The organism is Streptomyces ureilyticus (assembly GCF_011045025.1).
Classification (GTDB): Bacteria; Actinomycetota; Actinomycetes; order Streptomycetales; family Streptomycetaceae; genus Streptomyces; species Streptomyces ureilyticus.
Window position 1 is genome coordinate 1 of record NZ_JAAKZX010000050.1, and the last position, 51,361, is coordinate 51,361.

47 protein-coding genes are annotated in these 51,361 nt (G+C 69.3%); 3 read left to right on the forward strand and 44 right to left on the reverse strand.

Annotated features, from left to right (window positions below):
* Positions 1 to 684 precede the first annotated feature (684 nt).
* The 14 genes from G6048_RS17825 to pyrR all read right to left on the reverse strand — a co-directional run bounded on the left by G6048_RS17825 (position 685) and on the right by pyrR (position 17,240).
* Entirely contained in the window at positions 685 to 2,829 is a 2,145-nt protein-coding gene (locus tag G6048_RS17825; protein WP_165340540.1) for a primosomal protein N', read from the reverse strand.
* 125 nt (positions 2,830 to 2,954) lie between these two features.
* Entirely contained in the window at positions 2,955 to 4,163 is a 1,209-nt protein-coding gene (gene metK, locus G6048_RS17830; RefSeq protein ID WP_165340541.1) for a methionine adenosyltransferase, read from the reverse strand.
* A 255-nt stretch (positions 4,164 to 4,418) separates the two neighbouring features.
* A complete protein-coding gene (gene coaBC, locus G6048_RS17835) occupies positions 4,419 to 5,621 on the reverse strand; it encodes a bifunctional phosphopantothenoylcysteine decarboxylase/phosphopantothenate--cysteine ligase CoaBC (protein WP_165340542.1) in 1,203 nt (400 codons plus the stop codon).
* 120 nt (positions 5,622 to 5,741) lie between these two features.
* A complete protein-coding gene (rpoZ, locus tag G6048_RS17840) occupies positions 5,742 to 6,014 on the reverse strand; it encodes a DNA-directed RNA polymerase subunit omega (RefSeq protein ID WP_003982715.1) in 273 nt (90 codons plus the stop codon).
* 38 nt (positions 6,015 to 6,052) lie between these two features.
* Complete coding sequence (gene gmk, locus G6048_RS17845) at positions 6,053 to 6,646, reverse strand: guanylate kinase (RefSeq protein ID WP_165340543.1); 594 nt, start codon at positions 6,644 to 6,646, stop codon at positions 6,053 to 6,055.
* A gap of 38 nt (positions 6,647 to 6,684) precedes the next feature.
* Positions 6,685 to 7,008: an integration host factor gene (locus G6048_RS17850; protein ID WP_005319887.1), complete on the reverse strand. Its 324-nt coding sequence runs from the start codon at positions 7,006 to 7,008 to the stop codon at positions 6,685 to 6,687.
* Between the two features lie 267 nt (positions 7,009 to 7,275).
* Entirely contained in the window at positions 7,276 to 8,145 is an 870-nt protein-coding gene (gene pyrF / locus G6048_RS17855) for an orotidine-5'-phosphate decarboxylase (RefSeq protein ID WP_328826251.1), read from the reverse strand.
* Positions 8,142 to 9,248, reverse strand: coding sequence for a quinone-dependent dihydroorotate dehydrogenase (locus G6048_RS17860; RefSeq protein ID WP_165340544.1), 1,107 nt, complete (start codon positions 9,246 to 9,248; stop codon positions 8,142 to 8,144). Before G6048_RS17860 ends, pyrF begins: the two co-directional genes overlap by 4 nt.
* A gap of 4 nt (positions 9,249 to 9,252) precedes the next feature.
* A complete protein-coding gene (gene carB / locus G6048_RS17865; protein ID WP_165340545.1) occupies positions 9,253 to 12,561 on the reverse strand; it encodes a carbamoyl-phosphate synthase large subunit in 3,309 nt (1,102 codons plus the stop codon).
* Positions 12,554 to 13,705, reverse strand: a complete 1,152-nt coding sequence (gene carA / locus G6048_RS17870; RefSeq protein ID WP_165340546.1) for a glutamine-hydrolyzing carbamoyl-phosphate synthase small subunit — start codon at positions 13,703 to 13,705, stop codon at positions 12,554 to 12,556. The genes carB and carA overlap by 8 nt, the downstream gene beginning before the upstream one ends.
* A complete protein-coding gene (locus G6048_RS17875) occupies positions 13,702 to 14,280 on the reverse strand; it encodes a PH-like domain-containing protein (RefSeq protein ID WP_165340547.1) in 579 nt (192 codons plus the stop codon). Before G6048_RS17875 ends, carA begins: the two co-directional genes overlap by 4 nt.
* On the reverse strand, positions 14,277 to 15,563 hold the full coding sequence (locus tag G6048_RS17880; protein WP_165340548.1) for a dihydroorotase: 1,287 nt from the start codon (positions 15,561 to 15,563) through the stop codon (positions 14,277 to 14,279). Before G6048_RS17880 ends, G6048_RS17875 begins: the two co-directional genes overlap by 4 nt.
* Before the next feature lie 5 nt (positions 15,564 to 15,568).
* Positions 15,569 to 16,546 (reverse strand): aspartate carbamoyltransferase catalytic subunit, encoded by a 978-nt coding sequence (locus tag G6048_RS17885; RefSeq protein WP_165340549.1) that lies wholly within the window; start codon positions 16,544 to 16,546, stop codon positions 15,569 to 15,571.
* 121 nt (positions 16,547 to 16,667) lie between these two features.
* A complete protein-coding gene (pyrR, locus tag G6048_RS17890; RefSeq protein WP_165340550.1) occupies positions 16,668 to 17,240 on the reverse strand; it encodes a bifunctional pyr operon transcriptional regulator/uracil phosphoribosyltransferase PyrR in 573 nt (190 codons plus the stop codon).
* A gap of 263 nt (positions 17,241 to 17,503) precedes the next feature.
* On the opposite strand from pyrR, the gene bldD reads away from it, so the two are divergent.
* Positions 17,504 to 18,004, forward strand: a complete 501-nt coding sequence (bldD, locus tag G6048_RS17895; protein WP_165340551.1) for a transcriptional regulator BldD — start codon at positions 17,504 to 17,506, stop codon at positions 18,002 to 18,004.
* 153 nt (positions 18,005 to 18,157) lie between these two features.
* On the opposite strand, the gene nusB is transcribed toward bldD, so the two are convergent.
* The 19 genes from nusB to G6048_RS17990 all read right to left on the reverse strand — a co-directional run bounded on the left by nusB (position 18,158) and on the right by G6048_RS17990 (position 36,818).
* Positions 18,158 to 18,589 carry a transcription antitermination factor NusB gene (gene nusB, locus G6048_RS17900; protein ID WP_165340552.1) on the reverse strand — a complete coding sequence of 144 codons (432 nt, stop codon included), beginning with the start codon at positions 18,587 to 18,589 and terminating at the stop codon, positions 18,158 to 18,160.
* A 2-nt stretch (positions 18,590 to 18,591) separates the two neighbouring features.
* Entirely contained in the window at positions 18,592 to 19,158 is a 567-nt protein-coding gene (gene efp / locus G6048_RS17905) for an elongation factor P (protein WP_165340553.1), read from the reverse strand.
* Positions 19,159 to 19,217: 59 nt separating this feature from the next.
* A complete protein-coding gene (locus G6048_RS17910; RefSeq protein ID WP_165340554.1) occupies positions 19,218 to 20,336 on the reverse strand; it encodes an aminopeptidase P family protein in 1,119 nt (372 codons plus the stop codon).
* Between the two features lie 187 nt (positions 20,337 to 20,523).
* Complete coding sequence (locus tag G6048_RS17915; protein WP_165340555.1) at positions 20,524 to 21,423, reverse strand: Pro-rich N-terminal domain-containing protein; 900 nt, start codon at positions 21,421 to 21,423, stop codon at positions 20,524 to 20,526.
* Between the two features lie 165 nt (positions 21,424 to 21,588).
* A complete protein-coding gene (aroB, locus tag G6048_RS17920) occupies positions 21,589 to 22,689 on the reverse strand; it encodes a 3-dehydroquinate synthase (RefSeq protein WP_165340556.1) in 1,101 nt (366 codons plus the stop codon).
* Positions 22,686 to 23,204 carry a shikimate kinase gene (locus tag G6048_RS17925; RefSeq protein ID WP_165340557.1) on the reverse strand — a complete coding sequence of 173 codons (519 nt, stop codon included), beginning with the start codon at positions 23,202 to 23,204 and terminating at the stop codon, positions 22,686 to 22,688. The genes aroB and G6048_RS17925 overlap by 4 nt, the downstream gene beginning before the upstream one ends.
* A complete protein-coding gene (gene aroC, locus G6048_RS17930) occupies positions 23,201 to 24,385 on the reverse strand; it encodes a chorismate synthase (protein WP_165340558.1) in 1,185 nt (394 codons plus the stop codon). Before aroC ends, G6048_RS17925 begins: the two co-directional genes overlap by 4 nt.
* Positions 24,386 to 24,568: 183 nt before the next feature.
* On the reverse strand, positions 24,569 to 24,829 hold the full coding sequence (locus G6048_RS17935; RefSeq protein WP_165340559.1) for a hypothetical protein: 261 nt from the start codon (positions 24,827 to 24,829) through the stop codon (positions 24,569 to 24,571).
* 45 nt (positions 24,830 to 24,874) lie between these two features.
* Positions 24,875 to 25,714, reverse strand: a complete 840-nt coding sequence (locus G6048_RS17940; protein ID WP_165340560.1) for a shikimate dehydrogenase — start codon at positions 25,712 to 25,714, stop codon at positions 24,875 to 24,877.
* Positions 25,695 to 27,419, reverse strand: a complete 1,725-nt coding sequence (gene mltG / locus G6048_RS17945) for an endolytic transglycosylase MltG (protein ID WP_165340561.1) — start codon at positions 27,417 to 27,419, stop codon at positions 25,695 to 25,697. The genes G6048_RS17940 and mltG overlap by 20 nt, the downstream gene beginning before the upstream one ends.
* A gap of 125 nt (positions 27,420 to 27,544) precedes the next feature.
* Positions 27,545 to 28,009, reverse strand: a complete 465-nt coding sequence (gene ruvX, locus G6048_RS17950; RefSeq protein ID WP_165340562.1) for a Holliday junction resolvase RuvX — start codon at positions 28,007 to 28,009, stop codon at positions 27,545 to 27,547.
* Between the two features lie 17 nt (positions 28,010 to 28,026).
* Complete coding sequence (gene alaS / locus G6048_RS17955; protein ID WP_165340563.1) at positions 28,027 to 30,699, reverse strand: alanine--tRNA ligase; 2,673 nt, start codon at positions 30,697 to 30,699, stop codon at positions 28,027 to 28,029.
* The gene (locus G6048_RS17960; RefSeq protein ID WP_165340564.1) at positions 30,699 to 31,049 is read right to left on the reverse strand and encodes a DUF6167 family protein; all 351 of its coding nucleotides are present in this window, start codon (positions 31,047 to 31,049) and stop codon (positions 30,699 to 30,701) included. The genes alaS and G6048_RS17960 overlap by 1 nt, the downstream gene beginning before the upstream one ends.
* A gap of 7 nt (positions 31,050 to 31,056) precedes the next feature.
* The gene (locus G6048_RS17965) at positions 31,057 to 31,512 is read right to left on the reverse strand and encodes a DUF948 domain-containing protein (protein ID WP_165340565.1); all 456 of its coding nucleotides are present in this window, start codon (positions 31,510 to 31,512) and stop codon (positions 31,057 to 31,059) included.
* Positions 31,513 to 31,709: 197 nt separating this feature from the next.
* Positions 31,710 to 32,324 (reverse strand): 30S ribosomal protein S4, encoded by a 615-nt coding sequence (gene rpsD / locus G6048_RS17970; protein ID WP_033324931.1) that lies wholly within the window; start codon positions 32,322 to 32,324, stop codon positions 31,710 to 31,712.
* A gap of 301 nt (positions 32,325 to 32,625) precedes the next feature.
* Positions 32,626 to 33,981, reverse strand: coding sequence for a replication-associated recombination protein A (locus G6048_RS17975; RefSeq protein ID WP_165340566.1), 1,356 nt, complete (start codon positions 33,979 to 33,981; stop codon positions 32,626 to 32,628).
* Between the two features lie 71 nt (positions 33,982 to 34,052).
* A complete protein-coding gene (locus G6048_RS17980; protein WP_165340567.1) occupies positions 34,053 to 34,694 on the reverse strand; it encodes a vitamin K epoxide reductase family protein in 642 nt (213 codons plus the stop codon).
* A 126-nt stretch (positions 34,695 to 34,820) separates the two neighbouring features.
* Positions 34,821 to 36,083, reverse strand: a complete 1,263-nt coding sequence (gene hisS / locus G6048_RS17985) for a histidine--tRNA ligase (RefSeq protein WP_165340568.1) — start codon at positions 36,081 to 36,083, stop codon at positions 34,821 to 34,823.
* A gap of 12 nt (positions 36,084 to 36,095) precedes the next feature.
* Positions 36,096 to 36,818 (reverse strand): MBL fold metallo-hydrolase, encoded by a 723-nt coding sequence (locus tag G6048_RS17990; RefSeq protein ID WP_165340569.1) that lies wholly within the window; start codon positions 36,816 to 36,818, stop codon positions 36,096 to 36,098.
* Between the two features lie 163 nt (positions 36,819 to 36,981).
* On the opposite strand from G6048_RS17990, the gene G6048_RS17995 reads away from it, so the two are divergent.
* Both G6048_RS17995 and G6048_RS18000 read left to right on the forward strand, forming a co-directional pair.
* A complete protein-coding gene (locus G6048_RS17995) occupies positions 36,982 to 37,827 on the forward strand; it encodes a peptidylprolyl isomerase (protein ID WP_165340570.1) in 846 nt (281 codons plus the stop codon).
* A 134-nt stretch (positions 37,828 to 37,961) separates the two neighbouring features.
* Positions 37,962 to 39,191, forward strand: a complete 1,230-nt coding sequence (locus G6048_RS18000; RefSeq protein WP_165340571.1) for a DUF349 domain-containing protein — start codon at positions 37,962 to 37,964, stop codon at positions 39,189 to 39,191.
* A 92-nt stretch (positions 39,192 to 39,283) separates the two neighbouring features.
* Here G6048_RS18000 and G6048_RS18005 read toward each other — a convergent pair whose 3' ends face one another.
* The 11 genes from G6048_RS18005 to pdxS form a co-directional block, all read right to left on the reverse strand.
* Complete coding sequence (locus G6048_RS18005; RefSeq protein ID WP_408056144.1) at positions 39,284 to 41,863, reverse strand: RelA/SpoT family protein; 2,580 nt, start codon at positions 41,861 to 41,863, stop codon at positions 39,284 to 39,286.
* A gap of 239 nt (positions 41,864 to 42,102) precedes the next feature.
* Positions 42,103 to 42,651: an adenine phosphoribosyltransferase gene (locus tag G6048_RS18015; protein ID WP_165340572.1), complete on the reverse strand. Its 549-nt coding sequence runs from the start codon at positions 42,649 to 42,651 to the stop codon at positions 42,103 to 42,105.
* On the reverse strand, positions 42,648 to 43,775 hold the full coding sequence (gene secF / locus G6048_RS18020) for a protein translocase subunit SecF (protein WP_165340573.1): 1,128 nt from the start codon (positions 43,773 to 43,775) through the stop codon (positions 42,648 to 42,650). Before secF ends, G6048_RS18015 begins: the two co-directional genes overlap by 4 nt.
* A gap of 1 nt (position 43,776) precedes the next feature.
* Positions 43,777 to 45,525: a protein translocase subunit SecD gene (secD, locus tag G6048_RS18025; protein WP_165340574.1), complete on the reverse strand. Its 1,749-nt coding sequence runs from the start codon at positions 45,523 to 45,525 to the stop codon at positions 43,777 to 43,779.
* Positions 45,526 to 45,666: 141 nt separating this feature from the next.
* Positions 45,667 to 46,152, reverse strand: a complete 486-nt coding sequence (yajC, locus tag G6048_RS18030; RefSeq protein WP_165340575.1) for a preprotein translocase subunit YajC — start codon at positions 46,150 to 46,152, stop codon at positions 45,667 to 45,669.
* A 166-nt stretch (positions 46,153 to 46,318) separates the two neighbouring features.
* Positions 46,319 to 47,389, reverse strand: coding sequence for a Holliday junction branch migration DNA helicase RuvB (gene ruvB, locus G6048_RS18035; RefSeq protein ID WP_165340576.1), 1,071 nt, complete (start codon positions 47,387 to 47,389; stop codon positions 46,319 to 46,321).
* A 63-nt stretch (positions 47,390 to 47,452) separates the two neighbouring features.
* Positions 47,453 to 48,064, reverse strand: coding sequence for a Holliday junction branch migration protein RuvA (ruvA, locus tag G6048_RS18040; RefSeq protein ID WP_165340577.1), 612 nt, complete (start codon positions 48,062 to 48,064; stop codon positions 47,453 to 47,455).
* On the reverse strand, positions 48,061 to 48,639 hold the full coding sequence (gene ruvC, locus G6048_RS18045; RefSeq protein ID WP_165340578.1) for a crossover junction endodeoxyribonuclease RuvC: 579 nt from the start codon (positions 48,637 to 48,639) through the stop codon (positions 48,061 to 48,063). The genes ruvA and ruvC overlap by 4 nt, the downstream gene beginning before the upstream one ends.
* Positions 48,640 to 48,772: 133 nt before the next feature.
* Entirely contained in the window at positions 48,773 to 49,525 is a 753-nt protein-coding gene (locus tag G6048_RS18050) for a YebC/PmpR family DNA-binding transcriptional regulator (protein ID WP_033324912.1), read from the reverse strand.
* Positions 49,526 to 49,573: 48 nt separating this feature from the next.
* Complete coding sequence (gene pdxT, locus G6048_RS18055; RefSeq protein ID WP_165340579.1) at positions 49,574 to 50,182, reverse strand: pyridoxal 5'-phosphate synthase glutaminase subunit PdxT; 609 nt, start codon at positions 50,180 to 50,182, stop codon at positions 49,574 to 49,576.
* 6 nt (positions 50,183 to 50,188) lie between these two features.
* The gene (gene pdxS, locus G6048_RS18060; protein WP_165340580.1) at positions 50,189 to 51,103 is read right to left on the reverse strand and encodes a pyridoxal 5'-phosphate synthase lyase subunit PdxS; all 915 of its coding nucleotides are present in this window, start codon (positions 51,101 to 51,103) and stop codon (positions 50,189 to 50,191) included.
* Positions 51,104 to 51,361: the final 258 nt, after the last annotated feature.

A 51,361-nucleotide genomic window follows, 5' to 3' on the forward strand; every position in this document is an offset into this window, starting at 1 on the left:
GGCAAGGCACTTCCCCTCGCGTGTCGGGACCAGTCGTGGCACCGGAAGGTCGGGAACGGTGGACGCCAGATGCTGGAGGAGTGAGTTCTGCCAGAGGACGTCGGCTGAGTCCGGCTGCGCGCGGGTGGAGGCGAGGCCAAACGCCTTCCCAGGCCCCCGCAATGGCTGACCCCCTCCGACTGATAGCCGGTTGACACCCCTCCGTCTGCCTCCCGACGACCATCGGGAGGCAGACGCGTTTATCGGCAGACGGAGGCGCGTCGACGGGCGGAAGCCCACCGGCGGGCGGAGGCACGTCAACGGGCGGAGCCCGCCGACGTGCAGAGGCACGTCGGCGAGCAAAGATCCCCCGACAGGCGGGAATCCACCGGCGGGCGAAGCCCCCGACAGGCGGAGGCCCGTCGGCGAGCGAAGACCCTCGACAGACGGGGACCCACCGGCGGCCGAAGCCCCGACGGAGGGGGCCGCGAACTTTTTTCGCTGGCGCTGCCTCTTGTGGCTGGCGCCGGCGCCAACGTTGCGGACTCCTCCGGCCACCGGGATCCGCACCGGCCTGGCGCCGTGCTCGAGCTCGCCCCGGCCCCTGCACCCGCGCGCCGCAACCGGACTCAGGACGTCGGCCGCCCTCGGCCCGCGGAGGCGCATCACCTCGCCTCCCTCACCGGCCCCCTCACCATCTCCCCCTCATCCAATGTCCGGCGGATCAATCCGCACCCGCACAACCTCACTCCCCCCTTGAGCCATCCGTGCCGCCTGCGCGGCCTTCAGCGCGGCAGCCAGCGGTGCCCCACTCCCCGGCGGCACCCGGATCAACGCCCGCTCCCAGCGCTCCCCGACCGGCGGCGCCCCCGTACGCCGAGGCCTCCCCGCTTCCGCGACGGGCAACGGCACCGGCCCCAACACCTCTGCGTCGCCGGGCAGTTCGACCGCGGAAAGAAACCCGGCGAGTGCCTCCGGCGTTCCGGACACCGCAGCCATGCGCGACACGGGCGGGAACCCCAGCTCGGCCCGCTCGCCCAGCTCACGCACCGCATGGCCGACGGGATCCCAGCGCACCAGCGCCTGCACAGGCCGCAGCGTCGGCTCGGCGACCACCGCCACCTTCCCGCCATCCCCCTGCGCTCGCACCAGCGAAGCCGCCCCGATCCACCGCCGCAGGGCATCCTCGCCGGCCCGCAGATCAGGCCGCCCCAGCATCGCCCAGCCGTCGAGCAGCAACGCCGCCGCATACCCGCCCTCGGCGACGGGTTCCGCCCCCGGCGTGCTCACCACCAGCGCGGGCGCCCCCGGCACCGTGTCCAGTACCTGCTCACGCCCCGAAGTCCGCACGGGCACGGCGGGAAACGCGCGCCCCAGCTCCTCGGCGGTACGCCGCGCCCCCACGACCTGTGCCCGCAGCCGGAACCCACCACATTCAGGACAGTGCCAGGCCTCCTCGCCACGCCCGCACCAGCCACAGCGCAGGACCCCGCCATCCTGCCCCTCCAGGGGCCCCGCGCAGTGCCGGCACCGCGCGGGCGCCCTGCACCGCACACACGCCATCCGGGGTACGTAGCCACGCCGTGGCACCTGCACCAGTACGGGACCGTGCCGCAGCCCTTCCCGTACGACCTGCCAGGCGAGCGTGGGCAGCCGCGCCGCCCTGGCCGCCTCGTCCCGCGCGAGGTCCCCGTCGCTCACGGTCCGTACGAGGGGAGCCGTCGCCCGCACCTGCTCGCGGTCGGCGACGAGCGGCGCCGCCCAGCCGCTCTCGACCAGCTGCGCGGCCTCGACGGTGCAGCTCCAACTCCCCAGCAAAAACGCGCACTTGTCATGGGCGGCCCGCAGCAGCAGCACTTCCCGCGCATGCGGCTGCGGCGCGTGCAGCTCGCTGTGGCTGTCGTCCCCGTCGTCCCAGATGGCGACGAGCCCCAGATCCCGTACGGGCGCGAACATGGCGGCCCGGGTCCCCACCACGGCCCGTACGGACCCCCGCCGCACCGCGAGCCACTGCCGGTACCGCTTCTCGGGCCCGGCCTCGGCCGTCAGCACCGCATGCCGCCCCTCCCCCAGCAGCGAGGTCAACGCGGCGTCGACCCGGTGGGCGGCCCGCCCGTCCGGAACGACGACCAGCGCGCCACGCCCCGAGGCGAGCGTCGCCCCGACGGCCCGCGCGAGCTCGTCGGCCCACTCGGGCCCCGGCAGCGCGTTCCACACGGCTCGCGGTGTCCCGCCCGCCGCGAGCGAGCGTACGAAGGCGTCCCCTCGCCCGTACCGCCCCCATGACCCGACGTCAGGTGTCTGGGGCACCGGCAGTGGCGCCGGGGACTCCTGACTCTCCGCGCGCGCGTTCCGGGGCGGCACGGCCAGTTGCAGCACATCGGCCAGACTTCCCGCGTACCGGTCGGCCACGGCCCGTGCGAGCCCCAGCAGTTCCTCACTGAGCACGGGCTCGGGCGAGACGACCTGGGCGAGCGCGGCAAGGGGTCCGGAGTAGTCGGACTCGGCAAGCCGCTCCACCAGAAACCCGTCGATCAGCCCCCCGCCCTCACGCCGCCCTTCCCGCACACGGTGCCGCCCGGCCCCGAACCGCACCCGAACCCGCACCCCGGGCTGCGCATCGGCGTCCAGCTCCTCCGGAACGGCATAGTCGAAGTACCGGTCAAGATGCAGCACCCCCTTGTCGACCAAGACCCGAGCAACCGGACGCTCCTTGGCCAACGCGGCCCCCCGCCACGTACGCGGCTTCGCCCGCGGCCCCTTCGCCTCCCGCACACTCTCCCGAATGAGCGCAAGCTGCTCAGGGGGCACACCCCTCGCCCCCTCGCCCTGCCCATTCGCGCTGCTCACACCAGCATTGGTACCAGACAGCACTGACAGCGCCCACCGCGAGCCGACCTGACGCAGCGAGGCCCGGCGCCCCTTGGGGACGCCGGGCCTCGGAAAGAGCCGGACGTTACAGCGGGAACCAGGAACTACAGCCCGGCAGCCCTGCGCAGTGCGTCCACCCGGTCCGTCTTCTCCCACGTGAAGTCGTCCAGCGGACGCCCGAAGTGGCCGTACGCCGCGGTCTGGGCGTAGATCGGGCGCAGCAGGTCGAGGTCGCGGATGATCGCGGCGGGGCGGAGGTCGAAGACCTCACTGATGGCCTTCTCGATCTTGCCGGTGTCGATCTTGGCGGTGCCGAAGGTCTCGACGAAGAGACCGACGGGCTCGGCCTTGCCGATGGCGTAGGCGACCTGGACCTCGCAGCGGGTGGCGAGGCCCGCGGCGACGACGTTCTTGGCGACCCAGCGCATCGCGTACGCCGCCGAGCGGTCCACCTTGGACGGGTCCTTGCCGGAGAAGGCGCCGCCCCCGTGGCGGGCCATGCCGCCGTACGTGTCGATGATGATCTTGCGGCCGGTCAGTCCGGCGTCACCCATCGGGCCGCCGATCTCGAAGCGGCCGGTGGGGTTCACCAGCAGGCGGTAGCCCTCGGTGTCCAGCTTGATGCCGTCATCCAGGAGGGCCTTGAGCTCCGGCTCGACCACGAACTCGCGGATGTCGGGCGCCAGGAGCGAGTCCAGGTCGATGTCCTGGGCGTGCTGCGAGGAGACGACCACCGTGTCGAGGCGGACGGCCTTGTCGCCGTCGTACTCGATGGTGACCTGGGTCTTGCCGTCGGGGCGCAGGTACGGGATCGTCCCGTTCTTGCGGACCTCGGAGAGCCGCTTCGACAGTCGGTGCGCCAGGTGGATCGGCAGCGGCATCAACTCGGGCGTCTCGTCGGTCGCGTAACCGAACATCAGACCCTGGTCGCCGGCACCCTGCTTGTCCAGCTCATCCTCGTCGCCCTCGACACGCTTCTCGTACGCGGTGTCGACGCCCTGCGCGATGTCCGGGGACTGGGCACCGATCGACACCGAAACGCCGCAGGAGGCGCCGTCGAAACCCTTCTTCGAGGAGTCGTAACCGATCTCGAGGATCTTGTCGCGCACCAGCTGCGCGATCGGCGCGTACGCCTTGGTCGTGACCTCGCCCGCCACATGTACGAGGCCGGTCGTGATCAGCGTCTCGACGGCGACCCGGGACTTCGGGTCCTCGCGCAGAAGCGCGTCGAGAATGGTGTCGCTGATCTGGTCAGCGATCTTGTCGGGGTGACCCTCGGTCACAGACTCCGAGGTGAACAGACGACGGGACACAACGCTCCCTGGGGTTGCAGCGGCTGCTGGCTGATCATTTGTGGACGGATCGGGGGCTGCGCCCGCTGTCGTCCGGGGGTCAGTTTATCGGTCATGCTCGACCGCGGGTCCACCCCGTCTCGCGACTCGGAAGACCTGTGACCTGCGGCACGGGTATTCTGCCCAACGAGCCTCGGTCTCCGCCAGGTTCCCAGGCGCGATTTCGCCGGTTTTGGAATCCGGTGAAGACCGCCCCGACCGGAACGAATCAGGCATTCACTCCAGGCGCCGCGCCACGAGATCCCACACCGTCTCGGCCAGAGCTTCCTTGGGCCCGTACGGCACGGGGGTCTCACTGCCGTCGGCGCCGAGCACGACGGCTTCGTTCTCCTCGGAGCCGAAGGTCTTGCGCTCCCCCACCTCGTTCACGACGAGGAGATCGCAGCCCTTGCGCTCCAGCTTCGTCCGCCCGTTGGCGAGAACGTCGTCCGTCTCGGCGGCGAAGCCGACGATCACCTGGCCGGAGCGGGCGCGCTCGGCGGATATCTCGGCGAGGATGTCGGGATTACGGACCAGGGTGATCGGTTCGGGGTCCTGGTTGTCCTTCTTCTTGATCTTTCCGGCCGCGTACGTCGCCGGCCGGAAGTCCGCGACCGCGGCCGCCATCACCACCGCGTCGGCGTCCGCGGCGGCCTTCAGCACCGCCTCGCGCAGTTGGACGGCTGTCTCGACGGGCACCACGTCCACGCCCGCCGGGTCCGGCATCCCGGTGTTCGCGGCGATCAGGGTGACCCGGGCGCCCCGGGCGGCCGCCGTGCGCGCGAGGGCGTACCCCTGCTTGCCGGAGGAGCGGTTGCCGAGGAAGCGGACCGGGTCGAGCGGTTCGCGCGTGCCGCCGGCGCTGACCACGACATGGCGGCCCGCCAGATCCGGAACCACGGGCCCACGCGCCAGCACCCGGCGGCAGATCTCGAAGATCTCCCCGGGCTCCGGCAGCCGGCCCTTGCCGGTGTCGACGCCCGTCAGACGGCCGACGGCGGGTTCGACGACGACGGCACCGCGGCGGCGCAGCGTCGCGACGTTCTCCTGCGTGGCCGGGTGTTCCCACATCTCGGTATGCATGGCGGGGGCGAAGACCACCGGGCAGCGGGCGGTGAGCAGGGTGTTGGTCAGCAGGTCGTCGGCCAGGCCGTGCGCCGCCTTCGCCAGCAGGTCCGCGGTGGCGGGCGCCACGACCACCAGGTCCGCCTCCTGGCCGATGCGGACGTGCGGTACCTCGTGCACATCGGACCAGACCTCGGTCGAGACGGGGTGCCCGGAGAGCGCGGACCAGGTGGCGGCGCCGACGAAGTGCAGCGCCGACTCGGTCGGTACGACCCGTACGTCATGCCCCGACTCGGTCAGCCGGCGCAACAGCTCGCACGCCTTGTACGCGGCGATGCCACCGCTGACTCCCAGCACGACCTTCGGCTTGTCCACGGTCTCTCCCCGGGCTCGGCTCACCTGCGCTGCAACGTGTACGTACTCATGACACACCACAGGCCCGACAGCCGGGCTGTCGGGCCTGTGGAAAAGCCTGCTGCAATCTGCGGATATTACTTACTGCGCCGGGCCCTCCACGGCCTCGGACGTCAGCAGACCCGCGTTGATCTCGCGCAGGGCGATCGAGAGCGGCTTCTCGTGGACGTGCGTGTCCACGAGCGGACCGACGTACTCGAGGAGGCCCTCACCGAGCTGCGAGTAGTACGCGTTGATCTGACGGGCCCGCTTGGCCGCGTAGATCACGAGGCTGTACTTCGAGTCGGTGGCCTCGAGGAGCTCGTCGATCGGGGGGTTGATGATGCCCTCGGGCGCGGTGATGGAAGAGGACACGCTCTACCTTCCGAAAGATGGGATGAGATCGAAAACGATCACACTACGTCCATCAAGGCTAGCAGCTCACGCGCTACGTCCTCGACGGAGGTGTTGACCAGGGTCACGTCGAACTCCGACTCGGCCGCCAGCTCGATCTTCGCGGCGGCCAGTCGGCGCTCGATCACCTCGGGCGGCTCGGTGCCCCGCCCGGTGAGTCTGCGCACCAGCTCCTCCCAGGAGGGCGGAGCCAGGAACACCAGCTGGGCCTCGGGCATCGACTCGCGGACCAGACGCGCGCCCTGGAGATCGATCTCGAGGAGGACGGGCTCGCCGGCCTCCAGGCGCTCCATCACGGCGCCCCGCGGGGTGCCGTAGCGGTTGCCTGCGAACTCCGCCCACTCGAGAAGCTCGCCGTTGGCGATCAGCTTGTCCATTTCATCGTCGCTGACGAAGAAGTACTGGACGCCATGCCTCTCGCCGGGGCGCGGCTTGCGGGTCGTCGCCGACACAGAGAGCCAGACCTCGGGGTGTTCCTTGCGCATATGAGCGACGACCGTGCTCTTGCCGACCCCGGAGGGGCCGGAGAGCACGGTCAGCCGCGGACGTGATTCCGGGGGTACGGGGGTCGTCCCCCGGGATGTTGCAGCCATGCAGCGATTATCCAGGTTCTCAGGAGTGCCCGAGAACGTCAGGCGGCACCGCCGCCGAACTCGCGCTCAAGAGACGCGATCTGGTTGGAGCCGAGGCCACGCACGCGGCGGCTCTCGGAGATCCCGAGTCGCTCCATGATCTGCTTGGCGCGGACCTTGCCCACGCCCGGCAGGGACTCCAGGAGGGCGGAGACCTTCATCTTGCCGATGACGTCGTTCTCCTGGCCCTGCTTGATGACCTCGTGAAGGGAGGCGCCGGAGTGCTTGAGTCGATTCTTGACCTCGGCCCGCTCCCGGCGAGCCGCGGCGGCCTTTTCGAGCGCGGCTGCGCGCTGTTCAGGGGTAAGGGGCGGAAGAGCCACGCCTACGTCACCTCGGATGTCGAACTGTCGGATACGGACCGGTGAGGAACCTAATCGCCCCACACCTGGGGAGCAACGAGCAACGCTTCTTGCCCGTCTCCACTCGTCGGAGACTAGCGGCCAAGTCCGCCGGAGTCAGCGAGAACAGCGGAAAAGTCCTGGTCAGCCTCCATTGAAACCGACATTTGGTACATAATGCTCCGGATTTGAGGGTGTATTCAGACGTGGGACGTCCACGAGGACCTCACAGAAGAGTCGCTGAAGACGCTAGACCGACGCCACGGCAGCCCTGATCTCCTCCGCGAACCGGTCCGCGGACGCGCGTAGCGCACCGATGTCGGGTCCGTGACGTAGAACACCCCTGCTGACGTTCGGGACCACATGGCGCACCGCCGCTCCGAAGACGCCCGGAAGATCGGCCGGGGTCGCGCCCTGGGCGCCGATGCCGGGCGCGAGGAGCGGTCCGTTGATCTCGAGGTCGTACGAGGAGAGGTCGCCCAGCGTGGCGCCCACGACCGCGCCGAAGGAGCCCATGGGGGCTTCCCCCGCGTTCTCCGCGGCGAGGTGCGCGAGCATGATCGCGCCGACGCTCCGGCCGACCGAACCGGCCGCGTCCGCCACGTCGCCGGGCCGTACCGCGTGCTGCACCTCGCCGCCCTCCGGGTTGGAGGTGAGCGCGAGCACGAACAGCCCCGCGCCGCTCTCGCGGGCGAGCTCGACGGCCGGCTTCAGCGATCCGTAGCCCAGGTACGGCGAGACGGTGAGCGCGTCCGAGAACAGCGGCGAACCCTTCTCCAGGAAGGCGGAGGCGTACGCGGCCATGGTCGAGCCGATGTCGCCGCGCTTGGCGTCCATGACGACGAGCGCCCCGGCGGCCCGTGCCACATCGACCGACTTCTCCAGTACGGCGATACCGCGCGACCCGAAGCGCTCGAAGAACGCACTCTGCGGCTTCAGTACGGCGACCCGGTCGGCCAGCGCCTCGACGACGGTGCGGCTGAAGCGCTCCAGGCCCGCGATGTCGTCGTTCAGGCCCCAGTCGGTGAGCAGCGAGGCGTGCGGGTCGATGCCGACACAGAGCGGGCCGCGCTCGTCCATGGCCCGGCGAAGGCGCGTACCGAAGGGTTCCAGGCTCACACGGGCTCCTTGACGTCGGCGCCGACGGCGTCGGCGAGGGTGGCGTACGGGCTGGTACGAAGGCGTGCCGCGAGTCCCTTGTGGATCGCGCGGCCCCAGAAGGGGCCCTCGTAGATGAAGGCGCTGTAGCCCTGGACCAGGGTGGCGCCGGCCAGGATGCGCTGCCAGACGTCCTCGGCGTTCTCGATGCCGCCGACGCCCACGAGCGTGATGTCGTCGCCTACGCGCGCGTAGAGGCGACGCAGCACCTCCAGGGAGCGCGCTTTCAGCGGCGCACCGGAGAGGCCGCCGGTTTCCTTCACGAGGGAGGGTCCGGATGTCAAACCGAGTCCCTCGCGCGCGATGGTGGTGTTCGTGGCGATGATCCCGTCCAGGCCGAGCTCCACGGCGAGGTCGGCGACGGCGTCGATGTCCTCGTCGGCGAGATCGGGCGCGATCTTCACCAGGAGCGGGACGCGGCGCTCGGTCACGGCCTGGTCGGCGGCCTCGCGGACGGCGCTCAGCAGGGGGCGCAGATGATCCACCGCCTGCAGATTCCTGAGGCCCGGTGTGTTCGGCGAGGAGACGTTGACCACCAGGTAGTCGGCGTGGCGGGCAAGCCGCTGCGTCGATTTCACGTAGTCGCCGACCGCCTCGGCCTCGGGTACGACCTTGGTCTTGCCGATGTTGACGCCCACGACGGTCTTGAAGACCGCCTCACGGCCTGCCAGGCGCTCCGCCACGGCTGCCGAGCCCTCGTTGTTGAACCCCATGCGGTTGATCAGCGCCCGGTCCGGCACAAGCCGGAACAGCCGCTTACGGGGGTTGCCGGGCTGCGGCTCCCCCGTGACCGTGCCGATCTCGACGTGGTCGAAGCCGAGCATCGACATCCCGTCGACCGCGATCGCGTTCTTGTCGAAGCCGGCCGCGAGCCCGAACGGCCCGTGCATCCGCAGCCCGAGGGCCTCGGTGCGCAGTTCCTTGTGGCGCGGAGCGAGAGCCGCCGCGAGGAACGTACGCAGCACGGGGATGCGGGCGGCGAGGCGGATCCAGGCGACGGCCAGGTGGTGGGCCCGCTCCGGGTCCATTCGTTTGAAGAACAAACTGAAGAACAGTGAGTACATGGCGTCAGTCCCGCGCCGCCGTCAGGTGCTCCGCGTGTTCCTGGAGCGAACGGACGCCCACGTCCCCGTGGTTGAGCGCGTCGATGCCCTGGACGGCGGCGGCGAGCGCCTGCACCGTCGTCAGGCAGGGCACGGAGCGGGCCACGGCGGCCGTACGGATGTCATAGCCGTCGAGGCGGCCACCGGTGCCGTACGGCGTGTTGACGATCAGGTCGACCTCGCCCTCGTGGATGAGCTGGACGATCGTCCGCTCACCGTTCGGGCCGGTGCCCTCGCTCTGCTTTCGGACGACGGTGGCGTGGATGCCGTTGCGCTTGAGCACCTCGGCCGTGCCGGACGTGGCGAGCAACTCGAAGCCGTGGGCGACCAGTTCACGCGCTGGGAAGATCATCGAGCGCTTGTCGCGGTTCGCTACGGAGATGAAGGCGCGGCCTTTGGTCGGCAGCGGACCGTACGCACCCGCCTGCGACTTGGCGTACGCCGTGCCGAACACCGAGTCGATGCCCATGACTTCACCGGTGGAGCGCATCTCCGGGCCGAGGATGGTGTCGACGCCGCGCCCGTGGATGTCCCGGAAGCGCGACCACGGCATGACGGCCTCCTTGACGGAGATCGGCGCGTCCAGCGGCAGTGTGCCGCCGTCGCCGCTCGCCGGGAGCAGTCCTTCGGCGCGCAGTTCGGCGATGGTCGCGCCCAGCGAGATCCGGGCGGCGGCCTTCGCGAGCGGCACAGCGGTCGCCTTGGAGGTGAAGGGGACGGTGCGCGAGGCACGCGGGTTGGCTTCGAGGACGTACAGGATGTCCCCCGCCATCGCGAACTGGATGTTGATCAGTCCGCGGACGCCAACCCCCTTTGCGATGGCCTCGGTCGAGGCCCGCAGCCGCTTGATGTCGAAGCCGCCCAGCGTGATCGGCGGCAGCGCGCACGCCGAGTCGCCGGAGTGGATCCCGGCCTCCTCGATGTGCTCCATGACGCCGCCGAGGTACAGCTCGTGGCCGTCGTAGAGCGCGTCCACGTCGATCTCGATCGCGTCATCGAGGAAACGGTCGACGAGGACCGGGCGCGACGGGGAGATCTCGGTCGACTCGGCGATGTACACCTCCAGTCGCGTCTCGTCGTACACGATCTCCATGCCGCGCCCGCCGAGCACGTACGAGGGCCGCACGAGGACGGGGTAGCCGATCTCGTCCGCGATGGCCTTGGCACCCGCGAAGGTCGTCGCGGTGCCGTGCTTCGGCGCCGGGAGTCCGGCCTCGGCGAGTACCTGGCCGAAGGCGCCACGGTCCTCGGCGGCGTGGATCGCCTCGGGCGGCGTGCCCACCACCGGGACGCCGTTGTCCTTCAGTGCCTGCGCCAGACCCAGCGGGGTCTGGCCGCCGAGCTGCACGACGACGCCCGCGATCGGCCCGGCCAGCGTCTCCGCGTGGACGATTTCCAGCACGTCTTCCAAGGTGAGCGGCTCGAAGTACAACCGGTCGGAGGTGTCGTAGTCCGTGGAGACGGTCTCCGGGTTGCAGTTGACCATCACGGTCTCGTACCCGGCGTCGCTCAGCGCGAAGGACGCGTGAACGCAGGAGTAGTCGAACTCGATGCCCTGGCCGATGCGGTTCGGGCCGGAGCCCAGGATGATCACCGCGGGCTTCTCGCGGGAGGCGACCTCGCTCTCCTCGTCGTACGAGGAGTAGAAGTACGGCGTCTTCGCCGCGAACTCGGCGGCGCAGGTGTCGACGGTCTTGTAGACCGGGCGCACGCCCAGCGCGTGCCGGACCTCGCGGACGACGTCCTCGCGCAGGCCTCGGATCTCGGCGATCTGGGCGTCGGAGAAGCCGTGGCGCTTGGCTTCCGCCAGCAGCGACGGGTCAAGCCTGTCGGCTGCGGCCAGTTCGTCCGCGATCTCCTTGATGAGGAACATCTGGTCCACGAACCACGGGTCGATCTTCGTCGACTCGAAGACCTCCTCCTGGGTCGCGCCCGCGCGGATGGCCTGCATGACGGAGTTGATCCGCCCGTCGGTCGGCCGGATCGCCTCCTCCAGGAGGGCCTTTTTGTCCCCGGGCTCCCCGACGAACGTGAACTGCGAGCCCTTCTTCTCCAGCGACCGCAGCGCCTTCTGCAGCGCCTCGGTGAAGTTGCGGCCGATCGCCATGGCCTCGCCGACCGACTTCATGGTCGTCGTCAGCGTCGAGTCGGCCTGCGGGAACTTCTCGAAGGCGAAACGCGGCGCCTTCACGACGACGTAGTCGAGCGTCGGCTCGAAGGACGCCGGCGTCTTCTCGGTGATGTCGTTCGGGATCTCGTCCAGGGTGTAGCCGACGGCGAGCTTCGCGGCGATCTTGGCGATCGGGAAGCCGGTCGCCTTGGAGGCGAGGGCCGAGGACCGGGACACGCGGGGGTTCATCTCGATGACGATGACCCGGCCGTCCTCGGGGTTCACCGCGAACTGGATGTTGCAGCCGCCGGTGTCGACGCCGACCTCGCGGATGACGGCGATGCCGATGTCGCGCAGGATCTGGTACTCGCGGTCGGTGAGCGTCATCGCCGGGGCGACGGTGATCGAGTCGCCGGTGTGCACGCCCATGGGGTCGAAGTTCTCGATGGAGCAGACGACCACGACGTTGTCGTGCTTGTCGCGCATCAGCTCCAGCTCGTACTCCTTCCAGCCGAGGATCGACTCCTCCAGGAGCACCTCGGTGGTCGGGGAGAGCGTGAGCCCCTGGCCGGCGATGCGGCGCAGCTCGTCCTCGTCGTGCGCGAAGCCGGAACCGGCGCCACCCATGGTGAAGGAGGGCCGGACGACGACCGGGTAACCGCCGAGCGTCTCGACGCCCTTGAGGACGTCGTCCATGGAGTGGCAGATCACCGAACGGGCGGACTCGCCGTGCCCGATCTTCCCCTTCACCGCGTCCACGACCTCCTTGAAGAGATCGCGGTCCTCGCCCTTGTTGATCGCCTCGACGTTGGCGCCGATCAGCTCGACGCCGTACTCGTCGAGCGTCCCGGCCTCATGCAGCGAGATGGCCGTGTTGAGGGCCGTCTGACCACCCAGCGTGGGCAGCAGCGCGTCCGGCCGCTCCTTGGCGATGATCTTCTCGACGAACTCCGGGGTGATCGGCTCGACATACGTCGCGTCGGCGATCTCCGGGTCCGTCATGATCGTCGCGGGGTTGGAGTTGACGAGGATGACCCGCAGGCCCTCTGCTTTGAGGACGCGGCAGGCCTGGGTGCCGGAGTAGTCGAACTCGGCGGCCTGGCCGATGACGATCGGGCCGGAGCCGATGACCAGGACGGACTGGATATCGGTGCGCTTAGGCACGCTGGGCTCCCTTTTCTGCCATGAGCTCTACGAAGCGGTCGAACAGGTAGGCCGCGTCGTGCGGGCCCGCCGCCGCCTCGGGGTGGTACTGGACGCTGAACGCCGGCTGGTCGAGCAGCTGGAGCCCCTCGACGACCTGGTCGTTCAGGCAGACGTGCGAGACCTCGGCACGCCCGTAGGGGGTGTCGCTGACGCGGTCGAGCGGCGCGTCGACGGCGAAACCGTGGTTATGCGCGGTGACCTCGACCTTGCCGGTCGTACGGTCCTGGACCGGCTGGTTGATGCCCCGGTGGCCGTACTTCAGCTTGTACGTGCCGAAGCCGAGCGCGCGCCCCAGGATCTGGTTGCCGAAACAGATGCCGAAGAGCGGGATCTTGCGCTCGAGCACGGCGCGCATCAGGGCGACCGGGTGCTCGGCCCTCTCCGGGTCGCCGGGACCGTTGGAGAAGAACACGCCGTCGGGGCCGACCGCGTGGATGTCCTCGGCGGTCGCGGTGGCGGGCAGCACATGCACCTCGATCCCCCGCTCGGCCATACGGTGCGGGGTCATGCCCTTGATGCCGAGGTCCACGGCGGCGACGGTGAACTTCTTCTCGCCGAGGGCGGGGACGACGTACGCCTCCTCCGTGGCGACCTCCTCGTACAGGCTGGCGCCCTTCATCTCGGGGGCCTGACGCACCTCGGCGAGCATGGTGCCTTCGTCGGGCAGCGCGTTCCCGGAGAAGATCCCGACGCGCATGGCGCCGCGCTCGCGCAGATGGCGGGTGAGCGCCCGGGTGTCGATGCCGGAGATCCCGACGACGTCCTGCCGGGCGAGCTCCTCGTCGAGCGAGCCGCGGGAGCGCCAGTTGGAGGGCACGCGCGCGGGGTCGCGTACGACATAGCCGGCGACCCAGATCCGCTTCGACTCGGGGTCCTCGTCGTTGACACCGGTGTTGCCGACGTGCGGGGCGGTCATCACGACGACCTGGCGGTGGTACGAGGGGTCGGTGAGGGTCTCCTGGTAGCCGGTCATCCCGGTGGAGAAGACGGCCTCTCCGAAGGTCACCCCCACGGCCCCGTAGGCGCGGCCACGGAAGATCCGGCCGTCCTCCAGGACGAGTACGGCGGGAGTTCTGGAGGCTCCCCTGGTGGAGGTGGTCATCGTGCGCCTTCCGTCTTGTTGCTGTCCTTGTCGATCATCTGGTTCAGGGTCTCGACCCACTCGTTGTGCTCGGCCGCGTGGTCGGAACGGAACCCGGAGTCGAGCAGCCTGTCGCCGTGCTCCCAGGTGACGACCAGCAGGCCGCCCTCGGTGAGGACCTTGCCCGCGATGCCCTTGTCGAGCCGGGCCTCACGCAAGGCCTCCAGCGGCACGAAGAAGTCGGCCGCTCCGGGGCGTACGACATCCAGGCCCGCGTCCGTCAGCGTGAGTTCGACCCGGCTGCGGGTGCCCAGGCCGCGCGCCACGATCCGGTCGAGCCACTGGCCTGCGGTTGTCGAGCCGTGGTAGCGCCCGCTCAACGTCAGCTTCACCGGGCCGGGCTCGTCCGGCGCCTGGAGCAGTTCGGGCAGGTCGCCCTGGAGCGTGCCGCGCCACTTCCAGCCCTCGCGCATCAGCCAGTAGACGAGGGCGACGAAGAGCGCGAGGCCCACGAGCCAGCCGATGCGGGCGGCCCAGTCGGTCACTTCCGCCGACTTCTGTTCCGCGGCGTAGGTCAGGTGCGTCAGTGGTGTCACGCGAGCTTCCCGTCGACGAGCGTGGCGCGGCCCCGCAGCCATGTGTGCGTGACACGGCCCGGCAGCTCACGACCCTCGTACGGAGTGTTGCGGCTGCGCGACGCGAAGCCCGTGGGGTCCACGTTCCCACGGTATGCCGGATCGACCAGCGTGAGGTTGGCGGGCTCACCTGCCGAGACGGGGCGGCCGTGGCCTGTCGCCCGGCCGATCCGGGCGGGCTTGAAGGACATCCGGTCCGCGACGCCGGCCCAGTCGAGCAGCCCGCTGTCGACCATCGTCTGCTGGACCACGGACAGCGCGGTCTCCAGGCCGACCATGCCCATGGCCGCCGCGGCCCACTCGCAGTCCTTGTCCTCGTGCGGGTGCGGGGCGTGGTCGGTGGCGACGATGTCGATCGTGCCGTCGGCGAGCGCCTCGCGCAGTGCCATGACGTCGCGCTCGGTGCGCAGCGGCGGGTTGACCTTGTAGACCGGGTTGTACGAGCGGACCAGCTCATCGGTGAGGAGCAGGTGGTGCGGGGTGACTTCGGCGGTGACGTCGATGCCGCGGGACTTGGCCCAGCGCACGATCTCCACCGAGCCGGCGGTCGACAGATGGCAGATGTGCACCCGGGAGTGCACGTGCTCGGCGAGCAGCACATCGCGCGCGATGATCGACTCCTCGGCGACTGCGGGCCAGCCGCCGAGCCCCAACTCGGCCGAGACGACGCCCTCGTTCATCTGGGCGCCCTCGGTCAGCCGCGGCTCCTGCGCGTGCTGGGCCACGACACCGCCGAAGGCCTTCACGTACTCCAGCGCCCGCCGCATGATCACGGCGTCGTCCACGCACTTGCCGTCGTCGGAGAAGACGGTGACGCCGGCCGCCGACTCGTGCATGGCGCCCAGTTCGGCGAGCTTCTTGCCCTCCAGGCCGACGGTGACGGCTCCGATGGGCTGCACATCGCAGTAGCCGTGCTGCTGTCCGAGCCGGTAGACCTGCTCGACCACACCGGCGGTGTCGGCGACCGGGAAGGTGTTGGCCATGGCGAACACGGCCGTGTAACCGCCGCTCGCGGCAGCCCGAGTACCGGTCAGGACGGTCTCGGAGTCCTCACGCCCGGGCTCGCGCAGGTGGGTGTGCAGGTCGACGAGGCCCGGCAGAAGCACCTTGCCTTCGGCCTCGACGACCTCGGCTCCCTCGGCGGGAAGTCCGGCACCGACCTCCACGATGGTGTCGCCGTCGATCAGGACGTCCTGCGGCTCGCCGCCGAGCACCTTCGCACCACGGATCAGGATCTTGCTCATGTGTCTTACTTCTCCTCGGTACGGCTGTGGGTGACGGCGGGCTCATTGCCGCCCAGGAGCAGGTACAGGACCGCCATGCGGATCGAGACACCATTCGCCACCTGCTCGATGGCGGTGCAGCGGTCGGAGTCGGCGACCTCGGCGGTGATCTCCATGCCGCGGACCATCGGCCCGGGGTGCATCACGATGGCGTGCTCGGGCATCCGCGCCATGCGGTCGCCGTCGAGGCCGTAACGCCGTGAGTACTCGCGCTCGGTCGGGAAGAAGGCCGCGTTCATCCGCTCGCGCTGGACGCGCAGCATCATCACCGCGTCGGACTTGGGCAGCGTGCTGTCCAGGTCGTACGACACCTCGCAGGGCCAGGTCTCCACGCCGACCGGCAGCAGGGTGGGCGGGGCGACGAGGGTGACCTGGGCGCCGAGGGTGTGCAACAGGTCGACGTTCGAGCGGGCGACCCGGCCGTGCAGGATGTCGCCGACGATCGTGATGCGCTTGCCGTCGAGGTCCTGCCCGAGCCCGGCGTCCCGCCCGACGAGGCGGCGCCGCATCGTGAAGGCGTCGAGCAGGGCCTGGGTGGGGTGCTGGTGGGTGCCGTCGCCGGCGTTGATGACGGCGGCGTCGATCCAGCCGGAGGTCGCGAGGCGGTACGGGGCTCCGGAGGCGCCGTGCCGGATGACGACGGCGTCGACGCCCATCGCCTCCAGAGTCTGGGCGGTGTCCTTCAGGGACTCGCCCTTGGAGACACTGGACCCCTTGGCGGTGAAGTTGATCACATCCGCGGAGAGGCGCTTCTCGGCGGCCTCGAAGGAGATCCGGGTACGGGTCGAGTCCTCGAAGAAGAGGTTGACGACGGTGCGGCCGCGCAGGGTCGGCAGTTTCTTGATCGGCCGGTCGGCGACCCGGGCCATCTCCTCGGCGGTGTCGAGGATCAGGACGGCGTCGTCGCGGGTGAGGTCGGCGGCCGAGATGAGATGACGCTGCATCTGTCAGGCTCCGTAAGGCAGTTCAGTTCGGGAGGCGAGGGCCCGGCGGGAGGTCGCAGCCGGGCAGGCAGACACGCAGAGGCGCACTCGGGGGCTTACGGCAGGGACGTACGCCGGAGTGCTACTGCTGCGCGCCCGGTGCGGGCTGCTTGGCGCCGAGCAGCACGGTGTCGCGACCGTCCTCCTCGGCGAGCTGGACCTTGACCGTCTCCCGCAACGACGTGGGGAGGTTCTTGCCGACGTAGTCGGCGCGGATCGGGAGTTCTCGATGGCCCCGGTCGACGAGGACCGCGAGTTGCACGGCACGCGGACGGCCGATGTCGTTCAGCGCGTCGAGCGCGGCGCGGATGGTGCGGCCGGAGAAGAGTACGTCGTCGACGAGGACGACCAGCCGGCCGTCGATGCCGTCGGCCGGGATGTCGGTGCGGGCCAGCGCACGTGGCGGCTTCATGCGCAGGTCGTCGCGGTACATGGTGATGTCGAGCGAGCCCACCGGGACCTTGCGTTCGGTGATCTCCTCGAGCTTGGCGGCGAGCCGCTGGGCGAGGAAGACGCCTCTGGTCGGAATGCCGAGAAGCACCACGTCGTCGGCGCCCTTGGCACGCTCGACGATCTCGTGGGCGATGCGGGTCAACACCCGCGCGATGTCGGGGCCTTCGAGCACGGCCCGGGATTCGGACTGCTGTGTGTCCATACGAGACGGACCCCCTTCTCCGCCTCACGGGACGGACCTTAAAGGACGTCGGAATTGCGCCAACAACGGTACCAGCCCGGCAACGGCCCTGATCACCCCCCTGGAGTCACTCCCCCACCACCTGACGTCACTTCTCCCGGCTCGCACGGATGGGGCGGGCGGGACCATTCGGCTTGACGGGGGAGAGTAACGCTGCGTAACCTCACAGTGAGTCACCAGCCGCGAAGCAAAACCGCACGTCGACACAGTGTCCGGGGAGCTATATGTCCAGCGAATACGCCAAACAGCTCGGGGCCAAGCTCCGCGCGATCCGTACCCAGCAGGGCCTTTCCCTCCACGGCGTCGAGGAGAAGTCCCAGGGACGCTGGAAGGCGGTCGTGGTCGGTTCGTACGAGCGCGGCGACCGCGCCGTGACCGTGCAGCGCCTCGCCGAGCTGGCGGACTTCTACGGCGTTCCGGTGCAGGAGCTGCTGCCGGGCACCACGCCGGGCGGCGCCGCCGAGCCGCCGCCGAAGCTGGTCCTGGACCTGGAGCGGCTGGCCCACGTCCCGGCCGAGAAGGCGGGCCCCCTTCAGCGTTACGCGGCGACGATCCAGTCCCAGCGCGGCGACTACAACGGCAAGGTGCTCTCGATCCGCCAGGACGACCTGCGCACCCTGGCCGTGATCTACGACCAGTCCCCCTCGGTTCTCACCGAGCAGCTGATCAACTGGGGCGTCCTCGACGCGGACGCGCGCCGCGCGGTCTCCCACGAAGAGGCCTGACTGGCCTCGGCCCCTGAAGAAACGTGCCGCCGGGGTGGCCGGAACCTGAGCGTTCCGGCCACCCCGGCGGTTTTGTTCCGGCTTCCGGCCCGCGCAGAACAGGCCGGAGGGCCCGCAGCCGGTGCTGCGGGCCCTCCGTGACGACCTGTGGCACTACTCGTCCCGACGCAAGGACGGCTTCAGGTCCTTGAAGCGGCCGAGGAGGCCGTTCACGAAGGCCGGGGACTCGTCCGTGGAGAACTCCTTGGCGAGCTGGACCATCTCGTCGAGGACGACGGCGTCCGGCGTCTCGTCGACCCAGATCAGCTCGTACGCGCCGATGCGCAGGATGTTGCGGTCGACGACCGGCATTCTGTCCAGCGTCCAGTCGACCGCGTACTGCGCGATGAGCTCGTCGATGCGCTGGGCACGCTTGGCGTAGCCCTCCACCAGCTGCATCGTGTACTCGCTCACCGGCGGCTGCCGGGTGTCGGTCCGGGAGTGCCGGATCCAGTCCGCGAGGACCGTCAGGACGTCCACGCCGCGCTGATCGCCCTCGAAGAGGATCTGGAAGGCGCGCTTGCGGGCCGTATTGCGGGCAGCCACGGTTAGCTGTTCACCCGGCCGAGGTAGTCGCTCGAGCGGGTGTCGACCTTGATCTTCTCGCCGGTGGTGATGAAGAGCGGCACGTTGATCTGGTGGCCGGTCTCCAGGATGGCGGGCTTGGTGCCACCGGTGGACCGGTCGCCCTGGACGCCCGGCTCGGTCTCCTGGATGGTCAGCTCGACGGCGGCGGGCAGCTCGACGAAGAGCACCTCGCCCTCGTGCTGGGCGACGGTCGCGGTGAAGCCCTCGACCAGGAAGTTGGCGGCGTCGCCGACGGCCTTCCTGTCGACGTGGAGCTGGTCGTACGTCTCCATGTCCATGAAGACGAAGTACTCGCCGTCCATGTACGAGAACTGCATGTCGCGCTTGTCGACGGTGGCCGTTTCGACCTTGACGCCGGCGTTGAACGTCTTGTCGACGACCTTGCCGGAGAGCACGTTCTTGAGCTTGGTGCGCACGAAGGCCGGGCCCTTGCCGGGCTTGACGTGCTGGAACTCGACGACGGACCAGAGCTGGCCGCCTTCGAGCTTGAGCACCAGGCCGTTCTTGAGGTCGTTCGTGGAAGCCACGGTTGCGGAATCTCCTGGACTGACGTGGACGACCCCGGGGCAGGCGCACAGCTCGGAGGCTAGAGCGCGAGCAGCTCCTTGGTCGTGATGGTGAGTAGCTCGGGTCCGCCGTCCGCCTCGGGGCGTACGACGAGCGTGTCATCGATCCGGACACCGCCCCGGCCCGGGAGGTGGACCCCCGGTTCGACGGTGACCGGCACGCAAGCGTCCAGTTTACCCATGGCCGCGGGGGCCAGCTGAGGGTCCTCATCGATTTCGAGCCCGACGCCATGCCCGGTCAGCGGAGGAAGGCCGTGCCCGTATCCCGCGGAGTCCAGCACCTGCCGGGCGACACGGTCCACATCGCGGTACTCGGCGCCGGGCACGAGCGCCTCGCGGCCGGCCCGCTGGGCGGCGAAGACAAGGTCGTACAGCTCGATCTGCCAGTCGGCGGGCGAGGTCCCGATCACGAACGTACGGCCGATCTCGCTGCGATAGCCGCGGTAGGTCGCTCCCAGGCATACGGAGAGGAAGTCGCCCTCGTCGACCCGCCGGTCGGTGGGGCGGTGGCCGCGACGCCCCGAGTTCGGGCCGGTGCCGACGGAGGTCGCGAAGGCCGGGCCGTCGGCGCCGTGGTCGACGAGGCGGCGCTCCAGCTCCAGGGCGAGGTGGCGCTCGGTGCGGCCGACGAGGATCGATTCGAGGAGTTCGCTCAGCGCCTGGTCGGCGATCTCGGCGCCGATGCGGAGGCAGGAGATCTCCTCCTCGTCCTTGATGACGCGCAACTGCTCGACGGCACTGCCCAACTCTGCGAGGCGCAGGCGCGGCACAACCGAGCGGATGGACCTGTGCCGGGCGACGGTGAGGTGGTGCTCCTCCACGGCGAGGGAGTCGGCGCCCTGACCGGCGGCGAGGTCGGCGGCGGCCACGGCGGGGTCGCCACCGGTGCCGGGGAGGTACTGGACGCGCAGCGCCTCGTCGGGCCGCTCGTCGTCCGGATCCACGCCGAGGGGGGCCGGGCCCGGACCCGGGCACACCAGCAGGTCCGTTCCCCTGCCCAGCAGCAGTACGGCGCCGCGGGGGGCCGCGCCCGCGAGGTAGCGGACGTTGGCTGGGCGGGACACCAGCGCGGTAGCGCTGCCACCGGCCGCACATCGCTCCCGGAGCCGTTCGCGGCGGGCCGCATACACCTCTGACATGATCCGAGCCTACGAGGGGTGGGCGGATGGTGCCGGTTCTGATTGGGCCGGGTGGGGATTGCCTCTGGCGGTTGGGCGGGTTGGTTCGTTGTCGACTGCGGGTCCGTGGGTGGCCGGTCGCGCCCACGCGGCGGAGCCGCACATTGATGCAGCCGGGAAGGGGCGGGGCTGGGGAAAGGCCCCCCGCTCACCACTGCGGCGGACTGGCAATCGACCGAGTCAGCACATCGTCAAGCACACGCGCCGTCGTGGGAACGTCAAGCTGTGAGTTGTCGATGATGGGCAGCCCGGACCCGTACCAACCGGCCATCCGCCCATGGATACGGGCAACTTCCTCATCGGTGAGGCGACGATTTCCGGAGCGCTCGGCATTGCGCTCCAGGACTACCTCGAGACCGGGAAGGAGCACTACGGGCAACAGGCCAGGGCCAACATGCCGCTTCCAGCCCCCGAGCCCGACAACCGGCCGATCCGGAAAGACGGCGTCATCCAGAATGCAAGAAATGCCGTTCGCCAGAAAGTTACGCGCGGCGAAGCCGCAGGTGCGGCGAGCGAGGCGGTACTGCGCCTCCGAGTGATCGTTCCACCCCGACTGCGGATCCGCGAAGCCCGACCGCACCCATTCCCGTACGTCATCAAGGCTGATGTGCGCGGTGGGCACCCGCCGATGGCCGGCCCAGTACTTGGCGACGCTCGTCTTCCCGGCACCGGCGGGCCCGATGAGCAGCACGGCCAGCGTGGTGGACGTGGGATCGGGTGCCCCTGCGGCAGGCGGCGGGCTCGGCATCGCGACGGGCCCGCCCGGCGGCAGCTGCACATGCCCCGTGGTGTCCGGCATCGGCGCGGGCGCGTGCTGGGGAGCCACGTGATGCTGCGGGGCGGGCGCGTGCTCCGGAGGGTGCGGCGCGGCGGGCCCGGACGGTCCGGCGAAACCCGGCGGCGGGTTCACGGGCGCGGGACCCGCGGGAGAACCCATGGGGGCACCCGAGTGCCCGCCCGGGTGTTGCGCGACCGGCGAAAAGCCGGCGGCCGGCTCCTGCCCCGGCTGGTGGGGCGGCGGCAGCGGAGACCCCACTGCGTGCTGCATCCGGTGCCACTCCGTCTCGTACAGGCAATTGGCGCTGGCAGCAGGACACCTGCCCCGCTCCCTACCGAACGGTACCGTCCCCGGCCGCCGTTTGGTGAACGGCCGGGGTCGGTCCGAAGTGCCCATGAACACAAGGCAAATCGGGTGAAGTGGCTTCCTGTGGAGCTATTCGCCCACTTCGCCGTAGGCGGCGAGGAGGACGGCCGGGTCGGGGCCCTCCAGGACAGTGGGTTTGGCCAGGCCGTCCAGGACGATGAAGCGCAGCAGGTCGCCTCGGGACTTCTTGTCGACCTTCATGGTCTCGAGCAACTTGGGCCACTGGTCGTAGCGGTAGTGCAGCGGCAGGCCCACAGACTCCAGGATGGCGCGGTGCCGGTCGGCGGTCTCGTCGTCCAACCGGCCTGCCAGGCGGCCGAGTTCGGCCGCGAAGTGCATACCGACGGCGACGGCGGCGCCGTGCCGCCACTGGTAGCGCTCGTTCTTCTCGATGGCATGGCCCAGGGTGTGGCCGTAGTTGAGGATCTCACGCAGCCCCGACTCCTTCAGGTCGGAGGAGACCACTTCGGCCTTGACCTTGATGGAGCGTTCGATCAGTTCCGCGGTGTGCGGACCGGCCGGGCTGCGCGCTCCTTCCGGATCGGCTTCGATCAGTTCCAAGATCCGCGGGTCGGCGATGAATCCGGCCTTGATGATCTCCGCGAGCCCGGACACGAAGTCGTTGACCGGCAGCGAGTCGAGGGCGGCCAGGTCGCAGAGCACCCCGGCGGGCGGGTGGAAGGCGCCCACCAGGTTCTTGCCCTCGGCGGTGTTGATGCCGGTCTTGCCACCGACCGCCGCGTCCACCATGGCCAGTACGGTCGTCGGGATTGCGATCCAGCGCACCCCGCGCAGCCAGCTCGCGGCCACGAACCCGGCCAGGTCGGTGGTCGCGCCGCCGCCCACCCCGACGATCACGTCGGTGCGGGTGAAACCGGACTGCCCCAGCGCCTTCCAGCAGTACGCCGCGACTTCGGCCGTCTTGGCCTCCTCGGCGTTGGGCACCTGGATGGCCACCGCGTCGAAGCCCTGCCCGGCCAGATCGGCCCTGACCGCCTCGCCGGTCTCGGCCAGCGCCTCCGGGTGGACGACGGCGACGCGCTTCGCCCGCGGGCCGATCAACCCGCCCAGTTCGCCGAGGAGTTGACGGCCCACCAGCACTTCGTACGGCTCGGTGCCGGCCGTGCCGCCGACCTGGATCCGGGTCACCGACTGGTCCTGCTCGCTCATGCCTGCTTCAACTCCAAGGCGTCGAGGACCGCTTGGGCGACCTCCTCCGGGGTGCGGTCGTCGGTGGCGACGACCGCACGGGCGACTTCGGTGTAGAGGTGGCGGCGGGCCTCCATCAGCTCGCGCCACTGGCGGCGCGGGTTGACCGCCAGCAGAGGCCGGGCGGTGTTGAGACCGGTGCGCTTGACCGCTTCCTCGACGTCCATCGACAGGTACACCACCGGCAGCCCGTCCAGCAGCTCGCGAGTGTCGGCGTCGAGGATGGCGCCGCCGCCCAGGGCCAGTACGCCCTCGTGCTCGGCCAGTGCCTGGTGCACCGCCCGCTTCTCGATCGCACGGAAGGCCGGCTCGCCCTCCTCGACGAAGATGTCCGCGATGGTGCGTCCCTCGGCGGCCACGATGTCCTCGTCGGTGTCCCGGTGGCCGACGCCGAGCCGCTCCGCGAGCAGTGCGCCCACCGTCGACTTGCCGACACCCATCGGCCCGACGAGTACGACCACAGGTCCAGCGCTCATCGGATCGCCAGATTCTCGAGGTACGAGGTGACGTTGCGCCGCGTCTCCGTGACGCTGTCGCCGGCGAACTTCTCCGCCACCGCGTCCGCAAGCACCAGCGCCACCATCGCCTCCGCGACGATGCCGGCCGCCGGGACCGCGCAGACATCGGAACGCTGGTGGTGGGCCTTCGTCGCTTCCCCGGTCACCACGTCGATGGTGGCCAGCGCGCGCGGCACGGTCGCGATGGGCTTCATCGCGGCGCGTACGCGCAGCAGTTCACCGGTGGTCAGCCCGCCCTCGGTGCCGCCCGAGCGACCCGTGGCCCGCTTGATGCCCTCGTCGGTCTGCACGATCTCGTCGTGCGCCTTCGAGCCAGGAACCCGCGCCAGGTCGAAGCCGTCGCCGACCTCGACGCCCTTGATGGCCTGGATGCCCATCAACGCGGCCGCGAGTCGCGCGTCCAGCCGCCGGTCCCAATGCACATGCGAGCCCAGGCCAACCGGCACTCCGTACGCCAGCACCTCGACCACACCGCCCAGGGTGTCGCCGTCCTTGTGCGCCCGGTCGATCTCCTCGACCATCGCCTTCGACGCGTCCTCGTCCAGGCATCGCACCGGGTCCGCGTCGAGCTTCTCGACGTCGGAGGGCTTGGGGTAGACGCCGTACGGGGCCTTCGCCGCGGCCAGCTCGATGACGTGCGAGACGATCTCGATGCCGGCCGTCTCCTTGAGATACGAGCGCGCCACCGCGCCGAGCGCGACGCGGGCGGCGGTCTCCCGCGCACTCGCCCGCTCCAGGACCGGCCGTGCCTCGTCGAAGCCGTACTTCTGCATGCCCGCCAGGTCCGCGTGGCCGGGCCGGGGCCGGGTCAGCGGCGCGTTGCGCGCCAGCTCGGCGAGCACGGCCGGGTCCACGGGGTCGGCCGCCATGACCTGCTCCCACTTGGGCCACTCGGTGTTGCCCACCATGATCGCGACAGGCGAACCGAGTGTCAGCCCGTGCCGCACACCGCCCAGGAAGGTGATCTCGTCCCGCTCGAATTTCATTCGCGCGCCACGCCCATAGCCGAGGCGCCGCCGTGCCAGGTGGTCCGCCACCATCTCCGTGGTGATCGGCACGCCGGCGGGAAGTCCCTCCAGCGTCGCGACAAGTGCGGGACCGTGGGACTCCCCCGCGGTCAGCCAGCGCAACCTGCTCAACGGTGCTCCTCGATACTCGCGCCCTGGTACTGCGTACTGCCTGTGCGCACGCGCGTCCTCGCGTACGTCGACGGCGCGACCGGGTGCGCGGCCCTGGCCCGCCACCGTCGATCCTCCCACGTCCGCCGCCAGGAACCGGGCGCAGGTCCATCAGGCGGACGCGACTCGGGCCTGCCCAGCGGATCAGGTCGTGGCATCGTTGCGCGGCTGCTGAGGCGCGTACGCACCGAGGTAGTCGGCGCCGCGCGCCCCGTCCGGCACATCAGGGATGGGCGTGATCGGGCCGAGCGCTCGCCGGAGGGCGCGTCCGCGGCGCCATTTGACGACCTTGAAAACGAGAAAGCCGCCGACTGCCAACCCGATCGCCGTGTACTGGAGCCAGTCCGGCAGGAAATTCACCGTGGCCTGAAAGATTTCCGACTTCCAGGATGCCTGCGTGGTCATGAAGATTCCCCCTCGGTCCCGCCCCCTGCGGAACCGGAAAGAATCTTAACGTCCGGCGAGTGCGTGCTCTCCCGCTTTTCGCATGGCGCCCAGCGGGGCCGGCGTACGCCCCGTCATCTGCTCCACCTGGAGTGCCGCCTGGTGCACCAAGAGGTCGAGGCCGCTGACGACGGCGCCGCCGTACGCGGACCAGCGGGCGGCGAGTGCGGTCGGCCAAGGGTCGTACAGGACGTCGAAGAGCGTGGCGGGGCGTCCGGGGACGGCGGAGGCGAAGGCGTCGGTGGCGCCGGCCGGGGTCGTGGCGACCACCAGCGGTGCGTGCAGCGCCCGCTCGGCGTCCGCCCAGTTCGCGATGCGCACTTCGGTCTTCAGCCGCTCGCCCCACTGCCGCATCTCAGCGGCGCGCGCCTCGCTGCGGACGTACGCGACGATCTCGCCCGTGCAGATCCGCGAGACGGCGGCCAGCGCGGAGGACGCGGTGGCGCCCGCGCCGAGGATGGCGGCGGAGTCGACCTGCTCGATCCCGTGCTCCCGCAGGGCGGCGACCATGCCGGGGATATCGGTGTTGTCGCCGACGCGTCGGCCGTCCTCCGTGAACACGACGGTGTTGACGGCCTCGACGGAGGCCGCCGTCGCGCTTATCTCGTCGAGCAGCGGAATCACGGCCCGCTTCAACGGCATGGTCAGCGACAGCCCGGCCCACTCCGGTCCGAGTCCCTCGAGAAAGCCCGGCAGAGCGGCCTCGTCGATCTCGAAACGGTCGTACGACCAGGCCCCCAGTCCCAGCGCGGCATAGGCGGCGCCATGCAGTACCGGCGAGAGGGAATGGGCGATGGGCTGGCCGAGCACGGCGGCACGGCGGGCGTCAGTTGCCCGAGCGCGCATCGAACTTTTCCTTGAGCTTCAGGAATTCGCCATGCGTCTTGGCGAATTCGGTCTTTTCCACACCGTCGGTCGCCACGAAGTAGTACCAGCCGTCGTCGGTCGGATCGAGCGTCGCCTTCATGGCGACGTCACCCGGGTTAGCGATCGGGCCGGGCGGCAGTCCCTTGTTCGAGTACGTGTTGTATGGGTCCTTGTTATTGTTGATCTCCGACTCGCTGATGTCGATGTTGCTCTCGTTCTTCAGGTAATTGAAGGTCGAGTCGAACTGCAGCGCCCCGTAGGTCTCGGGGTTGGCGAGGTCGAGGCGGTTGTAGACCACCTCCGCCATCTTGCGGTAGTCATCCCTGGTCTTGCCCTCGGCCTGGACGAGGCTCGCCACCGTGACGACGTCCAGCGGGTTGTCCAGCTTGAGTTCCTTGGCCTTCGCCTCAAGGTCGTACGCGGCGTACTTCTCCTTGGCCTGGGCGACCATCTTCTTCAGGACGTCCTCGGGTTTCATGCCCTTTGCCGCGGCGTAGGTGTGCGGGTAAAGGAAACCTTCCAGCGGATCCTTGATGTCGTCGTTGTTGTTCGCCCAGTCGGGAAGTCCGAGGCTCTCGTATTTCTCCTTGGCGACGTTCGCCGTGGTGCCCTTTTTGAGTTCGAGCCTCTTGTCGATCGCCGCGTAGACCGCGGCATTGCGCTGCCCCGGCGCCACGATCATGTTGTTCTGGCTCTTGGGGTCGAGCATCATGCTCACGGCGCTCTCGGCGGACATCTCCTTCTTGAGGAGATAGACGCCGTGCTGGATCCGCTGACCTTTGGGATTCGCCGACTGCGCGGACACAAACGCGTCGACGCTCTTCACGACGCCCGCCGACTTCAGCTTCTGGCCGATCTCGTAGCCGCCCGACCCCTTGGCGATCTCGACCATCACCGTCTGGCTGGTGCCGTCGCCCGCAAAGTCCGGCGCCTCGCCGAAACGGCTTTGGTAGAACTGGTATCCGTAATACCCGCCTCCGGCGAGACCACCGACAAGGACGAGCGAAACGACCAGGCAGGCGCAGCCATTGCGGCTCTTCTTGCCGGTCTTCCCCTTGCCTTTTCCTTTGCCGCGCTTCCCGTCCGACGGGTCGTCGTCGAAGTCGTCGTCATCGTCGCTGCCGCCCGAGAAGAAGGCGTGCTCGCCCTGGTCGGGTCCCGGATCCCAGTCGGTCTGTGGCTCGGGCTCGGATGCGCGTTCGGGCTGATGGCGGCTCGGCGGCTGAGGCGGCGGGTACGCGTCGGGGGTGCCGTAGTAGTCGGACTGGTAACCCTGACCGCCGTACCCCGCCTGCTGGCCTCCGTACGGATCGCCGGAGCCGGCGCCGTACGAGCCGTGACCGTGCTGTCCGGTGTCCCAACCGCCGTTGCCCTGCTGGCCGTTGTGCCCCTGATACGGCTGGCCGCCCTGATCGTAATACTGCTGCGCACCCGGGCCGCCGTACGGCTGCTGCTGTCCCTGGGCATAGTGCTGCTGCCCCTGGTCGTAGCCGGACTGCTGCCCGTTGCCCCAGTCGCCGTACTGGTTCTGCTGCTGCTGCGGCTGCTGCGAATAGTGCTGCTGCTGGCCGCCGTACGAGGACTGGGCCGCGTGGCCTTCTTGTCCTCTCCATCCGTCGTCCCCGAACAACGGGTCCTCGGGATGCCACGGTTCGGAGCCTTGGCCCCGGCCATAATCAGTCATCGATCCCCTAGAAGCCGCGAGGCGGCGGTCGCGCGGCGCGTGTGGCCCGGCTCCCCATCCGCCTCTCTGCTGTGCGGAGGCTGTTCGAACGCCGCCGCATCGCGCGGAACGTTACCGTACCGCGATCAGATGACCACTTCGACGTCATCGCCAGGAGCTTTACCTGACACTCGTTCGGATTCCAGCGCCTGCTGCAGGATGATGACGGCGGCGGCCTGGTCGATGACTGACCTGCCCTTCTTCGCGTTCACGCCCGAGGCGCGCAGTCCCTGACTGGCCGTGACTGTGGTCATCCTCTCGTCCACGAGTCTCACCGGAACCGGCGCGACCATGCGGGCCAGTTCCTGGGCGAAGGCACGGACCTTGACCGCGGCCGGGCCCTCGCCCCCCTTGAGGGAGCGAGGGAGGCCGACGACGATCTCGATCGGTTCGTACTCTTCGACGAGTTGCTTCAACCGCCGCTGGGCGGCCGGGACATCGCGGCCAGGGACGGTTTCCACCGGGGTGGCGAGGATCCCGTCGGGGTCGCAGGAGGCGACCCCGATCCGGGCGTCCCCGACGTCGATGGCGAGCCGGCGTCCGCGGCGCATGACGCGTTCGTCTCCGCTCACTTGGCTGTGTCGGCCACAAGGCGCTCGACGGCCTCGACGGCCTCGCCGATGGCGGCAGCGTTCTGGCCGCCGCCCTGGGCGAGGTCGGGCTTGCCGCCACCGCCGCCGCCGAGGGTCTTGGCGGCCGTACGGACCAGGTCGCCGGCCTTGAGGCCGCGCTCGCGGGCGGCTTCGTTGGTGGCGATGACCGTCAGCGGCTTGCCGCCCACGGTGGTGAACAGGGCGACCACGGCGGCCCGGTCGCCCGGGATGCGGCCGCGCACGTCGAGGACCAGCTTGCGCAGGTCGTCGGCGCCGGTGCCGTCCGGGACCTGGCCGGTGACGAGAGCGACACCGCGTACATCCTTGGCGCCCTGGGCGAGTCCGGCGGCGGCCTGGAGGACCTTCTCCGCACGGAACTTCTCGATCTCCTTCTCGGCGTCCTTCAGCTTGCCGAGCATGGCGGAGACCTTCTCGGGCAGCTCCTCGGGACGCCCCTTGATCAGCTCCTGGAGCTGGGCGACGACCGTGTGCTCGCGGGCGAGGAAGTTGTAGGCGTCGACGCCGACCAGGGCCTCGATACGGCGTACGCCGGAACCGATGGACGACTCGCCGAGCAGCTTGACCAGGCCGAGCTGGGCGGTGTTGTGCACGTGCGTACCGCCGCACAGCTCCTTGGAGAAGTCGCCGATGGTGACGACGCGTACGCGGTCGCCGTACTTCTCGCCGAACTCGGCGATGGCGCCCTGCTTCTTGGCCTCGTCGATGCTCAGGATCTCGGCGTGGACGTCGAGGTCGCGGGCGAGCACTTCGTTGATCTTCTGCTCGACGTCGGTCATCACGGCCGTGGGTACGGCGGACGGGGAGCCGAAGTCGAAGCGGAAGCGGCCGGGCTGGTTCTCGGAACCGGCCTGGGCGGCCGTCGGGCCGAGTTCGTCGCGCAGGGCCTGGTGCGTGAGGTGCGTGGCCGAGTGGGCGCGGGCGATGGCCTTGCGGCGGCGTACGTCGATGACGGCCTGGGCGGAGGCGCCGACGGTGACCTCGCCGACCTGGACGACGCCCTTGTGGACGTACACACCCGGGACCGGCTTCTGGCAGTCCCGGACCTCGACGACGGCACCGGAGTCCACCTTGATGCGGCCCGTGTCGCCGATCTGGCCGCCGCCCTCGGCATAGAACGGCGTGCGGTCGAGGACGATCTCGACCTCGTCGCCCTCGGTGGCGGCGGGGGACGAGACGCCGTCGACGAGGATGCCGACGATCTTCGACTCGCCCTCGGTGTGCAGGTAGCCGATGAAGTCGGTCTCGCCCGAGTTGTCGGCGATCTCGCGGTAGGCGCCCAGGTCGGCGTGGCCGGTCTTCTTGGCCTTGGCGTCGGCCTTGGCGCGCTCCCGCTGCTCCTTCATCAGGCGCCTGAAGCCGTCCTCGTCCACCGAAAGGCCCTGTTCGGCGGCCATTTCGAGGGTGAGGTCGATCGGGAAGCCCCAGGTGTCGTGGAGCAGGAAGGCCTTGTCGCCGGCCAGGACCGTGCCGCCGGTGGCCTTGGTCTCCGTGACGGCGGTGTCGAGGATGTTCGTGCCGGCCTTCAGGGTCTTGAGGAAGGCGGCCTCCTCGGCGAGGGCGACCTTCTCGATGCGCTCGCGGTCGGTGATGAGCTCGGGGTACTGCTGGCCCATCATCCCGATGACGACGTCGATCAGGTCCTGGACGACCGGCCCGGTGGCGCCGAGCAGGCGCATGTTGCGGATGGCGCGACGCATGATGCGGCGCAGGACGTAGCCGCGTCCCTCGTTGCCGGGTGTGACGCCGTCGCCGATGAGCATCACCGACGTACGGATGTGGTCGGTGACCACGCGCAGGGACACGTCGCTGTCGTGGGCGTCGCCGTAGTGGACGCCGGTCAGCTCGGTGGCCTTGTTGATGACGGCCATGGAGGTGTCGATCTCGTACATGTTCTGCACGCCCTGCAGAATCATGGCGAGCCGTTCCAGGCCGAGGCCGGTGTCGATGCTCTTGGCGGGCAGGTCACCGAGGATCGGGAAGTCCTCCTTGCCGGAGCCCTCCCCGCGCTCGTACTGCATGAAGACCAGGTTCCAGAGCTCCACGTACCGCTCGTCGTTGACGGCGGGGCCTCCCTCGACGCCGAACTCGGGGCCGCGGTCGTAATTGATCTCGGAGCACGGGCCGCAGGGGCCGGGAACGCCCATGGACCAGTAGTTGTCCTTCATGCCGAGACGCTGGATGCGCTCGATGGGGACTCCCACGACGTCGCGCCAGATGCGCTCGGCCTCGTCGTCCTCCTTGTAGACGGTGATCCAGAGCTTCTCCGGCTCCAGGCCGTAACCACCCTTGTCCTGGGGCGAAGTGAGCAGCTCCCAGGCATACTTGATGGCGCCTTCCTTGAAGTAGTCGCCGAAGGAGAAGTTGCCGCACATCTGGAAGAACGTGCCGTGCCGGGTGGTCTTGCCGACCTCTTCGATGTCGGGGGTGCGCACGCACTTCTGCACGCTGGTGGCGCGCGAGTAGGGCGGCTTGACCTCACCGAGGAAGTACGGCTTGAAGGGCACCATGCCCGCGTTGACCAGGAGCAGAGTCGGGTCGTCCGCGATGAGCGACGCCGAAGGGACGACGGTGTGCCCGCGCTCCTCGAAGAAGCTCAGCCAGCGGCGGCGAATCTCAGCCGACTCCATCAGTGGTCCTCATTCCGGTTGTACGAGTACGTCGACCGCTCGACGTACGTCGGGTTCTTGCTGTACTTCGGGTGGTTGCTGTTCTCCAGGGCGGCGAAGCGCCGCGGGGAGGGAAACTCGGGGTTCGCGTTCAGCCCCAGGGCCTCGTCGAGCTCGGCCTCGCGCTGCGCCATGCCGTCGCGGACGTCGAGTGCGAAATCCTTGAGGCGGTGGCCTGCTTCGATCGCCTTGCTCGCGGCCTGGTTCGCGAGACTCTCGGGCGTCAGCTGCTTGAGCTTGCGGTTGACCTTGGTGGTGGCCCAGACCCCGGCGGCTGCGCCGGCGGTGAACCAGAACGTACGGCGGAACATCGCTGCGTCAGTCCTTCTTACCCCGGTTGTTCCGGCTGTTCCGCTTCTCCCGTCGCGCGGACGAGACGGTGCGGCCCACGATCACGGTACGGCGCTCCGACTTGGCGGGCGCGTCCTCACGCCGGCCGCCGATGGCCCGGCGTACGCCGTACCCGAAGGCCGCGACCTTCACCAGCGGGCCGCCGAAGGTGGAGGCGACGGTCGTGGAGAGCGCCGACGCGTTCGAGGTGACCTCCTGGACGTCGGAGGCGATGGCGTCGACCCGGTCGATCTGGGTCTGCGCGGAACGCACCGCGGAGGAGGCGTCTGCCAGGAGCGGGACGGCCTGGTCGGTCACGTCCGCGACGAGCTTGGTGGTCGCCCTGAGCGTCTGGGCCAGCCTCGCGAGCGCCACCGCGAGGAAGGAGACCAGGATCGCCCAGAAGACGGCCACCAGGATCCCGGCCACCTCTCCACCGGACACTGCGCACCCGCTCCCTGGATTTCGTGCCTGAACATCGAAAAAGTCGTCTCCCGAGCCTATCGCGCCGGGGATCCCGCTCCGTACCGGATTACGGCCCGGCCGCCGGCGGATGTGCGAAAGCCCGCTGCCTCGCCCGCCGGGAGGGCGGGGAGACAGCGGGCCGGCGCACAGGTGGTGCTACGTCCGCGGGGAAGTGATCAGCGGGCGTAGTACTCGACGACGAGCTGCTCGTCGCAGATCACCGGGATCTCCTTGCGGTTCGGCTCGCGGTCCAGGCGGAAGGCCAGGGCGCGGAGGTTCACCTGGAGGTAGCGCGGGGTCTCGCCGTCGGGGGCGAAGCCACCCTCACGGGCCACCTCGAACAGCGGCTTCTGGCGGCTCCGCTCGCGGACCATCACGACGTCGTCGGGCTTGACGCGGAACGACGGCTTGTCGACCTTGTGGCCGTTGACCTCGATGTGGCCGTGGGTGACCATCTGGCGGGCCTGGTAGATCGTGCGGGCGATGCCCGAACGCAGGACCAGCGCGTCGAGACGGCGCTCGAGCTCGATGACCAGGGCCTCACCGGTCTTGCCCTGCGTCTTGGCGGCACGCTCGTAGGCGCGGACGAGCTGGCGCTCGGACACGTCGTACTGCGCGCGCAGGCGCTGCTTCTCGAGCAGACGGACCTTGTAGTCCGAGTTCTGCTTGCGGCCGCGGCCGTGCTCGCCCGGCGGGTAGGGGCGGGCCTCGAAGTACTTGACGGCCTTCGGGGTCAGCGCGATGCCGAGGGCACGCGACTTCTTGACCTTGGGGCGGGACTGATTCGCCACTTCTTTTCCTTTTCCTTATCGGCTGCCTCAGGGTTATGGGAGGTCGCATCCGCAGCCGGGGGATTCCCGTCAGGTCCGCGAGGGACTTGCCGGGCAGCCGCTCCCCTGGTCTGGGCACATACGTGCAGCACACGAACGGCCCACCGACCGGTCCCGGAACTCCGGGTGGTGGTGGGCGGCCCGCGACACCTACAACGGTGCGCGACGCTCCTGGATCAAAAGATCCGGCTGGATGTCCCGTCTGAGGCGCCGACCGGAGCCGGACACGGGACGCAGCACTGTTCAGGAGTCTACAGGGGGTTCAGGACTGCTTCCGACCGAGGTGTTTCCTGGTCCACTCGACCGCGTCGGCGTACCGGGCCTCGGCCCCGTGCCTGGTCGGCGTGTAGTACTCCCGCTCCTTGATCGCGTCCGGTGCGTACTGCTGAGCGGCGATCCCCTCGGGCAGGTCGTGCGGATACACGTACCCCTGGGCGTGCCCGAGCTTCGCCGCGCCCTTGTAGTGCCCGTCGCGCAGGTGCGGGGGCACGGGACCGGCCAGCCCCTTCCGTACGTCCTCCATGGCGGCGCCGATCGCCGTCGTCGCCGCGTTCGACTTGGGGGCCAGCGCGAGGGCGATGGTGGCGTGGCTGAGGGTGAGTGCTGCCTCGGGGAAGCCGATCATCGCGACCGCCTGGGCGGCGGCGACGGCTATGGGCAGCGCGTTCGGATCGGCCAGGCCGATGTCCTCGCTGGCGGAGATCATCAGGCGGCGTGCGATGAAGCGGGGGTCCTCGCCGGCCTCGATCATCCGGGCCAGGTAGTGCAGCGCGGCGTCCACGTCCGAGCCGCGGATGGACTTGATCAGGGCACTCGCCACGTCGTAGTGCTGGTCGCCGTCGCGGTCGTACTTCACGGCGGCGCGGTCGACGGTCTCCTCCAGGGTCTGGAGGGTCACTTCCGTCTCTCCCTTGTCGAGCGCGGAGCCGGCCGCGGCCTCCAGGGCAGTCAGAGCGCGGCGCGCGTCACCGCCGGCGATCCGCAGCAGGTGCTCCTCGGTGTCCTCGGGAAGCGTGACGGCGTCCTTCAGGCCGCGCTCGTCGGCCAGCGCGCGCTTGATGAGACCGCGCAGGTCGTCGTCCGTGAGCGGTTCGAGGGTGAGGAGCAGGGAGCGGGAGAGGAGCGGGGAGATCACCGAGAAGTACGGGTTCTCGGTGGTCGCGGCGATCAACGTCACCCAGCGGTTCTCGACGGCCGGGAGCAGGGAGTCCTGCTGGGCCTTGCTGAAGCGGTGGATCTCGTCCAGGAAGAGGACGGTCTCTTTGCCGTAGCCTCCGGTGGCGCGGCGGGCGCCCTCGATGACCGCGCGCACTTCCTTGACGCCGGCCGTGATCGCGGAGAGCTCCACGAAGCGCTTGTTGGTGGCCTTGGAGACGACGTACGCGAGGGTCGTCTTGCCGGTGCCGGGCGGGCCCCAGAGGATCACCGAGGACGGTCCGGCCGGGCCCCCGGCCCCTTCGCCGACCAGTCTGCGCAGGGGCGAGCCAGGCTTCAACAGGTGCTGCTGGCCCACGACTTCGTCCAGGGTGCGCGGGCGCATCCGTACGGCCAGGGGGCTGCTGGACGGGTCCTTCTCCTGGCGTTCTTCTGCTGCGGCGGTGAACAGGTCGGGCTCCACGAGGAAAACCCTATGTCACGCGACTGACAACGCCCCGGGCCGCGGTCAGCCGGCCCGTTCAACTGGTCCGGTCAGCTGGTCCAGAAGTCCCACCAGCGAGTCAGGATCAGCATGCCGATGATCCCGATGTGCAGCACGGGCAGGACCCACGCGAACTCGCCGAGGAAGCCCTTCAGCCAGCCGGGGGCGGGCAGGAACCCGTGCCGCACGTTGAACGCGGTCACGGTCCAGAACATGACGATCGTGGCGACCCAGGCGAGGCAGCACCACAGGCACAAGGAGTTGATGTTGTAGAGCGACTGGTACATGAGCCAGGTGCAGAAGCCGACCCCGAAGAGCGTGCCCGCGTTGAAGGTCAGCCAGTACCAGCGCGGGAACGTCGCCCGGGCCAGCAGGCTCATGCCGACGCCGATCACGATGGCGTAGGTGACCAGGCCCAGCATCGGGTTGGGGAACCCGAAGACCGAGGCCTGGTCGCTCTTCATGATGTTGCCGCAGGAGACGACCGGGTTCAGGCTGCAGCCCGGCGTGAAGTTCGGGTCCTCCAGGAGCTTGAACTTGTCGATCGTGATGATCCAGGAGGCCAGCAGCCCGGCCGCGCCCGTGATCATCAGCAGGAGAGCGAGAGCGCGGCTTCCGCCGACCGAGCGCGGCGGGCCCTCGGCACGTGCCTGGTCGACGGAGACGCCTTCCCTGACTGTCGTCTTGCTCATCACGCCGTTTCCGTAGCTTGAGGGGGGTCGACGGGCACGGTCATTGTGCCGCACGCGCGCGCGTATCCACCGTTCGCTGGACATAAGGAGGTACGCACAGCGGCCCGGGAACGTTCGCTCGAAACGTCACCCCAGCCGGGCTTCCAGCTCCGCCACGATCTCGTTCACCCCGACGGCCTCCTGCTCCCCGGACTCCATGTCCTTGAGCTGAACGACGCCTTCAGAGAGGTCACGTTCGCCCGCGACGATCGCGTAGCGCGCCCCACTCCGGTTCGCGCTCTTCATCGCCCCCTTGAGACCCTTCCCGCCGTACGAGAAGTCCGCCGCGACGCCGACCTTGCGCAGCTCGGTGACGACCCTGAAGAGCACCCGCCTGGCCTCCTCGCCGAGTGGCACCGCGAACACGCTGGTGGATGCGGGCAGTTGGAGCTCGACACCCTCCGCCTCCAGGGCAAGGACCGTACGGTCGACGCCCAGCGCCCAGCCGACCGAGGGCAGCGCGGGTCCGCCGATCATCTCGGAGAGACCGTCGTAGCGGCCGCCGCCGCCCACCGCGGACTGTGAGCCCAGACCGTCGTGCACGAACTCGAAGGTCGTCCGCGTGTAGTAGTCCAGGCCGCGCACGAGCTTCGGGTCGTCCTCGAAGGAGACCCCGGCGGCCGTGATCAGTTCACGCACCTCCTCGTGGTACGCCTTGCACGCATCGCACAGGAAGTCGCGGAGCAACGGTGCCCCCACGAGCTGCTTCTGCACGTCGTCGCGCTTGTCGTCGAGGACGCGCAGCGGGTTGATCTGGGCGCGGCGCAGCGTGTCCTCGTCGAGTTCGAGCCCGCGCAGGAAGTCCTGCAGCGCTGCCCGGTACACCGGACGGCACTCCTTGTCGCCCAGCGAGTTGAGCAGGATGCGGAAGTCGCGCAGGCCGAGCGAGCGGTACGCCTGGTCCGCGAGGATGATCAACTCGGCGTCCAGTGCCGGGTCCTCGGCTCCGATCGCCTCGGCGCCGACCTGGGAGAAGTGGCGGTAACGGCCCTTCTGGGGGCGCTCGTAGCGGTAGTACGAGCCCGAATACCAGAGCTTGACCGGCAGGTTGCCCAGCTTGTGGAGGTTGGCCTCCAGCGCGGCGCGCAGCACGGAAGCGGTGCCCTCGGGCCGCAGTGCGAGCTTGTCGCCGCCCTTGGTCTCGAAGGCGTACATCTCCTTGGTCACGATGTCGGTGGACTCACCGACCCCGCGCGCGAAGAGCTCGACGCTCTCGAAGCCGGGTGTCTCGATGTAGCCGTAACCGGAGTTCCGCAGCGGCGCGGCGATCGCCTCGCGCACGGCGAGGTACTTCGCGCTGTCCGGGGGAATCAGGTCGTACGTGCCCTTGGGGGCCTTGAAGGTGCTCACGGAAGTCTCTCGTCACATTCCTCGTCGAGGAGCGGAAGCCTGGTCCGCGCCATGTTCCTGGCGGACTGCGGCCACCTGCCGCAAGTACGGGTTGGTGGCGCGCTCCTGGCCGATGGTCGTCTGGGGGCCGTGTCCGGACAGCACCACGGTCGAGTCGTCGAGCGGCAGGCACACGCGGGCCAGCGAGTCGAGCATCTCGGCCATGTCACCGCCGGGCAGGTCGGTGCGTCCGATGGAGCCGGCGAACAGGAGGTCGCCCGAGAAGAACACCGGCGGGATGTCCGCCGCCTCGGGCAGCCCGAAGGTCACCGACCCCTTCGTATGGCCCGGCGCATGCGCGACGGACAGCTCCAGACCGGCCAGCTCCAGCTTCGCGCCGTCGGTCAGCTCCTTGACGTCGTCCGGCTCCCCCACGGTCAGTTCGCCCATGAGCGGCATCCCGATGGAACGGCCGAGACCCATCGACGGGTCGTTCATCATGTACCGGTCTTCAGGGTGGATCCACGCCGGTACGCCGTGCGCGCCGCACACCGGGACGACCGAGGCCACGTGGTCGATGTGGCCGTGCGTGAGGACGACGGCGACCGGCTTGAGCCGATGCTTCTTCAGCGTCTCCTCGACTCCCTCGGCGGCCTCGTGGCCCGGGTCGATGATCACGCACTCCTCACCTGCGGCGGGGGCAACCAGATAACAGTTGGTGCCCCAGGCCCCGGCGGGGAACCCGGCAATGAGCACGATCGTCCTTCGTTCGTACGGGGGCGGTTGGCTGTGGGCCAGAGCCTACCGGCGCTGCCGGAACCACAGCGAACCCATATACGGTACGGGGCACACGCAGGCGGTCGGCTCACCAGACGCAGGCGTACCACCTGACGTACGAGACGCATGAGGAGAGAACCCGGTGGTCAGCCAGGAACAGCGGCGGCGTCAGCTCGCCCGGGAGAAGTTCTTGCGGCAGCAGCAGCGGCGTACGGCCGCGCGGCGCAAGGCACGTGTCCGTAACGCCTCCATCGCGTCGGCGCTCAGTGTGATCGTGGTGCTGGTCGTGGTGGCGACCACGACCGACGCCCTCAAGGGCGACGACACCAAGGACAACGCGAACGCGGAGGTGACCCCGAGCGCCTCCCCCAGCAAGGCGCCGGACCCCTGCGAGAAGCCCGCCGCGGGCAAGGTCAAGCCGCTCAGCTACAAGAAGGAGCCGGCCCTGACCGTCGACAAGTCGGCGGACTACACGATGAAGCTGCAGACGACCTGCGGCACGATAGACATCGAGATGCTGGCCTCGAAGGCTCCGCGTACGGTGAACTCGTTCAACTTCCTGGTGGACAAGGGCTATCTGGACCACACCAAGTGCCATCGGCTCGTCCCACAGGGCATCTTCGTGCTCCAGTGCGGCGACCCCAAGGGTGACGGCACGGGCGGCCCCGGTTACACCATTCCGGACGAGAACCTGAAGGACGAGCGCCTGAGGGGGAACGTGTATCCGGCGGGCACGGTGGCCATGGCCAACCAGTACAACGCTCAGACGAAGGAGGGCCGCGACAGTGGTGGCAGCCAGTTCTTCCTCGTGTACCAGGACAGCGAGCTGCCGCCCGACTACACGCCGTTCGGAACGATCTCCAAGGAAGGCATGAAGGTCCTGAAGAAGATCTCGGACGCCGGCGCCCAGCCCGCCGACCCCACGACCGGCACCACCGCTCCGAATGCGACGGTCGTGATCAACAAGGCGACCGTGACGAAATCCTGATCGTCAGGGGCCCAATTTCGGTCGCGCGGTATGCGGACAGCCGCCCCGCCGGTCGCCTATGTTGGCCGTGACGAAACTGTGGACGATGCCGGGGGTACAGCCACCCTACGCAGGCATCATGTGGAGGAGGCGCTGTGAGCAGCGACCCGTGGGGCCGCGTCGACGAGACGGGCACCGTGTACGTGCGTACGGCCGATGGCGAGCAGGTCGTCGGTTCCTGGCAGGCCGGCTCTCCTGACGAGGCACTGGCCTACTTCGAGCGCAAGTACGAGGGCCTGGTTGTGGAGATCGGCCTCCTCGAGCGACGAGTGAAGACCACCGACCTGTCGGCGAAGGACGCCTTTGCCGCCATCGACCATATCCGGGAGCAGGTCGACGCCCACCACGTGGTCGGTGACCTGGACGCACTGCGGGCCCGGCTGGACAAGCTGGTCAAGGCGGTCGAGGCGCGCCGTGAGGAGCGCAAGGCCCAGCGGGCGAGGCAGTCCGACGAGGCGCGGCATGCCAAGGAGGAGCTGGTCGCCGAGGCGGAACAGCTGGCGCAGTCCGACCAGTGGCGAGCCGCCGGTGAGCGGCTGCGGGCCCTGGTGGACACCTGGAAGGGGTTGCCGCGGCTCGACCGCAAGTCGGACGACGAGCTGTGGCACCGCTTCTCGCATGCGCGCTCGGCGTTCTCCAAGCGCCGCAAGGCGCACTTCGCGCAGCTGGACGCGCAGCGCGAGGAGGCCCGTAAGACCAAGGAGAAGCTGGTCGCGGAGGCCGAGGCGCTGTCCGGCTCCACGGACTGGGGCCCGACGGCGGCGCGTTACCGCGAGCTGATGTCGGAGTGGAAGGCCGCGGGCCGCGCCCAGCGCGAGCACGAGGACGACCTGTGGAACCGTTTCCGCGGTGCCCAGGACATCTTCTTCGCGGCCCGTAGCTCCGTCTTCGCCGAGCGGGACGCGGAGCAGGCCGAGAACCTCAAGCTCAAGGAGGAACTGGCCCACGAGGCCGAGAAGATCCTCCCGGTGACGGATCTGAAGGCGGCCCGCGCCGCCTTCCGCGCCATCAACGAGCGCTGGGAGGCCATCGGCCATGTGCCGCGCGACGCCCGCCCGAAGGTCGAGGGCCGGATGCACGCGGTGGAGCGGGCCATCCAGGAGTCCGAGGAGACGGAGTGGCGCCGGACGAACCCGGAGGCACGCGCGCGTGCCGAGGGTCTGACCGGTCAGCTCCAGGCCGCCGTGGACAAGCTCCAGGGCCAGATCGAATCGGCGCGCGCGGCGGGCAACAACGCCAAGGCGGACAAGCTCCAGAAGGAGCTCGATGGCCGTCAGGCATTGCTGGACCAGGCGCTGAAGGGTCTGCAGGAGTTCGGCGGCTGAGCGCTTCCAGCGGTTTTTCCGCTCCTACGTAGAAGGGGCTTCCGTACGCAAGGTACGGAAGCCCCTTCTACGTAGTAGCAGCGCAGCGGTCGTTACGGCCTGCGTGCCGAGGTCACCCGGTACACGTCGTACACGCCCTCGACTCCCCTGACCGCCTTCAGGACGTGGCCCAGGTGCTTGGGGTCGCCCATCTCGAACGTGAAGCGGGAGGTGGCGACGCGGTCGCGGGAGGTCTGGACGGCCGCGGAGAGGATGTTGACGTGCTGGTCCGAGAGGACGCGTGTGACGTCCGAGAGGAGGCGTGAGCGGTCCAGGGCCTCCACCTGGATGGCGACCAGGAACACCGAGGACTGGGTGGGCGCCCACTCGACCTCGAGGATGCGCTCGGGCTCGCGGGACAGGGAGTCGACGTTGACGCAGTCGGTGCGGTGAACCGATACGCCACTGCCACGCGTCACGAAGCCCATGATGGGGTCGCCGGGGACGGGCGTACAACATCGGGCCAGCTTGACCCACACATCGTCGACGCCCTTGACCACGACGCCCGGGTCGGCGCTGGAGCGGCGTTTACGGCTGCGCCCGCGCGCGGGCGGCACGCTCTCGTCGATCTCCTCGGTGGCGGCCTCCTCGCCACCGAGCGCCTGGACGAGCTTCTGCACGACGTTCTGCGCGGACACATGGCCCTCGCCGATCGCCGCGTACAGCGCGGAGATGTCGGGGTAGCGCATCTCGTGCGCCAGCGTGACCAGGGAGTCGCCGGTGAGGATGCGCTGGATCGGCAGGTTCTGCTTGCGCATGGCGCGGACGATGGCGTCCTTGCCGTGTTCGATGGCCTCGTCGCGGCGTTCCTTGGAGAACCAGGCGCGGATCTTGTTGCGGGCCCGCGGCGACTTCACGAAGCCCAGCCAGTCGCGGGAGGGGCCCGCGCCGGCCGCCTTGGAGGTGAACACCTCCACCAGGTCGCCGTTGTCCAGGGTCGATTCGAGCGGTACGAGGCGGCCGTTGACCCGCGCGCCGATGGTCCGGTGGCCGACTTCCGTGTGGACCGCGTACGCGAAGTCCACCGGGGTCGCGCCGGCGGGGAGCGCTATGACGTCGCCCTTGGGCGTGAAGACGAAGACCTCGTTGCGGGACAAGTCGAAGCGCAGTGACTCCAGGAACTCCGAGGGGTCCTCGGTCTCCTTCTGCCAGTCGAGCAACTGGCGCAGCCACGCCATGTCGTTGATGTGGTCGTCCTTGCCGGCCTTCTTCGGTACGTCGCTGCGCACCTTGGAGGCGCCGGCGGAGGGATCCTGCTTGTACTTCCAGTGCGCGGCGATGCCGTACTCGGCGCGGCGGTGCATGTCGAACGTACGGATCTGGAGTTCGACGGGCTTTCCGTTGGGCCCGATGACCGTCGTGTGCAGCGACTGGTACATGTTGAACTTGGGCATCGCGATGTAGTCCTTGAACCGGCCGGGGACCGGGTTCCATCGCGCGTGCACGGTGCCGAGGGCGGCGTAACAGTCCCTGACGGTGTCGACCAGTACACGAATGCCCACCAGGTCGTAAATCTCCGCGAAGTCACGGCCGCGGACGATCATCTTCTGGTAGACGCTGTAGTAGTGCTTCGGGCGGCCGGTGACGGTCGCCTTGATGCGGGCCGCGCGCAGGTCGGACTGCACCTCGTCGGTCACTATGGCGAGGTACTCGTCGCGCTTGGGGGCGCGTTCGGCGACGAGGCGGACGATCTCGTCGTACATCTTGGGATAGAGGATCGCGAAGGCGAGGTCCTCCAGCTCCCACTTGATGGTGTTCATGCCCAGGCGGTGGGCTAGCGGCGCGTAGATCTCGAGGGTCTCGCGCGCCTTCTTCTCCTGCTTCTCGCGCTTGAGGTAACGCATGGTGCGCATGTTGTGCAGGCGGTCGGCGAGCTTGATGACCAGGACACGGGGGTCCTTGGCCATGGCGACGACCATCTTGCGCACGGTCTCGGCCTGGGCCGCCTCGCCGAACTTGACCTTGTCCAGCTTGGTCACGCCGTCGACGAGGAGGGCGACCTGGTCGCCGAAGTCGCGGCGCAGCTGCTCGAGCCCGTACTCGGTGTCCTCGACGGTGTCGTGCAGCAGGCCCGCCATCAGCGTGGCCGGGTCCATACCCAGCTCGGCGAGGATCGTGGTGACGGCGAGCGGGTGCGTGATGTACGGGTCGCCGCTCTTGCGCTTCTGGCCGCGGTGCCAGCGCTCGGCGACCTGGTAGGCCTTCTCGACCTGACGGAGCGTGGAGGTCTCGATCTTCGGGTCGTTGCTGCGCACTATCCGCAGCAGGGGCTCCAGGACCGGGTTGTACGGGTTGGAGCGCTGGACGCCGAGGCGGGCGAGACGGGCGCGTACGCGGTTGGAGGAACCGCCGGAGCGGGCGGGCTGGCCGGGCGCGGGGCGAACCGCAGGTGCGGTCGTGGGCGCGGGTGAGGGCGTGGGCCGCTCGCGCTCAGGAGGAGCAGGCTTCGGGCGCGACTGCTCGGCCGCTGTGCCGCCGGAGGCGGGCTGGGCATGCCGGACCGGCCCGCCGGTGTCGCCTCTGGCGTTCTTCGTGGGCGCGGCCGCGGTGCCCGTCGTCGAGTCGGGCTTGGCGGCTGGGGGTGCCCCCAGGTGTTCAGCCCTGGGAGTCAGTGGCTGGGCCTCGTCTGCCAAGAGGGCTCCTCGTGCGCGATCCGGGTCCCCCGGTCAGGCTCCGGAGATCCCATGGTAGCGATCCCGGGCTCCGGACTCGCCTTCGCCTGGAGAGACGGCTTTGTACAGGAGAAACACGGGAGGCGGGCACCGGATTCCTCCGGGCCCGCCTCCGCGGTGTTCTACGGGTGTCCCAGGCCTTGCGTGCGCCTTGCCCTGGGGTGCCCGGGCGTCACTCGTACTGCCGCTCGGGCCCTCACTCAGACTGTGAGGAGCGCCTCCAACGGGGCGCCCGCGAGGGCCGGTTCCAGCCTGCCCCGGCCGCCGAGGAAGCCAAGCTCCATGAGGACGGCCACGCCGGCCACCTCGGCGCCGGCCCGGCGGATCAGCTGGAGCGAGGCCTCGGCGGTGCCGCCGGTGGCGAGTACATCATCGACGATCATGACGCGGTCGCCCGCGGCCAGGTCCTCGGCGTGCACCTCGATCTCGGCCGAGCCGTACTCCAGCTCGTACGCCTGGCTGAGCGTCGCCCCGGGGAGCTTGCCGGCCTTGCGGACGGGGATGAAGCCGAGCCCGGCGCGGACCGCCACGGGGGCGCCGAGGATGAAGCCACGGGCCTCCAGGCCGACGATCTTCGTGGCGCCGCTGCGGACGCTGATCTCGGCGAGCGCGTCGGTGAGTGCCGTGAACGCGGCCGGGTCGGCCAGGAGCGGGGTGATGTCCTTGAACATCACGCCCGGCTCCGGATAGTCGGCCACGTCCCGGATACGGCTGAGGAGCAGCTTCGAGATGTCTGTGTGCTCGCTCATCGGCGCTTCCCGGAAGGCCGGCCGCGGCCCCTGTTGCGGGACGACGGCTGGGAACGCTGGCTGCGCGGCGGACCGACGGCCGCGGGAGTCGCGTCCTCCGGCTCCTCGTCATACGGCTCGTCGACGGCCTCAGCCTCCTGGGGCTCGCTCTGCGAGGCGGCCGAGGCGCGCTTGGCGAGTACGCGCTTCTTCAGGGCCTTCATCTGCGGCTCGCGCTCCTTGAGGTCGGCGACGAGCGGCGTGGCGATGAAGATCGAGGAGTACGCACCGGCCGCGAGGCCCACGAACAGCGACAGCGAGATGTCGTTGAGCATGCCCGCGCCGAGTACGCCGCCGCCGATGAACAGCAGGCCACCGACCGGGAGCAGGGCGACCACCGTGGTGTTGATGGAACGCACCAGGGTGCTGTTGATCGAGCGGTTGGCGACCTCGCTGTAGGTCCAGCGGGTCTGTTTGGTGAGGTCCTTCGTCTGTTCCTTGAGACTGTCGAAGACGACGACTGTGTCGTACAGCGAATAACCGAGGATCGTCAGCAGACCGATCACGGTGCCTGGTGTGACTTCGAAGCCGACGAGGGCGTAGATGCCGACCGTGATGGTGATGTCATGGATGAGGGCGACGAACGCGGCCAACGCCATCCGCCACTCGAAGGCGATCGCCAGATAGATCACCACCAGGACCAGGAAGATCCCGAGACCTTGCCAGGCCTTGTTGGCGATCTGGTCACCCCAGCTGGGTCCGACGAGTTCGGCGCTGATCCTCTCCGGGGCGAGGTTCATGTCCTGGGCGATCTGCGACTTGATCGGGTCGGACTGGTCCGTATCCACACCGGCGACCTGGATGCGCAGCCCGCCCGTGCCGAGGCCCTGCACGATGGCGTCGTGGCCGGCTGCCTCCTCCGCGTACTCCTCGGCCTGAGATGCGGAGACGCTCGTCTTCGGGGTGGTGAAGACGGCGCCGCCCTCGAACTCGATGCCCATGTTCAGGCCGCGTACCGACAGGCCGACGATGGCCGTGATGGTGATCAGGATCGAGACGCCGTACCAGAGCATGCGCTTGCCGACGAAGTCGTAACCGACCTCACCGCGGTAGAGACGGGCGCCGAGGTTGCCGAGCTTCGACATCTCACGCCTCCTTCGGGTCGACGGGAGCGGATACGCGGCGGGAGCGGCGCAGCGGTGGCTTGGCGCCAAGGCGCTTCGGGTCCAGGCCGGACCAGCTGTGGCCGTTCGCGAAGAACGGCTTGCGGGCGAGGATCGTCATCAGCGGCTTGGTGAAGAAGAAGACCACGACCACGTCCAGGACGGTGGTCAGACCCAGCGTGAACGCGAAGCCCTGGACCTTGCCGACGGTGACGACGAAGAGCACCGCGGCGGCGAGGAACGACACGAAGTCGGAGACCAGGATGGTGCGCCGGGCGCGTGGCCAGCCCCGTTCGACGGCGGGCCGCAGCGTTCGGCCCTCGCGGACTTCGTCTCGGATGCGTTCGAAGAACACGATGAACGAGTCCGCTGTGATGCCGATCGCGACGATGGCACCGCAGACCGCGGGCAGGTTCAGCGCGAAGCCGATGGCCGGACCGAGCAGCGACATGATCACGTACGTCATGACCGCCGAGACCAGCAGTGAGGCGATGGCGATCAGCGACAAGCCGCGGTAGTAGACCAACAGGTAGATGATGACCAGGGCGAGGCCGATGGCGCCGGCGATCAGACCGGCCTCCAGTTGGTCGCCGCCGAGCGCGGCGTCGACCGTGGTGACGCTCGCCTCCTTGAAGGTGAGCGGGAGGGCGCCGTAGGACAGGACGTTCGCCAGGTCCTCGGCGGACTGCTGGTTGAAGCCGCCGGAGATCTGGGCGGATCCGCCGGTGATCGCCGAGTTGACCGACGGAGCCGAGACGATCTCGCCGTCGAGCACGATGGCGAACTGGTTCTGCGGCGGTGCCTGGCCGACCAGCTTGCCGGTGACGTCAGCGAACTGGTCCGAACCCTTGTCGTCGAACTGCATCTGGACGATCCAGCCCTCGCCGGTCGTCGACGCGAACACGGCGCTGGCGTCCTCGACCCGCTCGCCGTTCACGGCGACCGGACCCAGCGCGTACTTGTACTGGGAATCCGGATCACAGGCGACGATCGTTTCGGTGTCCTCGGCCTGGCTGGCCTTCTCGCTCGCCGCCGCGCGGCCCTTGGCCGTGGAACAGTTCAGCGCGTCCAGCTGCTTCTGCACATCGGCGGCAGCGGCTTCGCCTGAGGGGTCGGCCGGCGGCGGGGCGCTGCCGCTGGGCGGCGCGGAGGGCGTCGGGTCCGCCTTCTTCGCGCCGTCCTTCGCGGCGAGGCCCTCCGTCACGGCGCGGCCCTGGGTGGTGGCGGTGGGCGTCGGCGAGGGAGACTTCCCGGAGGCCGAGGGCGACGGGGACTTCCCGGAAGGGCTGGGTGACGGGGAAGCGCCGGGGTCCGTCGCATTACCCGTCGGGGCACCTGTCAGCACCGGGCGGAAGTAGAGCTTGGCGGTGGTACCGACCTGCTCCCGGGCCTGCGCGGAGTTCGTGCCCTTGGGGATGTTGACGATGATGTTCTTGTCGCCCTGGGTCTGGACCTCCGCCTCCTGGACCCCCAGGCCGTTGACACGGCGTTCCATGATGCCGACCGCGGTCTTCATGTTGGTCGGGTTGATCGCGTTCTTCTGACCGGGCTCGTTCTGCGCCTCGAGCGTGATGCTCGTACCGCCGGCGAGGTCGATGCCGAGGCGCGGCGTCGTGTGCCCGGAGGCGAACATGCCACCGGTGAGCGCCACGATCGCGATCAGCATCAGGGCCAATGTGCGGCCCGGCCTCCCCTGGCCGCTCTGCTTTCGGCCCTTCTTAGGTGCTGCCACCTTCTCGTTCTCCCTCGTTGTCCGCCCGGCGACGGGGCACCTGCGCGGACGGCCATGAAATGGTGTCGAGATCCCCCGCGAAACAACATGGTCCGGGGACCGCGGTGCGCGAGCGGCGCACTCCGCGGTCCCCGGTCATGACTACTTCGCGTCGGACTCGCCGTCGGACTTCTTCAGCTCTGCGCCATCGGCCTTCTTCGGCTCCTCGTCGGCGGTCTCGTCAGCCGCTTCCTTCTTGCCGAGGTCGATGGGCTGGTCGTCGGAAGACTCGGCGGGCTCGTCGGTCTCGGTGAGGGAGGAGGCGTCGTCCGGGACGACGGCTTCGTCGGTCTTCAGGTCGTGCTCGATGCCGTGCACGATGCGGTTGTACTCGTCGTCGCTGAGGACGGCACCGATGGCGTTCTTGGCGAAGAGCAGGTCGACACCCGGGCCTGCGTCAAGGAGGACCGTGTCCTCGTTGACCTCCTTCACCGTCGCGTACATGCCACCGATCGTGCGGACGCCGGAGCCTGGCTGCATGTCGTTGCGCATCTGCGCAGCGGCTTGCTGCTTCTTCTTGGCCGACCGGGTCATCAGGAACATGGCCCCGATGAGCACGATGAACGGGAGGAGGGTCACGAGACTCACGGGTCGGAACTTCCTTCATTCGACCGCGATGCTGAGCGGCCTGATGGATGGGGGTATATGTGCGCCGCCGACAAAGGCGGCATCGGCGGAGTCTAAGCGAGTCCGCACTCAAGGAACAACGCCCAGCATTACACCGTGGTTCCTGGTCCGGCGAGTATGCGCCCCGTCACGCCCCGAAGAGGTCCTGTTGTCCGTTTCCACCAGCGGAAGGCCCGGGCCGGGTGAGGCCGAAATGCACCCATGCGGCCGGTGTGGCGACGCGCCCGCGGGGAGTACGGGCCAGCAGTCCCTCGCGTACGAGGAACGGCTCGGCGACCTCCTCGACCGTCTCGCGCTCCTCCCCCACGGCCACGGCGAGCGTGGACAGGCCGACCGGTCCGCCGCCGAAGAGCTTGAGCAGGGCTTCGAGGACGGCGCGGTCGAGGCGGTCGAGTCCTCGGTCGTCCACCTCGTACACGGCGAGGGCCGCCTTGGCGATGTCCCGGGTGATGACGCCGTCGGCCTTGACCTGGGCGTAGTCCCGTACGCGGCGCAGCAGGCGGTTGGCGATACGGGGCGTGCCCCGGGAACGGCCGGCGATCTCCGCGGCTCCCTCGGCGCCGATCTCGACGTCGAGCAGGTGCGCGGAGCGGTGGATGACGCGCTCCAGTTCGGCGGGCTCGTAGAACTCCATGTGCGCGGTGAAGCCGAAGCGGTCGCGCAGCGGGGGTGGCAGCAGTCCCGCGCGCGTGGTGGCGCCGACCAGCGTGAAGGGTGGCAGTTCGAGCGGGATGGCGGTGGCGCCGGGGCCCTTGCCGACGATGACGTCGACGCGGAAGTCCTCCATCGCCATGTAGAGCATCTCCTCGGCGGGCCGGGACATGCGGTGGATCTCATCGAGGAAGAGGACCTCGCCCTCCTGGAGGGAGGACAGGATCGCGGCCAGGTCCCCGGCGTGCTGGATGGCGGGGCCGCTGGTGATGCGGATCGGGGCCTCCATCTCGGCCGCGATGATCATCGAGAGGGTGGTCTTGCCGAGGCCGGGGGCTCCGGAGAGCAGTACGTGGTCGGCCGTGGCACCACGCGCGCGTGCCGCGCGCAGGACGAGGTCGAGCTGCTCGCGGACCTTCTCCTGGCCGATGAACTCGTCCAGGTCCTTGGGACGCAGGGCGGCCTCGACGGCCTGGTCCTCACGGTCGGCGGACGCACCGACGAGCCGCTCGGCGGCGGTCTCGTCGGTCGGGTCGTCCCAGTTCATTGCGTGTGCCTCGCGGTCTGGTAGTTCGTACGGGGCTTCCGTGCTCTTCGCGGAACTCGCCTGCTACCGCGATCTGTTGAGGCTCTGCAGGGCGGCCTTCAGCAACTGGCCCACCTGGGGAGCCCGTTCGGACGCCTCCGCCTGGGGTGCGACGGCCGAGACCGCCTCGTCGGCCTCCCTTGTCGCGTACCCGAGTCCGATGAGCGCGGCGTGCAACTGCTCGCGCCAGCCGGTGGAGACAGCCGTGCCGATGGCCGCACCGCCCGTGCCGAGAGGTTCGCCGAGGCGGTCCTTGAGCTCCAGGAGGAGTTTTTGGGCGCCCTTCTTGCCGATGCCGGGGACAGCCATGAGCGCCTTCTCGTCACCGGTGGAGATCGCACGGCGCAGGTCCTCCGGGCTGTGCACGGCGAGCATCGCCTGAGCCAGCCGCGGGCCGACTCCGCTCGCGGTCTGCAGCAGTTCGAAGGTTTGCCGCTCGTCGTCGTCCACGAAGCCGTACAGGGTCAGCGACTCCTCCCGTACGACGAGGGATGTGGCGAGTTTCGCCTGCTTGCCCATGCGGAGTCCGGAGAGCGTGCCCGGCGTGCACTGGACGGAGATGCCGATGCCGCCCACTTCGACCACCGCGGAGTCGGGGGCGAGGGCGGCGACCGGGCCGCTGACGAAGGCGATCATCGGGGGGCCTTTCGGGCGAGTGACTGGGCCTGCTGCCGGGCCTGTTGGGCCCGGGCCTGAGCTTCGCGGGCCTGGGCGTGGGCCTGTTGGAGGCGGTTGGTGGCCGGGGCGCGCCAGATGTGGCAGATGGCGAGCGCGAGGGCGTCGGCGGCGTCGGCGGGCTTCGGCGGTGCGTCGAGCCGGAGCAGCCGGGTGACCATGGCGCCGACTTGGGCCTTGTCGGACCGGCCGTTGCCGGTCACGGCCGCCTTGACCTCGCTCGGGGTGTGCAGGGCGACGGGCAGTCCACGACGGGACGCGCAGAGCATGGCGACAGCACTGGCCTGGGCGGTGCCCATGACCGTGCGTACGTTGTGCTGGCTGAACACCCGCTCCACGGCGACGTATTCGGGCCGGTGCTCGTCCATCCACTCCTCGATGCCCTGCTCGATGGCGACGAGGCGGTGGCCGACATCGGCGTCCGAGGGCGTCCGTACGACCCCGACGCCGAGCATCGTCAGAGGGCGCCCGGCGACGCCCTCGACGACTCCGACGCCGCATCGGGTCAGCCCCGGGTCCACACCCAGTACCCGCACAGTCGCCTCCCCCTTGCACGTGGACGGTGATCTTTGACTGTCGCCAGGCTAACCGCTGCCACCGACAACAGCGGCGGGCCGGTAGGGACACATCCCTACCGGCCCGCCGAAACCTGCGGCGCTCGCGGCAGCGCTATGCGCTGGCCTTCTCCATGACCTCGTCGCTCACATCGAAGTTGGCGAAAACGTTCTGCACGTCGTCACTGTCCTCCAGGGCGTCGATCAGCTTGAAGATCTTCTTGGCGCCCTCCTCGTCCAGTTCGACCTGCATGGTCGGGACAAAGTTGGCCTCGGCGGAGTCGTAGTCGATGCCGGCGTCCTGGAGGGCGGTGCGGACCGCGACCAGGTCGGTGGCCTCGCTGAGCACCTCGAAGGACTCGCCCAGGTCGTTGACCTCCTCGGCACCTGCTTCGAGTACGGCACCCAGGACGTCGTCCTCGGACAGCTCGCCCTTGGGGACGATGACGACGCCCTTGCGGTTGAAGAGGTACGAGACGGAGCCCGGGTCGGCCATCGAGCCGCCGTTACGGGTCATGGCGACGCGTACGTCGGAGGCGGCGCGGTTGCGGTTGTCGGTCAGGCACTCGATGAGCACCGCGACACCGTTCGGCCCGTACCCCTCGTACATGATGGTCTCGTAGTCGGCGCCACCGGCCTCGAGACCACCACCGCGCTTGATCGCGGAATCGATGTTCTTGTTCGGGACCGACGACTTCTTCGCCTTCTGCACGGCGTCGTACAGCGTCGGATTGCCGTCCAGGTCCACGCCGCCCATGCGCGCCGCGACCTCGATGTTCTTGATCAGCTTCGCGAAGAGCTTGCCGCGCTTGGCGTCGATCACGGCCTTCTTGTGCTTCGTCGTGGCCCATTTAGAGTGGCCGGACATCTGCCTGTCTCCTTCGCGTAACCCATCTCTGTCCGAACGCCAGAGATCCTACAAGGACTCCGCTGTACGGTCCGCGCGCACCATGTCGACAAACAGACCATGCACGCGGTGGTCGCCGGTCAGTTCCGGGTGGAACGACGTGGCGAGCGCGTTGCCCTGGCGTACGGCGACGATGTGGCCGTCGTGCTCGGCGAGCACCTCGGCCTCGGCGCCGACGGACTCGACCCAGGGGGCGCGGATGAAAACGCCCTCTACAGGATCGCCTTCGACGCCCTTCACGTCGACGGCCGCTTCAAAGGACTCGTTCTGCCGTCCGAAGGCGTTGCGGCGCACGATCATGTCGATGCCGCCGATGGTCTCCTGGCCCGAGCGTGGGTCGAGGATCTTGTCGGCGAGCATGATCATGCCGGCGCAGGTGCCGTAGACGGGCATTCCGGCCCGCACGCGCGCGCGGAGGGGCTCCATCACGCCGAAGAGGACGGCCAGTTTGGAGATGGTGGTGGACTCGCCGCCGGGGATGACGAGGCCGTCGACCTCGGCGAGTTCCTCGGGGCGCCGCACCGCCCTGGCCTCGGCGTTTGCCGCGGACAGGGCGATGAGGTGCTCCCGTACGTCGCCCTGGAGGGCCAGGACTCCTATGACGGGTGCTTCAGTCATGGGTGGTTACCAGCCGCGGTTCGCGTAGCGCTCGGCCTCGGGGAGGGTGTCGCAGTTGATGCCGACCATGGCCTCGCCGAGGTTGCGGGAAGCGTCCGCGATGATCTTGGGGTCGTCGTAGAAGGTGGTGGCCTTCACGATGGCTGCGGCGCGCTTGGCCGGGTCGCCCGACTTGAAGATGCCGGAGCCGACGAAGACGCCTTCGGCGCCGAGCTGGCGCATCAGGGCGGCGTCTGCGGGGGTGGCGACACCGCCGGCCGAGAACAGCACGACCGGGAGTTTGCCGAGTTCGGCGACCTCCTTGACGAGCTCGTACGGGGCGCGGAGGTCCTTGGCGGCGGCGTACAGCTCGTTGTTGTCGTAGCCGCGGAGCCTGGCGATCTCGTTCTTGATCTGGCGCAGGTGGCGGACGGCCTCGACGACGTTGCCCGTGCCGGCCTCGCCCTTGGAGCGGATCATGGCCGCGCCTTCGGCTATGCGGCGCAGGGCCTCGCCGAGGTTGGTGGCACCGCAGACGAACGGCGTGGTGAAGGCCCACTTGTCGGAGTGGTTGACCTCGTCGGCCGGGGTGAGGACCTCGGACTCGTCGATGTAGTCGACGCCGAGGGACTGCAGGACCTGGGCCTCCACGAAGTGGCCGATCCGCGACTTCGCCATCACCGGGATGGACACGGCGTCGATGATGCCCTCGATCATGTCCGGGTCGGACATGCGGGCCACTCCGCCGTCCTTGCGGATGTCCGCCGGGACCCGCTCCAGGGCCATGACGGCGACGGCGCCCGCGTCCTCGGCGATCTTCGCCTGCTCCGGCGTGACGACGTCCATGATCACGCCGCCCTTGAGCTGCTCGGCCATTCCGCGCTTCACGCGCGCGGTGCCGGTTTCGGGGGCCTGGGCGGAGTTGGAGAGCGTGCTCGACACGGGTTGACCTCACTCGGTGAAAGAGGGTTTCTGCAAACACCGAGGAAACGGGAGGGGACCAGGCCACTGCAAGGGCCAATGAGGAGCCGGTGGCATCTTTCGCCCCCGCCGCCCCTACCCGTCCCATACCAAGGGGCTCCGCCCCTGGACCCCGCTGGGGCTGCGCCCCAGACCCCATCGGCCTGAACGGCCTCGTTCTCAAACGCCGGACGGGCTGAGAATCAGCCCCTTGGGGGGCACCTCCCAGCTACCGCTGGG

Bases quoted from the DNA above. Each gene is read 5' to 3' on its own strand.
- gmk (WP_165340543.1), bottom strand. From the start codon at position 6,646: ATGGCTGCAACATCCCGGGGGACGACCCCCGTACCCCCGGAATCACGT.
- G6048_RS17860 (WP_165340544.1), bottom strand. From the start codon at position 9,248: ATGTACTCACTGTTCTTCAGTTTGTTCTTCAAACGAATGGACCCGGAG.
- carA (WP_165340546.1), bottom strand. From the start codon at position 13,705: ATGACCACCTCCACCAGGGGAGCCTCCAGAACTCCCGCCGTACTCGTC.
- G6048_RS17880 (WP_165340548.1), bottom strand. From the start codon at position 15,563: ATGAGCAAGATCCTGATCCGTGGTGCGAAGGTGCTCGGCGGCGAGCCG.
- G6048_RS17885 (WP_165340549.1), bottom strand. From the start codon at position 16,546: ATGCAGCGTCATCTCATCTCGGCCGCCGACCTCACCCGCGACGACGCC.
- pyrR (WP_165340550.1), bottom strand. From the start codon at position 17,240: ATGGACACACAGCAGTCCGAATCCCGGGCCGTGCTCGAAGGCCCCGAC.
- bldD (WP_165340551.1), top strand. From the start codon at position 17,504: ATGTCCAGCGAATACGCCAAACAGCTCGGGGCCAAGCTCCGCGCGATC.
- G6048_RS17910 (WP_165340554.1), bottom strand. From the start codon at position 20,336: ATGTCAGAGGTGTATGCGGCCCGCCGCGAACGGCTCCGGGAGCGATGT.
- G6048_RS17915 (WP_165340555.1), bottom strand. From the start codon at position 21,423: ATGCAGCACGCAGTGGGGTCTCCGCTGCCGCCGCCCCACCAGCCGGGG.
- aroB (WP_165340556.1), bottom strand. From the start codon at position 22,689: ATGAGCGAGCAGGACCAGTCGGTGACCCGGATCCAGGTCGGCGGCACG.
- G6048_RS17925 (WP_165340557.1), bottom strand. From the start codon at position 23,204: ATGAGCGCTGGACCTGTGGTCGTACTCGTCGGGCCGATGGGTGTCGGC.
- G6048_RS17935 (WP_165340559.1), bottom strand. From the start codon at position 24,829: ATGACCACGCAGGCATCCTGGAAGTCGGAAATCTTTCAGGCCACGGTG.
- G6048_RS17940 (WP_165340560.1), bottom strand. From the start codon at position 25,714: ATGCGCGCTCGGGCAACTGACGCCCGCCGTGCCGCCGTGCTCGGCCAG.
- mltG (WP_165340561.1), bottom strand. From the start codon at position 27,419: ATGACTGATTATGGCCGGGGCCAAGGCTCCGAACCGTGGCATCCCGAG.
- ruvX (WP_165340562.1), bottom strand. From the start codon at position 28,009: ATGCGCCGCGGACGCCGGCTCGCCATCGACGTCGGGGACGCCCGGATC.
- alaS (WP_165340563.1), bottom strand. From the start codon at position 30,699: ATGGAGTCGGCTGAGATTCGCCGCCGCTGGCTGAGCTTCTTCGAGGAG.
- G6048_RS17960 (WP_165340564.1), bottom strand. From the start codon at position 31,049: ATGTTCCGCCGTACGTTCTGGTTCACCGCCGGCGCAGCCGCCGGGGTC.
- G6048_RS17980 (WP_165340567.1), bottom strand. From the start codon at position 34,694: ATGAGCAAGACGACAGTCAGGGAAGGCGTCTCCGTCGACCAGGCACGT.
- G6048_RS18015 (WP_165340572.1), bottom strand. From the start codon at position 42,651: ATGAGCGAGCACACAGACATCTCGAAGCTGCTCCTCAGCCGTATCCGG.
- secF (WP_165340573.1), bottom strand. From the start codon at position 43,775: ATGTCGAAGCTCGGCAACCTCGGCGCCCGTCTCTACCGCGGTGAGGTC.
- ruvB (WP_165340576.1), bottom strand. From the start codon at position 47,389: ATGAACTGGGACGACCCGACCGACGAGACCGCCGCCGAGCGGCTCGTC.
- ruvA (WP_165340577.1), bottom strand. From the start codon at position 48,064: ATGATCGCCTTCGTCAGCGGCCCGGTCGCCGCCCTCGCCCCCGACTCC.
- G6048_RS18050 (WP_033324912.1), bottom strand. From the start codon at position 49,525: ATGTCCGGCCACTCTAAATGGGCCACGACGAAGCACAAGAAGGCCGTG.
- pdxT (WP_165340579.1), bottom strand. From the start codon at position 50,182: ATGACTGAAGCACCCGTCATAGGAGTCCTGGCCCTCCAGGGCGACGTA.